Genomic DNA, 56003 nt, shown 5'->3' on the forward strand with positions numbered 1-56003 from the left:
TCGGCTTGGCGTCGGGCGCACGACCGTAAATCGGGCTCGGCCGGTCGATCATTGCACCCGCGGGCAACCGTGAGAAGGCGCGCGCGTCGGGCAGCACCGCCAGCGCGCGTCCCGAGCCGCGTTTTGCGACGAAGGCTTCGGAGCGGTTGCCGACGACCAGCGCGTCTGCGAGCCGGACGGCCTCCTCCGGGAGCAGCGATCGAAGCTCGGCGCGCGACGCAAGGTCGGCCGTGAAAGGCTGAACGAACCATTGGCCGTGGCCGCCTTCCATCACCACCAGCGCGCCGTCCGCCGCGGCAATCTCGTCCGCCGCAGCAGCGGCAACGAGGGCGAGCGTCGAAAAACCATGCACTGGCACCTGCCATCCGAGCGCGAACGCACGCGCCGCTGCCACGCCGATCCGCACGCCGGCAAAGCTGCCTGGGCCGCACCCGACGGCGATCGCCTCGGCGCGGCCTCCGCCAGCGAGTTCAGCGACCAGCGGGACGAGGCGCTCGGCGTGGCCGCGCCCGATCACTTCGTGGCGATGATCGACGACTGCGCCCGCCTCGATCAGCGCCACCGAGCAGGCTTCGCTCGCCGAATCGATGACAAGGTGGCGCATGGATGGGGCGCGGGCCGTTCAGGCGATGCGGTTGAAGCGCGCGAAGTCGGGGCGCGGGCTGCGCTCGAAAATACTCGCGGGATCGCCATAGCCGAGGGTCGAGATGAAATTGCTCTTCACCTTGGGCTGGTCGGCGAAAAAGGCCTCGTCGACGGCGGCGTTGTTGAAGCCCGACATCGGGCCGGTGCCGAGCCCGAGGGCGCGCGCGGCGAGGATGAAATAGGCGCCTTGCAGGCTCGAATTGCGGAAAGCCGTTACTTTCGCATGCTCCTCGTTACCGGCAAACCAGCTGCGCGCATCGGTGTGCGGGAAAAATTCTGGCAGATGCTCGTAAAATTCGGTGTCCATCGCGATGATCGCCGTGACCGGCGCCGCGAGGATCTTTTCTTCATTCCCCGGAATGGCGAGCGCCGCGAGCTTTTGCTTCGCTTCGTCCGACACGCACCAGACGATCCGCGCCGGCAGGCCGTTCGCGCTGGTCGGGCCGAACTTCATCAAGTCCCAGATCGCGTAGAGCTGCGCTTCGGAAACGGGCTTGTCGAGATAGCCGTTATAGGTACGCGCGGTGCGAAACAGCTGGTCGAGGGCGCTGTCGGAAAGCGGCTCGCTCATAGGGCATCTCCTGAAATGATTTGGTCAGACGGCGTGAACTGCCGTTACCTCAGGCACATAATGTTTCAAGAGGGACTCGATGCCATTCTTCAGCGTCGCGGTCGAGGACGGGCAGCCCGCGCAGGCGCCCTGCATCTTCAGATACACATTGCCCTTGTCGAAACCGCGATAGACGATATCGCCGCCGTCGTTGGCGACCGCAGGGCGGACGCGCGTTTCAATGAGTTCCTTGATCTGGTCGATGATGTCGGCATCGGCGGGATCGTCGGCGAACCCTTCATCCTCCGCCGGCACCGAAAAGCCCGCGCTGGCGGCGTTGAACAGCGGCACTTCGGCGAGGAAATGATCCATCACGATGCCGAGTATGTCGGGCTTCACATCGGCCCATTCGGCACCGGGGGCGATCGTCACCGACACGAAATCACGACCAAAGAACACGCCGGTCACATCGCCGAGCGAGAAAAGCGCGCTCGCGAGCGGCGAAGTTTCCGCCTCTTCGGGGCTGGCAAAGTCGCGTGTTCCCGCCTCCATCACCGCCCGGCCGGGCATGAATTTGAGCGTCGCGGGATTGGGCGTCGATTCGGTTTCAATCAGCATGGGGCGCATGTGGGGCTCCGGCGCCCTTTGTGCAAGGCGCTCTGCGGCGCTAAACCCCAGCGATGCGCCGCTTCACCCACTTTGCCGCCCTCGACTGGTCGGGCGCCCGCGGCGAGCGCCAGCGCGGGATCGCGCTCGCGCTCGCGAGCGCCGCGGCGGCGCCAGCGCTCGTACGGCCGGGCCATATATGGTCGCGCGCCGAAGTACTCGCCTGGCTTGAAGGCGTCGCGGACGCGGGCGAAGATATGCTGATCGGCTTCGATTTCTCGGCCGCCTTCGCCTTTGCCGATCGGGAGGCATATTTCCCCGAGTGGACCGATAGTCCGGCCGACATCCCGGCGCTTTGGGCGCTCGTCGAGCGTCTCGCGCAAGGCGATCCGCACTATGAAGCCGGCGCGTTCCTCGCGCACCCCGACGCGCGGCGCCACTTTCGCCACGGCCGGGACGATGTCGGCGATCTCTTCCTTCCCGGCGCGGGCCGCCTGCGGATCGTCGAGCAATATCAACGCGCGACGAAGCAGGCCGCGAGCGTGAGCAATTTCAATCTCGTCGGCGCGGCTCAGGTCGGCAAGGCGAGCCTCGCCGGCATGCGCCTGCTGCACCGGTTGTCGGGCCGAATACCGTTGTGGCCGCTCGATCCGGTTCCCGCCTGCGGCCCGCTGCTCGTCGAAATCTACACGAGCCTTGCCGCGCGCGCAGCCGGCCTGCCACCCGGACGCAGCAAGATTCGCGACGGCGCGACGCTCGATACCGCGCTAACGGCGCTGGGGTCGCCGCCGGCAGGCTTTCGCGGGCCGGTGAGCGATCATGCGAGCGACGCGCTGCTGACCGCCGCTTGGCTGCGGGCGATCGCAAGCGATGCCGCCCCTTGGTCACCCCAGCCGCTGACCGAAGCTCTCGCCAAAACCGAAGGCTGGACTTTCGGCATCGTCTGACGATTCCGCTGTGCCGCATTTTACCGAATGTCCGCTGTTTCCATCGGGTCGAAAAATGCTTAGGGGAACGCGAGCGCCGGCTTAGCTCAGTTGGTAGAGCACCTGATTTGTAATCAGGGGGCCACGGGTTCGAATCCTGTAGCCGGCACCATTACTGCGTTGGACTCCAGCGGCTTTCAGGAAACCCATAGGAAAGCGGGCGCTGAGAGGCCGCGCGCGCGGCATAGACGGTATAACCGCAAAGCAAGCCATAGAGCGCCAGCCCCTCGACCTGCCAGAAGGGCATCGTCGCCATGTTGAGCAGGAAGAAGGCGAAATGCGCAGCGATCAGCAGGAAGCGGTCGCCGCGCGCCGCCGCCGCCGCCGCGAACATCACCGTCCACAGCGCGATCATCGCCGCCACGCCGAACCAGCCGAGTTCGTAGAGCGTCGCCACCAGCGTATTGTGCGGATAGACCTTGAACACGCCCTCCCAGCTTTCCGGCCCCATGCCGAACAGATGCTGGAGCGGCGTGCCATCGGCCCAGGCGTAGATATAGCTGCTCCAGATCAGCGGCCGGCCCGACATCACCTGGCGCTCGAGAAGGTCGAAGTCGCGCGGCGGCTTGATCAGCGCCGACGGGTCCGCGAGGAAGGCGGCGAGATCGGCGAAACTCTCACCGTAAGACAGCGCCGCGACCGAAAATAGCAGCACGCCTGCGACCGCCGCTGTGGCCGCCATCGCCCCGCGCTGGTCGCGCCGCACGCTCATCGTCAGTCCGCTCAGGAAAACCGCAAGAGCGAGCGGCGCGAGCGCAAGGATCGTGGTGCGATAGCCCGCGAGCAGGATAGCGATGAACGTCGCGGACAGAAAGGCGATACGTACCGCGCGCGGCGCCGACCGCGCGAATCCGCCGACCATGAACCCCGTCAAGAGCGCGACCGAGAAGGCCGCCTCGTGATTATAGCCGCCGATCCAGACCAGCCCGTCGCCGTCCTCCGCGCCCTTTGGCATATTGAATGCCAGCGACAGCGCCTGAAAGACGAGCAGCGGCAGGAACGAAACCATCGCCCAGTTCAGGAAACGCGCCTCGGCATCCTGGCGCAGCGCTTGAAACGCGGCGACCATGATCACGATCATATAGGCATATTTCACCGCAACATTGATGCCGCCCGCGGCATCGCCGTTCAGGCTGGCGCTGACCAGCGCGAGCACGACGAGGACATAAACGGGCAACAGCCATTTGAGCCCCAGATTGGCGGGCCGGACGACAAAGAGCAGCCCGAAGCCGGTCACCGCGATCGAGAGCAGGGCATTGCCCGAAAGCCCGCCTGCGAACGGCTGGAACATATAAAGATGATAGGCGCCCGCAGCGTAGCGAAGCCAGAGCGCCACCACCACGAACGCGCCCGCCATGCTGCCCGCCCGCCGCGCCGCGATGACGAGCGGGACGAGCAGCAACAGCGTGACGGGCACCAATATGCCAAGCCCGAAGGCCGGGCCATAAGGCAGCGCCGGCGTGGTCACGGCCCCGCCCGGTCAGTCGGCATAATAGGGGCGGTACGCCTTGAGGAAGGTCCCGCCATCTTCATAACCGGCGCGCTCCTGCTCGTGAACGTCGACCAGCGTGAGTACCGCGCCCAATATTTCGGCATGGACGTCGTACAGCCGCCGCAGCGCCACCGACGCCGCCTTCGACGGCGTCCGGCGCCAGCGCACGAGGAATACCACGCCGTCGGCCATGCTGGCGATCACGCGCGCCTCGTCGACCGGCAGGACCGGCGGCGTATCGAGGATCACAAGATCATAGCGTTCGCGCACCTGCTCGATCAGCTCGGCCAGTCGCGGACTCTCCGTCAAGCCGATGCCTTTCGAATCGAGCCGCTGCGGAAGAATGCAGGCGTCCGACAGGCTGTCCTTGACGATCGCCTGCTCCAACGTCGCCTCGCCCGCCAGCACCTCGTCGAGGCCGAGCGATACGCCCTCGGCGAACTGCCGGCTCGATGCGCGCCGGCGGGCGTCGGCATCGATCAGCAGTACCTTGCCGCCCGCCGCGGCCATTGCGCGGGCCAAGCCCATCGCGGTGGTCGTCTTGCCTTCGCCCGGCACCGCCGAGGTGATCGCGACGACGCGCACCGCCTTTGGCGCCTCGGCGAACTGGATCGAGGTGCGCAAGGTCCGGAACGCTTCGGCGTAGGTCGATTGCGGCCGCTTGAGCAGCAGTTCCGCTGGCGGGGCCGGCAGGCCCGACTTGCGATAACCGGGAAGCGTCCGCGCGTCGGGGATCGAGGCGAGCGTCGCCAGCCCCAGCGTTTCCTCGATCGCGTCGCTCGTCTCTAGCCCGCGCTCGAGCAATTGCAGCAGCACTACAAGGAGCACGCCGATGCCGAGCCCGCCGACCACCGCCATCGCGGCATAGATCAACATGTTCGGCGAGCTTGGCGCGCCCGGAACGCGCGCGCGGCTGACGATGTAGGAATCGCTTTGCTCCAACCCCGATTGCGCGACCGTCTGGCGATAGCGGTCGAGGAACGCCTGATAGAGCGTCCGCGCCGATTCGGCGTTTCGTTCGAGCTCGCCCAGTCGCACCGACGCTTCATTGTCGCTCGCGAGCTTCCCCTGCGTCTGCGCGACCGAACCGGCGAGCGACGCCGCGCGCTGATTGGCGATACTCGCCTGGATCGACGCGTTGGCGACGATGCGCTGCACTTCGGCCGCGATATGCTGATCGGCGGTGCGGAGCTGGTTTTGCGCCTGGACGAGCGCGGGATGACGCGGACCATAGCGTTTTTCGAGCGCCGCAACCTCGCGCGCCGCCTCGGCGCGCTGGGCCCGGAGCTGGCTGACCACGGGAGAGTCGAGCGAATCGCCGAGTTCCTCGCCGCTCCGCCCGCCGCGCAATTGCGTGCGGGCCGCCGAAAGCCGCGCCTGCGCCGCAGCATTTTCCGCCTTGGCCTGCGCGAGCTGCGTCGAAAGGCCCGACAGTTCCTGCTGGGTTACCGTGCTGGCTTCGGACACGGTGAAAAGATTATTCGCGGCACGATAGTCCGCGACCGCGCGTTCGGCGCCGAGAACCTGCGCGCGCAGGTCCTGAAGCCGCTCTTCGAGGAATCCGCGCGCGCGCTGGGTCGCCTCCGCCTTCGAACCCGCCTGGCCTGAGACATAATTATCGACCAGCGCATTGGCTATCTGCGCCGCCCGGACCGGGGTATTGCCCTCGAACGACACGCTGATCGCATAGGAGAGCCCGTCGCGCTTCACCGTCAGGCCGCCGAGCAGCGTGCCGATCGCGCGCTGGCGACCGATCAGGTCGGGCTGCGTCGCAGGCGGACCCTGTGTTGCCGCCTCGTTGAAAGCGGGATCGCGGGCAAGCCGCAACCGGTCGACCACCCGCCCGATCAGTTCCGGCGAGCGCAGCGCCTGCACTTCGGTATCGACCGCCGCCGAATCGGGGTCGGCGGTCGGGATGACCGAATCGACGTTGATCACGCGCTCGGCCGTCCGTTCGAGCGCGACCTGCGCGGTCGCGAGATAGCGGGGCTCGGCAACGAGATAGGCGGCCGCGGCGACGACGATCGCCGCGATCATCGCCGCGCACAGCACCATCCATCGCCGGCGCAATATCGCGCCGACGTGGCGCAGGTCGATCAGCGCGCCGCGATCGACCTGCGGGTCCGCTTCCCTGCGGAGCGGTACACGCCTTGAAAGTGCATCCATATCACGCCGCAGCCAGGAAAGCCCGCACCGCGGGCGCAATATCGGGGCGGCCAAGCGCGAGTGCGAGCGTCGCGGTCACGAAACCGCTCTTGTCGCCGCAGTCATAGCGTTGCCCCGCGAAGGTGACACCGTGGAAGGGCTGCTGGCCGATCATCCGCGCCAGCGCGTCGGTGAGCTGGATCTCGCCGCCCGTGCCTTCTTCCTGGCTGCCAAGCACGTCCATCACCTCGGGCTGGAGGATATAGCGGCCGATGATCGCGAGCCGCGACGGCGCGACCTCCGGCGCCGGCTTTTCGACCAGTCCCTTCACCTCGGTGATCGGTCCGGCCTGAGCGCCCGGAGTGACGATGCCATATTTGTTCGTCTGATCGGCCGGCACCTCCTCCGTGCAGAGCAGATTGCCGCCGAGGTCGTTATACGCCTCGACCATCTGCTTGAGGCAGCCGGACTCGCCGACCATCAGGTCGTCGGGGAGCAACACCGCGAACGGCTCGTCACCGACGAGGCGGCGGGCGCACCATACGGCATGGCCGAGCCCCAGCGGCTCCTGCTGCCGCACGATGGTGATATCGCCCGGCGACGGGCGGGTGCCGTCGAGCGCCGAGAGCGACTTGCCGCGCCGCGCCATCGCCTCTTCGAGCTCGAAGGCATGGTCGAAATGGTCCTCGATCAGGCTCTTGCCGCGACTGGTCACGAAGATGAATTGTTCGATGCCCGCCTCGCGCGCCTCGTCGACGGCATATTGGATCAGCGGTCGGTCGACGACCGGCAGCATCTCTTTCGGCATGGATTTGGTCGCCGGAAGGAACCGGGTTCCAAGGCCGCCGATGGGGAACACGGCCTTGCGTATCTTTCGCATCTTTCCACCCTTTTCTGGTCACTGGGTTCCCCCCCAAAACCAGCTTTCGGATTCGCAGACACGATCGCCACGTGCTGACGGGACGCGATGTGCGCCTTTACGCTGCATTGCAGCAAGAGCCCGGCGTCGAAGCGTGTCCAAACTGCGCCGGGGCTCAAAGCTTGGGCGGGTCGCCCTTGAAGGACACACCGCCTGGCACCGAACCCCCGCCCCGCGAGCGCACGAGCGGCGTTCCCTTTGGCACCTGGATATCGTGCGAGCCAATGATGATCTTGGCGGGTCCGTTATGAACGTCGAAGATCGGCCAGCCGCGGTCACTCTTCACCGTCAGATGCTCGATAGTGATCACCAGCGGCTCGCTCGCGCCTTTCGACGCCATGATCGAAAAATGGTTGGTATCGCCGATCCCGCCGATCTTGATGGGGTCGAGGCTGACGAGCCGCGTCGCGCGGATGCTCGACCATAGCCGGAAGTTGCGCGCGTTGCGACCGCTGGTGCAATCGTCGAGCAATGTCTCGGTCGATTTCAGGTCGAACCCGCCGTCGCTATTGTCCCAGGCGGCGCACTGGCGGAACAGGAAACGCGCATTGCCGCGCTCGGTCGAAAAGCCATCGCCGTTCCAATATTGCGTGTTGCGGCGTTTCCATTGGAACCCCCGCATGACACAACGTTCGATCCGGAAATCGTGCGCGGTGTCGGCGAATCCGATCCCCACGGGAAGATCTGTCGCACCCGTGGCCAGCGTGCCGCTGGCATTCACATCCTCGATCACCCCGTGATGGCTGTCATAGCGGATGCGGGCGAAACTGCGCTCGAGATCGCTTGCCCGCGCTCCGCGCACATGCAGTCCGGCGCAACCCGCCGCCGCCAGATCGGGCGTCGCGGTATTTTCGATCACGCGATAACCGCTCGCCACCCTGACGTCCGAAATCCGCACGTCGCGGACAGGTTCGCGAATCACGAATAGACCATTGCCGACATCGCGAGCATTTATGTCGCGATAGACGGCGCCCGAGCGCACGACATAGACGGGTTCGCCGCCTGCGGCGATCTGAACCGCGCTCGCGGCGCGGCGGGAGGACATGTCTACCATGTCCAAAGGATAATTTGGCGGCGCCGGGGAAGGCGACCGCGATGCGGCGTGGCGTGGCGTGGCCGGGGTCAGCGCAGCGCGGGCGCCGCCCCGGCGAGTTCGCCGCTGTCCTTCGCTGCGAACCGGTAAGCAAGGCCAAGGAAAGACGGACGGCAGACGTGCCGGGCCCGGCTGAACCGTCGAAAACCCGCCTCGCCGGGCCCGATATTGATCGTCATGCCGGCGTCCGCCTTCGCCGCCAACAGTGCCCGCCCGTCGATCGCGATCGCCGAAGACAGCGTGCGGTCGACCACATGGCGGCGCTCGGCGGCGTCGCGCCCGAAATAATAGATGGCATGCGGCGGCGCGCGGCGGTGGATCGCGGCGATCGCATCCTCGATCCGCGCATAGTTGCGCAGCGGCAGGATCGGTCCCTCGACATCTTCCTGCATCACCAGCATGTCATCGCTGGCGTGACGGACGATGTGGAGCGTCAAGCCTCCACCCCGCGGTTCCGCCGTCATCACCTCGCCGCCACGCGCGCGCGCGTCGTCCAGTAGCCGCGCCACGCGTCCCTGTTCCGCATCCACCAGCGCGCCTTCCTTGCCGCCCGGCTGCATCGCCGCGCGCCACAGCCAGCCGGCGGCCGCCTCTTCCTGTTCCTCAGGCACGAGCAGATAGTCGGGGGCCAGCGGCACGCGCCCGCTCCTGACCCGTTTGTGGGCAATCACCTTGCCCGCCGCCTTGGCGAAGTCGGCCGACCGCCCGAAGATCGCGGGCGACTTGCCCGAGCGGGCGAATGTCACGCCGTCGCCCTGCTCTTTGCTCGTCACCAGCAGATCGAAGGCGAGGTCGGCAAAGGCGCCGGCCGATACGATGACCAATTCGAGCGGGTCGAAAAAGCGGGGCGCGAGCCGGCCGACCAATTCGTTCAGTTGCGGCGACGCGTCGTCGAATTTCAGCATCACGCGGTTGCCTGCGGCGAGCGCGCTCGCGAGGATGCCCGCCGCATGGAGTAGCGGCAGCGCGGCCGGCGCCGATATTCCGATCACTCCGACGGGCAGATATTCCACATAGTCGCCGCCTCCACCCAGCCTTGCGAGCAGACCGCGATCGCCAGCGGGGCGCATCCAGCGCCCGACGCCATCCATAGCGGTATGCAGCGCCGCAAGCGCAGGCGCCACTTCGGTGCGCTTCGCCGAAGCCGCATCCTGATTCGCCTGGTCGGCAGCCAGCGCAGCGCACAGCGCGTCGGCATTTTCCTCGATCATCAGCATCGCCCGCCCCAACCGGTCGCGGCGAACCGCCAGCGACACCGGCAGGTCGGCGAAAAATGCCGCGCGTTGCGCTTCCAGCATCCTGCCCTCCCCACAGCTTATCCTGTCCAGCTTCTAGACCAGCGCCGACGCGTGGCAAGTTCAAGTCGAAGCGTTTCGTCGCATGGCATCCAAATCGCCAGTTCTTCGTTTGCGCAAAGTCGCGAATTATCTGCCTCAAATCCGGGAGTCTTTTGCGATCCTGCCCCATTTTGAATCGAAATCGCGGGGACATTCGCTTCGCCTCCAAATTGCCTCTTTTCAAAGCTGGCAAGTTGACGAGCGAGGGGTATCCGCGATGATTGTTCGCAAGCGCAGCAAAGTCGCCTTCATATACATAGGGAGCAACGCGTAATGCGTATCGTAATGATCGGGTCCGGCTATGTCGGGCTCGTTTCGGGCGCATGTTTTGCCGATTTCGGCCATCATGTGACCTGCGTCGACAAGGACGCGAACAAGATCGCCCGCCTTCGCGCCGGCGGCATTCCCATTTACGAGCCCGGGCTCGACAGCCTGGTCGCGCGCAACGTCGCGGCGGGCAATCTCGACTTCGCCACCGAGCTTTCGGAGGCAGTCGGCGCCGCCGACGTTGTGTTCATCGCGGTCGGCACCCCCAGCCGCCGCGGCGACGGCCACGCCGATCTTTCCTTCGTCCATGGCGCAGCGCGCGAGATCGCCGGGGCGCTCAATGGCTTCACGGTGGTCGTCACCAAATCGACCGTGCCCGTCGGCACCGGCGACGAGGTCGAGCGGATCATCCGCGAGTGCAATCCCGCGGCCGAATTCGCCGTCGCCTCGAACCCCGAATTCCTGCGCGAAGGCGCCGCGATCGAGGATTTCAAACGGCCCGATCGCGTCGTCATCGGCATCGAGGACGATCGCGCGCGCGCGCCGATGGAAGAGGTCTATCGCCCGCTGTCGCTGAACAAGGCGCCAATCGTCTTCACCCGGCGGCGCACCAGCGAACTGATCAAATATGCCGCGAACGCCTTTCTGGCGATGAAGATCACCTACATCAACGAAATGGCGGACCTGTGCGAACAGGTCGGAGCCGATGTGCAGGAGGTCGCGCGCGGCATCGGTCTCGACAACCGGATCGGCGCCAAATTCCTGAACGCGGGGCCGGGCTATGGCGGCTCCTGCTTCCCCAAGGACACGCTCGCGCTGATGAAGACGGCGCAGGACCATGACGCGCCGCTGCGGTTGATCGAGGCGACCGTCGCGGTGAACGAGCAGCGCAAGCGCGCGATGGGCCGCAAGGTTCTGGCAGCGATAGAGGGACAGGTCCGCGGCCGCACCGTGGCGGTGCTCGGTTTGACCTTCAAGCCCAACACCGACGATATGCGCGACGCGCCCTCGATCGCGATCATCCAGGCGCTGCAGGATGCCGGTGCAAGGGTGCGCGCCTATGACCCCGAGGGTATGGAGGCGGCGAAGGCGGTGCTGAACGACGTCGACTATGCGTCCTCGGCCTATGACGCCGCCGACGGTGCGGCGGCAACGGTGATCGTGACCGAATGGGACGCCTTCCGCGCACTCGACCTCGCCCGCCTCAAGGCGGCGATGGCCGATCCGCTGCTCGTCGACCTGCGCAACATCTATCGGCCCGCGCAGGCCGAAGAAGCGGGCCTGCGCTATGTCGGTATCGGCCGGCCGGGCGATACCGACGACGACACCCGACTCTCCAGCGAAAGGCGGGCGGCATGACCGACGACAGCCCCATATTGGTAACGGGCGCCGCGGGCTTCATCGGCCATGCGGTGTCCGAGCGGCTCCTCGCACGCGGCGAACGTGTGATCGGCCTCGACAGCTTCACCGACTATTATGACGTCGCGCTGAAGAAAGCGCGCACCGCGCGGCTGGCCGACAATGTGGGCTTCCGGCTGATCGACGGCGACATCGCCAGCCCCGGACTGGTCAGCGAGCTGGTGGAGGCAAACGGCATTCGCCGGATCGTCCATCTCGCCGCGCAGGCAGGCGTGCGCTACAGCCTCGAAAACCCGTTCGCTTATGAGCACAGCAACCTCAAAGGGCACCTCGCGGTGCTCGAGGCAGCACGCCATGCGGGTCATATCGAGCATCTCGTCTATGCCTCGTCGAGTTCGGTCTATGGCGACCGTCCGATCGGCGGCACCGGCTTTCGCGAGGACGAACCCTGCACCGCACCGGTTTCGCTTTACGCCGCGACCAAGCGTAGCTGCGAACTCATGAGCCAGAGCTATGCGACGCTCTATCGCCTGCCGCTCAGCGGGCTGCGCTTCTTCACCGTCTATGGTCCATGGGGCCGGCCCGACATGGCCTATTATGGTTTCGCGCAGAAGATTTTGCTCGGCCAGCCGATCGAAGTGTTCGGCGAGGGCCGGATGGCGCGCGATTTCACCTATATCGACGATATCGTCGACGGCGTCGTGGGGGTGCTCGACAAGGCGCCGGCCGCCGGCGAACATCGGTTGCTCAACATCGGCGACTGCAATCCCGTCGGGCTGATGGACATGATATCCATGCTCGAGCGCGCGCTCGGCCGGCCGGCGGTCAAGTTGATGCGGCCGATGCAGCCGGGCGACGTGACATCGACCTATGCCGATATCTCGGCGATCAACGCGCTTACCGGATACAGCCCGAAAGTGCCGCTCGCACGCGGGATCGAGCGGTTCGTCGACTGGTATCTCAATGAAATAGAAAATGGTGGAAGAGGGCCGATGGCAGCGGTGGCCTGAGCCGGATAATCCGGCTGGGCGCGATTGGAGTTTATTATGCTGCAACGGACGAATGTGCCATCTGGCGATCCTGCGCGATCGCCCGTCATCTGTGTAACGGGCCTCCGCGGCTTCCCGCACGTCATGGGCGGGATCGAAAGTCATTGCGAGGAGCTGCTGCCGCGGATCAAGACGCTGTGGCCCGACCACCGCTCGGTGGTTCTGGGCCGTGCGCCCTATCTGCCCGAACGGCAGGGCGAGCATCGCGGAGTCGAGATTGTCGGCATCCCCTGCCCGCGCTCGCAGCATTTCGAGGCGGTCGTATCGACCTTCCTTTCGGTCCTGTCCGCCCGCAAGCGCGGCGCCCGACTAATCCACATCCACGCCATCGGCCCCGGGCTGCTCGCACCAGTCGCGCGGCTGCTCGGCCTCAAGGTCGTCGTGACGCACCACGGCACCGACTATCATCGCGCCAAATGGGGCCTTCTCGCGCGCAGCGCGCTGCGTGCCGGTGAGTGGCTTGCGCTCACTTTCGCGGACCGCGTCATCGCCGTCTCACCGTCGCTCGCCGAACAGCTGCGCCACAACTTTCCGAAGCGGGCGACGGCGATTTCCTATATCCCGAACGGCACGTCCGACCTGCCGGACGATGCCGACCCCGCGCTCATCCTCGAACGGCTGGGGCTCGCGGGCGATGATTTCCTCCTCGCCGTTGCCCGCCTCGTCCCCGAAAAGGGCCTGCACGACCTGATCGACGCCCATGAACGGTCGGACAGCACTGCCAAGCTGGTGATCGCCGGCTCGGCCGACCATGAAAGCGAATATGCCCGCGAGCTTCTCGCGCGCGCCAGCGACCGAGTGATTTTTGCTGGCGTCCAATCGCGCGCGACGCTCAAATGCCTCTACGAACATTGCGCGCTGTTCGTCATGCCATCCTATCATGAGGGGTTGCCGATCGCGGCGCTGGAGGCGGCGAGCTGCGGCGCGCGGATGCTGCTCAGCGACATCCCGGCCAATCTCGACATCGGGCTCGATCCCGTAAATTATTTCCGGGTCGGAGACGTCGGGGAACTCACCGCGCGCCTGAACGCCGACGGCGCCGACTTCCAGGTCGATCGCGACGCCGTTCGCGGGCGCTTCAGCTGGGACCGCGCCGCGGCCGAAACGCTCGAAGTCTATCGCACGGCGCTTGCACCGCGCCGCCCGGTCCGGCGCCCCTCCGCCACACCCGGAACGGTGAGGACCTAGGCGCGCAGCCGGGCGATCACCGCCGCCCGGTCCGCCGCGTCGATCGCGCCGCTGATTTGGATTTTCCCGTTGGTCAGCCGTGCCCGGGCGATCTGCGGCCGCCACGCGTTCGCGCGCCATTGCCAGCTGCGGATGCGCCAGCGGCCCGGCGCCTCCGAATCGATCGCCAGCGTCGGGCGGCCTGCATGATTGTCCCCGGCGTCGGCATCGTCGCGCCGGGTGCAGGCACTCGCGGTTGCCGCGCCGGCAATCGACGTCAGCAAGGTTCGTCGGTCCATCGGATCATCTCCATCGGTATCTGGATGGCGCGGCAGATCGAGCGTTCACGGCGCGGCGATCTTTTCGGGAACGGTCTGGTGCGCGCGGGGCGTGCCGCGTCCGACAGCCCGCTTGATGACCGCCTTGCCGAGCCGCTGGCCGGGCAGCTCGACCAACCTGTAGGTCACAAAGGCAAGGACATAGGTTGCCGGGATAACGATCGCACCGGTCAACGCAAAACGGCCGATCGCTCCCAGACCGGTGCCGAATTGCCCGATCACCGCGGCCGCAACGGGCTGAAGTATCAACAGGTGGATCAGGTAGGCGCCATAGGAAAGCTCGCCCAGCCAATGGAAGGGCCGGCTGCCGAGGAGCCGCGAAATCCAGTCGATCAACCCGAGCGAGCGCAAATGGACCAGCGCAAAGAAACCGAACACCAGCAACTCGCGGACCGCGAAATGGAGCAGGTCCTGGTCGCCCCCGATCGGGATCGCGGCGAGCAGCATCGCGGCACCGAGGCGCAGCCAGAGCCGCGGGCGGCTCTCGTCCGCACCGGCGGCAAGCAGCATGCCGCTCAAAAAGAGCTGGAGCTTCAACGGCAGGAAGGATGGCATCGGATAGTCGAGGCCCGCCGCGGCGGCGAGCAGCGCGACGACCACCCCGCCGCCCGCCGCGATAGAGGCCGACGTCAACCAGCCGAACCGCCGCCCGAGCAGCACGAGGAAGGGAAAGAGCAGGTAGAATTGCATCTCGAGCCCGAGGCTCCAGTCGGGCAGCGGCGTACGGAAAGCGTAATCGGGCAAAAAGCCGAACAGGAAGGTCAGATGCAGGACGATATTGGCGAGGCTTCCGTCGAGATAGCGTTCGGACGGTTGCAGCGACTGGCCGAGGAAGCCGTCGATCGCCACCCTGTCGGCATAGATTGCCGGTCCGGCGATCAGCGCGGCGGCGAGTGTCACATAGAAAAGCGGCGCCAGCCGGAAAAAGCGCCGCGTCCAGAAAGCGCCCCATGTGGCGGGCGCCGTCCAGTCCTCGCGCCCCGCGCGCAGCCGGTACTGGAACATCATCAGGAAGCCCGAGAGCAGGATGAACAGATCGACGCCAAGGTCGGGCTTGCTCATCAGCGGCAACCGGAAACCGGTGAGGATCATCATGTGACCGAGCAGCACCCACAGCGCCGCAACGCCGCGCAAGCCGTCCAGACACTCGACCCGCCGAATGTCCATTACATATCTCCGCGAACGTTCATCGATGGTGCCGATGATAGACATATCGACCCGCAAAACCCGCTCGAATCGGCCAGTTGCCTCCCGCGGGCGATGAAGCGGGCGCGCCTGTGTGCACTGCAACAAATCGGCGTGGTAAGGGTTCTTCCGAAGCGAATTTCCCGCCCCCCACTCCAACGAGGAATCATGCTGCATCAAAAGCGGATCTTGTTCGCGATCAACTCGCTCGCGGGCGGCGGCGCCGAGCGCGTGCTCGCGACCCTGCTCGGCGGGTCGGAGCCGTGGCGGGCGCGCTACGACATCCACCTCGCGCTGCTCGACGACGAACCGCGCGCCTATGACGTGCCCGAATGGGTCGAGCTTCACCAACTGGATGCCCGGCATAAATTGCTGCCCAGCCTGACCCAGTTGCGCGCGCTGACCCGGCGGATCCTGCCCGATGCGACGCTGAGCTTCCTGACCCGCGCCAATATCGCCAATGCCTGGGCGATGGCGGGGCGCCGGCGGCCATGGCTGATCAGCGAACGGGTCAACACGAGCGCCCATCTCGGCAACGCAGTCGCCGCCAAGGCGATGGTGCGCCTCGTCTATCCGCGCGCGACGCATGTCGTCGCCGTGTCCGACGGCGTCGTCGACGATCTTGCCGTCCATTTCGGCGTCGCGCGCGGCCGCATGTCGGCGATCGCCAATCCGGTCGACCATCAACGCATCGCTGACCTTGCAGCCGAGCCGCCCGCCTTCATCCCTGCCGGCCGCTATATTGTCGCAGCGGGGCGACTCGTTCCCAACAAGAATTTCCCGCTGCTGCTGCGCGCTTATGCCGAAGCCGCGCCGCCAGAGCGCCTCGTCATCCTCGGCGAAGGGCCCGAACGCGGCGCGCTAGAGGCGCTTGCCACGTCGCTCGGCATCGCGGACCGGGTCGACATGCCCGGCTTCGTCGCCAACCCCTTCGCCGTGGTCGCGCGCGCGCAGGCCTATGCGATGCCTTCCAATGCCGAGGGATTCCCGAACGGGCTGGTCGAGGCGATGGCTTGCGGCGTTCCCGTCGTCGCCACCAATTGCGCCTCCGGCCCGTCGGAGATTCTGGCCGACCGGCCGCGCGACGCCATCCCGAGCGGGATCGATGTCGATGCCGGCGCGTTGGTCCCGACCGATGACGTACCAGCCTTCGCAGCCGCCTTGCGCCGGGTGCTCGCCGAGCCGCGCCGCAGCGAATGCGGCAGGGGGGCGCGCGAACGTTCGCTCGCTTACGGCGTCGAGCAGGCCGCCGCCAATTATTGGGCACGGATCGAGGCGTCGCTCGCCGTGCCGCCTGCCGAGGCCGAATTCAAAAACATTGCAGCATCGAGTCCGGGAGTAACTTCATGAAATGGCATATGCAGATCGCCTTGGCGGGCATGCTCGCGGTGCTCGGCGGGTGCGCCGGGCAGTCGCCGCTCGCCGGCAGCGGCGCCGCGCCGCCGCCCGCCGAAGCCTTCCGCCTCTCGCCCGGCGACAAGATCAAGATCGCGACCTATGGCGAGGAGACGCTGACCGGCGATTTCGAAGTGTCGCCCGCCGGAACGGTCGCCTTTCCGCTGATCGGCGAGGTCAAGGCCGCCGGGCTCCAGACCGACGAGCTGTCGAGGGAGATCGAGGCGAAGCTCGGCAACGGCTATCTGCTCGAGCCGAAAGTCTCGGTCCAGGTCGCCAGCTTCCGGCCCGTCTATGTGCTCGGCGAAGTGAACAAGCCGGGCGAATATCCCTATACGCAGGGCCTGACCATCCGCGGCGCCGTCGCCAAGGCCGACGGCTTCACCTATCGCGCCAATGAAAAGCGCGTATTCCTGAAACGCGCGGGCGAATCCGGCGAGCAGGAATATCCGATGACCGCCGATTTCCCGGTGCTTCCCGGCGACACGATCCGTTTCGGCGAGCGTTATTTCTGATGGACATGACCAGCGCATCGCTTGCCCCCGCTCCGGCAATTGAGGAGCCCGTCCCCGACGACACCGGCAAACCGCATCTGCGCGGTTGCCCGGTCAGCTTCGCGAAACTCAAGGCGCTGCTCGCCGCCGACCTCTATCGCTATGCCGGCCGCGTCGGCTTCGGCGCCTTCGCGAAGCATTATGCCTTTACGCCGGGGTATAAATATACGGTGCTGATGCGCACGACCGGCTGGCTCAAACTGAAACCCGCCAAGGCGTTCGGCCTCTACCCCTTCGCCAAGTGGTTGCTGCTGCGCGCGCGCTACAAATATGGCTTTGCGATCCCCGAATATATGGAGATCGGGCCGGGCCTGTTCCTCAACCGCTTCGGCGGCTTTTATTTCCATGGCGACGCGGTGCTCGGCAGCAATGTCAACATCACCCACGGCGTCGTGCTCGGCTATATGAACCGCGGCGGCCGACGCGGTGCGCCGGTGATCGGCGACCGGACCTTTTTAGGATCGGGCGCCAAGGTGATCGGCGGCATCCATGTTGGTGCCGAGGCGGCCATCGGCGCCAATGCGGTCGTGACCAGGGACGTGCCCGAACGCGGCGTGGTCGGCGGCATCCCGGCAAAGCTGCTCTCGGATCAAGGATCCGGCGGCTATGTCAACCGTCTTGCCCCGCCCGAACTGCTCGCCGCCTGCGAGGGCGCGCTGCACGGGTCGCGCGGCGCGATGCCGGGCTGACCCCCACGTTCTCTTAAAGGCCCGAGAAGGTCACCCCCACCGAGACCCGATTGTCGGTGAATTCGCGGCCTGCGGTCGCGCCCCAGCTCGACTGGGTGCGGCGCTGGAGATCGAGGCGCAGCGCCAGCCGCTTGCTGACGAGGTAGGATGCGTTGGCACGCCAGGTCCAGCGGTCGTCGCGCCGGTCGATATTATTGAAATCGCGCTTTTCCAGCTCGCCGCCCGCGCTGATGATCAGGTTGCGCAGCAGCTCGTAATCGGCGCGCAGCGTCATGTTGGTGGCGAGATAGCCCGTCGCGCCGTTGACGCCCGTTTCGCGGATACCCCGGTCGACGGTGCCGGTGATCGTCACCAGTGGGGTCAGGAAATAGGCCAGCTCGCCGCGCACGAGGAAGCCCGAAACATCCTCGAACTCGGCCGCCCTGTAATCCTGGTGGAGATAGCCAAGACGAAGCGATCCGCGTGCTTTGCGTCCCAGCTCGAAGCTTGCGCCTGCAGCGAGGTCGAAGCCCGTCGAATCGCGCGCCGGAACCGGACCGCTGCGTTCGCGATAATCGCGCTTTCCCAGCGACCCCGCGACGAACAGCGCGACGCTGGGGCTCAGCGCATATTCGCCGATCGCGGTGCCGCTATAGCTGGTGTGGTCGCGGAAATCCTGGTCGATCGGATCGCCGCCGGGCGTCACGCTGTCGCTGTAATTGCGGTTCTCGACATCGAATACGCCGCGCAGGCGCAGCCGGTTGAAGACATGCGTATAGGTCGCGGTGCCGCCGTTCAGCGTGAAGCGGATCGGCCGCGACGCCTGCGTCGGACTGTCGGGCGAGACGCGCTCCTGGCTGTAACGCCCGTTGCGCAGCGTGATATCGAGCGTGTCCGATTTGCTGATCGTGTAAAGTGCGCCCGCGCTCACCGCATATTGGGTCGCATTTTCGCTCGACCGGTCGGCATAGCGCAACAGGTCCAGTTCGCCGTCGAGCGAAAGCTTCAGGTCCGGCGACGGCCGCACCAGCGAGATGCGCGGGCGAATGCGCAGATAGGCGTCGCCTATCCCGTCGCCCGGCTGCGCATAGAGATTGTCGTCATAGCCCGCGCCGACCGCGATGCGTGGCAGCAGCTCGAGCGTGCCGACGTGGATAGGCTCGGGAGTGTAATCGGGACGGCGCCGTTCGAGGACGCTGACGTTGCGGTCACGCCCGAAACTGTTTTCGCTCGATACCGAACCGAGCCCGTCGGTCGCGTCCGATTGCTGGGCAAGCGCGGGCGCTGCGAGGCCGCAGCCGCCGAGCAGCGCGAGGGAAAGAAAGCGCTTCACCGACGCGCCAGCGTTACGAGAATCGGCCTGTGGTCCGATCCCGTCCCAGGCAATTGTCGCGACGATACCAACCCCCAATCGGGGCCCGCATAGAGATGGTCGATAGGCAGCACGGGAATGGCGCGCGGCCAGCTGGGCGAACGCGTCATGCGGGTGAGCGGGGCAAAGGCACGGTCCTGCTCGCGCATCGCCGCGGCCCAAGGCGTCAGGTTCATGTCGCCTGCAACGATCAAGTCCTCGCGATCGATCCGTGCCAGCGCCTGCGCCGCGGCGCGCCTGCGCACCGCTTGGTCGCCTGACGTCGGCCGGGGATAGTGAAGCGTGGCCACCATGAACGTATCCCCCGTGGAGGGCGCAATCCGCGCCCACAGCAGCGCGGGACCAATTTTGCGGCCGTTCCGGGCCTTCAGGGAGTAATCGCTGTCAACGATCGGCCAGCGCGAGAAAATAATAAAACTGCACCTCCCCGGACATTTGGTCGCATAGGGAAAATGCTGGCCCAAGGCTGCCAGCATGGGCCGGAAGTTGCCATTCACTTCCTGGAGTATCGCCACATCGGGGCTGGCATCGATAATCGCCTGCGCCGTTTCTGCGGGGTCGTCATTTTGTGTCCATACATTGTGCGTCAGCACATGAACCTGCGGCGCGCCCGCAGGCGCGGTGGGGATTTCCCGCAGCCATTCGGGCGCCACGCCGATTGCAACGGGAGCCAGCGCGAGCAACGCCGCCGCAATCGCGGCGCCTGGCCGCCACTGCGCGAGCAGCAGTCCCAGCAAGGTCGCAACCCCGAACAGCGGCAGGAACGACGCGAGCACGTCGAGAGCAGGCACGAATTTTCCGGCAAGCGACAGCCACGCGGCGACGCACGCCCCGCCGGTCAGCAGGGACCCAAAGGCGCGAAGCAGTTTCACGCGCGCGCGCGCAGCCGGTTGCGTAGCGCATAGCTCGATTGACGGAGCGGCGCCGGGATCAGCTTGGCCGCGAGCAACAAGGCCGCCGTGCCCGTTCCTTCGGGCAGATAGAGATCTCCGAGCCGGATCGCCGTCCGCCCCGGATATTTCATCGCGTAGCGTGCGTAATGCGCGATTTCCTGATTGACGAGCCGCCGCAGCAAGGCGGCTTCGCGCGTCGAGGCGTCCGCAATCATCGCCCGCGCCGTCTCGACCAGGCAGGGCAGGTCGAGCGTCGTGGTCGACTTGCTGACCTTGTTGTCGCTGTCGCGGTGAAAGCGTGCCGTGATGCGCGGATCGTAACGCAGCGCGCCCTTGGCAAGCACGCGCAGCCACAGATCCTTGTCGCCCCCGCGTACCGCGCGCCCTTCGGGGAAGAGGCCCGCCTCGAACAGCGTGTCGCGTCGGATCGCGATCGCGCCCGTCCACATCGGGCATTCGCGCACCGCGAGCCAGGCCGCAAGGAAGTCCGCAAGGTCGAGGCTCCGGGCGCGACCGAGTTCCGGCGCGATCCGCTGCGGTTGCGAGCGATCCTCGAAGACATGGTCGAACCGCGTCGCAGCCGCGCACACGTGGGGATCCGCGCTTATGCCTTCGGCCAGAACCGCCAGATGGTCCGGGTGCCACAGGTCATCGGCATCGAGGAAGGCGATCCAGTCACCGTGCGCCGCCCGGATGCCGACATTGCGCCCGGCGTAACCGCCGGGACCCGGCGTCGGCAGATCGAGCAGCTTGATCCGCGCGTCCCCGAAGGCGGCCACGAGTTCGCGCCCGCCGTCGGTCGATCCATTATCGATCGCGATGATCTCATGCGCCGGATAGCTCTGCGCGAGCGCGCTTTCGATCGCCGCGCGGACATGCGCGGCCTTGTTGTAGAGCGGCATCACCACGGAAAAACGCGGGACTGATCGGAGATGGGTCATCAGTCGCGTGCCGCCTTTCGTCCGCCTGCCAGATTGAGGAATTCGCTTACCGCGACGCCGGCGAGTTGCAAGGTCAGCCACATGACCGCGAGCCTGCGCCGCGACGACAGTTCGTGGGTGATCGCCGCCCGGCGCAGCCGCCGTAGCGTATCGACGGCGGTGATGCCAAGCACATGGGCAAGACGCGGACGCCGCGTCGTGCGATCCCAGCGCCCGCCGCTCAACCGCTGGCGCTTACGGACGAGTTCGGCGCGGCTCGCACGCACCGGATGGCGCACGACCATCGCCGGAACATAGACGAGCGGATAGCCGGCTGCCCGGATGCGCAGCGCCATCTGCCGGTCGCCGCCCGATTTCAACCCCGCGTCGAACCCGCCAAGTTCGCGAAGCAGCGCGGTATCGCTCGCCCAATTGGCGGTGGCGCAATTGCCGCGCGCGGCATGCGCCTGCGGAAAGCTGAAAAGCCGCTCATAATCGCCGAACACCTCGCGTTCGGGTGCGATCTCGTCGAACAGCTCGATCTTGCCCGCTAGGACGCCAAACCCGGGGTTCATCCCCGCGGCACGCACCACCTGTTCCAGCCAGTCGGGTCCGGGCTCGCAATCGGCATCGGTGAAAGCCGTGATCGGCGCCCGCACCCGCTCGATCCCGCGGTTGCGCGCGACATAGGATCCAGGGCGCGGCTCTTCCAGCAACTCGACGTCGGCATAGGCACGCGCGACCTCGCGCGTCGCATCGCTCGATCCATTGTCGACCACGATGATCTGATAGGCATCGCGCGGCAATGTCTGGCGCGCAAGCGCGTCGAGGCAACGGCCGAGCACGGCTTCGCCGTTCCACACGGGTATAACGACTGCGACTTGAAACATAGATGCGCCTGTCCAGTGCCCCCGCAGCGATCCAATCGGGCTCTCGCCCCACCGAGGTCAACCTTATGCTGCACCTGCGAAGACGAGTCGCCCCGTTGACCGGACGACCGGAGCCTGGGCGCCTTCGTTCTCCAACGAATGCCCGCTACGAAGGACCGTCCCGGCCGTCGTTGCCGACGCGCTGCACAGCCATAGCAGAAGGCGATATTTGTGGGTGAGTTCCTCCCCGATACAGGCGAATCGACCGAGGTCCTGGTGGTTTCGCTCGAATCAGCCGAGGCCCGCCGGGCCGATTTTGCGGCACGCGCGGCAGGCACGTCGCTCGCGTGGCGCTTTTTCGATGCTTGCACGGCTCCCGCGCCCGGCATGACGATCGACGAGGCCGCGATCCGCCGCAACAAGGGCCGCGCGATGAGCAGGGGCGAGATCGGCTGCTATGCCAGCCATTTCTCGATCTGGCAGGACATGATCATGCGCGGCGTGCGTCAGGCGATCATCCTCGAGGACGACACGGTGGTCGACTGGGCCTATCTCGAACAGCTTGCGCGCGCCGACCTCAACGCGGAGGGCATCGACTATCTCCGCCTCTATGCCAAGCAGCCGACCTGGCAGCGCATCGTCCGGCGCGACTTCCTCCAGCATTCGCGCACGATCGTCGAACTGGTCGGGCTCGCCTATGGTACGCAAGGCTATGCCATCACGCTCGCGGGCGCGCGGCAGCTGGCGGAGCATTGCCGCACGGTCTGCCGTCCGATCGACGACGAAATGGACCGGTCCTGGGCACATGGCCTGCCCAATCTCGCGCTCTATCCGGCACCGATCCTCGAGGCGGCGATCGTCTCGGACATCGGCAATTCGCGCTTCGTCCCCAAGAACGACCCTCTCTATCATTCGCTGAGACAGAGGGTCTGGCGCCAGGTCGAGCGCACCCGCATGCGGATGCTGAAAGCGAGGCGTCTGCTTGAGCGCTGAACTCCCCACCCGCTTCGACGCGGGATTACGCGCGCGCAGCCGTAGCTCGATCGGCTGGACGGTGACGCGTTTCCTGTCCGACCAGATTTTCTCCTTCGTCGTCTTCGTCATCCTAGCGCGACTGCTGACGCAGGCGGACATCGGCGCCTTCGCCGTGATGGCGGTGACAGCGGAGGCCTTTCGTATCATCGCGACGGCGGGCCTCGTCCAAACGATAGCGCGAAAGAGCGAGATAACCCCGGCCTTCCTCGATACGATCTATCGCTCGCAGCAGGCCTTTTCCTTCGTCTCCGCCTTCCTGATCATGGCGTTGGCGCAGCCGATCGCCAATTGGATGGGCGCGCCGGATATCGCGTTGCCACTCGCGGTGATGAGCCTGACGTTGCCCATCTCCTCCTTCGGCGCCACGCATATGGCGCTGCGTTTGCGTGAGTTCGGACATCGCACGACGGCGCTGCGCTCGGTGGTCGGCGGGCTCATCGGCGGCACCGCCGCCGTCGCGGCAGCCTTGGGCGGACTGGGGCTCTGGAGCCTCGTCATCCAGCGCCTCGTTACCGAGATCGTCGGGCTCATATTGTCGCGCGCCTCCTATGACTGGAAACCCGGCTGGCAGTTCGATTGGGTCATCCTGCGCGGCAATCTGGTGCTCAACGCCAGCCTGATCTATGTCCAGCTCGCCTTTCTCGCGACCGTGCGCGTGCAGGAAATGGCGATCGGCGCCGGAATAGGACTCGCTGCCGTCGGTGTTTATCGCACCGCCTGGCGCACCGTAGAGCTGATCGGCCGCGGCGCGATCCAGCCCTTCACACAGGTTGCGGTGCAGACGCTCGCGCGCGTCAAGGACGACCCCGCCGAACTGGCCCATGCCTATCGCTGGATGATTTCGCGCGCGTCGGCGCTGTCCTTTCCGGCGCTGGTCGGGTTCGGTGCGCTCGCGCCGATCGCTATCCCGACCGTGTTCGGCGCCAAATGGACCGAGGCAGGGCAACTCGCCCAGATTTTCGCCTTCATGGCGCTGCCCTTCACGCTCAACTTCTTCGCCTCGCCCTCGCTCAGCGTGCTCGGCGCATCGCGCAGCCTGATTTCGCTGTCGACGACGCAGCTCGTGCTTGGCGTGATCCTGACGCTCGCGGCGCTTCCTTTCGGCCTGTTCGCGGTCGCCATCTCCTACGTCGGGCGCGCCTATCTGACCCTGCCGATGCAGATCTGGCTGCTCCGCCGCGCCTCGGGCATCCGGCCGATCGACAGCCTCCGCGCGGTCGGCCCGCCGCTGGTCGCCTCTTCGCTGATGGGCGTCGCGCTCGCGGTCGCGATGCGGCTGCTCGACGGGCATCTCGCGGGATGGCAAGCCTTGCTCCTGCTCACTGCGGTCGGCGCGCTCTTCTACGGTGTCGCGCTGCTCGCCCTCTCCGGAACATGGCGCAACCGCCTCCTGTCCTTCTCCCGACTCCTCAGAAAGAGCCCGATATGATCAAGAAAAACGCCGACCAGCTCGTCGGCGAGCTCGCCGACCATTTTGCCAGCGTACTCGATGCGGTGCTTCCCTCGGGCAAGCTTGCCCTCGTCGACTTTCCCGACCATTCCAACGTCGGCGATTCGGCGATCTGGCTCGGCGAAATGACCTATTTGCGCCAGCGCGGTCGTCTCCCGGCCTATTATTCCGCGATCGCCGATTTCGACGACGACGCCTGCCGCGCGGCGATCGGCGACGGACCTATCCTGATCCACGGCGGCGGCAATATGGGGACGCTCTGGCCCAAGCACGAAGCCTTCCGCCTCCACCTCCTCCGCACGCATCGCGGCCAGCCGATCATCCAGATGCCGCAATCGATCCATTACGCCGATCCCGCCGCGGCGGCCGAGATGGCCGATGCGATCCGCGAGCATGGCCGGTTTACCCTGCTCGTCCGCGACGCCCGTTCGCTCGCCTTTGCCGAGCGCCATTTCGACTGCACGATCCGCCTCTCTCCCGATGCCGCGCTGATGCTCGGCCGCCAGCAGCGCGCGCCGGCCAGCGTGCCGGTCTTCGCGCTGCTTCGTACCGATCATGAACGTGCGCTCGGCGGCGTTGATGCGCTCCCCGCCGGCGTGGCCGCCGACGACTGGCTTGAGGAAGACCCCGCTCAAAAGCGCCGTCTGCGCCTGTCGCTCAAACTCGGCCGCCTTTTCAACCGCGATCCGATGGCGCAGCGCGCGGCGCGGCAGCAACGCCTGGCCGAATGGCGGTTCCAGCGCGGCCTCGCCATGCTGTCCGCCGGCGAACTGGTCGTGACCGACCGGCTCCATGCGCATATCCTGTCGCTGCTGCTCGATATCCCGCATGTGCTGCTCGACAACAGCTATGGCAAGGTCGCGGGCTTCGCCGACCAATGGACCGGCGACTATGCAGGCTTGATGCGCGCCACCGACCGTGGCGGGGCGTTTGAAACCGCGCTCGCTTGCGTCGCCCCGCAGGTCGTCGACGGCTGAGCCCTCAATAGGCGTTGCGGTGGATCAGCACCTGCGCCGTGCGCACCAGGATCGAAACGTCGCGCAGCAGCGACCAGCCGTGCTGATATTCCAGGTCCGCGCCCAGCCGGTTGACGATATCGCGCTTCGTGTTGGTCGCGCCGCGAAAGCCGCGGATCTGCGCGAGCCCGGTGATGCCGGGTTTCAGCGCGTGGCGATGCCAATATTGCCGGTCGACGCGCCAGAACAGTTCGTTCCCGGCCGTCGAGCCCAGCGCATGCGGCCGCGGCCCCACAAGGCTCATCTCACCCGACAGAACGTTGATCAACTGCGGCAGCTCGTCGATGCTCGTGGCCCGGATGATCTTGCCGACGCGCGTGATCCGGTCGTCGTCGCGGCTCGCCGAGCGCGCGCCGTTCGCGTCGGTCGCCTCGACGCGCATGCTGCGGAACTTGAGGATCCGGAAAATGCGGTTGCCGCGCCCCATCCGCTCCTGCCGGAAAAACACCGGGCCCGGCGAATCGAATTTGATCGCGATCGCGACCAGCGCCAGCAGCGGCGCCAGCACGAACAGCGCCGGGATCGTCACCGCGAGGTCGAGCGCGCGCTTCTTGACCCGGTTGGCCCGGTTGAGCGGCCCCCAAGACACCACCAGCGTCGTCACCCCGCCCGATTGCCGCGTGGTCAGCGGCCCCAGTTCGGCGATCTCGGGCATCACGATCTCGCCGAGAATGTTCACGCCCTTCAGCGCGCGCGCCCATTCGACCTTCCGCTCGGGCGCGCAAACGATCGTTACCCGGTCGTAATCCTGCAGCACCGTACCGAGCCGGTCGAGCATGTACGGATCGTCGAGATCGGTGCGAAGCCCCGACGTCCGCGCGTCGATAATATCGCGCTTCAGATAGGAAGGCGGCAGGTTCGCCCCGTCGACAATCACCAGTTCGGCGGTCAGCTGGCCGAAAACGCGGCGCACGACATGGCAAACGAGCAACCGCTGCGCCACGAGCAGCATCAGAGCGGTCACCATGCCCATGCCGAGCGCGAAGCGGGGAACATCCCCGGTCACGCGCAGCGAGAAGGCGGCAAGCAGGAAGACGAGCAAGGTGGTCGCGAACGATATCAGCGTCTGGCGGCAGCTCTTGAGCGGCTTGGTCAGGCAGCGCGGATTATAGGCCTGGTTCTGGAAAGCAATGGCCGCGTGAACGAGCAGCGCCCCGAACAGCGCCGTCAGCAATCCTTCCGACACGTTCCGCGGCGCTTCGATTATCAGCGTCACCGCAAAGCCCGCCATCAGCGCCACCGCATCCAGCGCCATCAGGCCGAGGCAGAGCCATATCTTGGCGTCGCGCCGCGCTGCTTTCGCGATCGGTGTTCGGAGCGGCGCCCCTTGGAGCGCCAGGTCGATCTTGGTCATGGGATGGGAGACTCCCTGAATTCACATAATCTTGTTGCAATGCAACATGCTCTCAGAGGCCGGAAATACAAGCGGGCAGCGCGGGCTTGTGCCGGATACAGGATGATCCGTGCGAAAGACGCCTGGACGGAGGTTTAGGTGTCGTCGACCGTCCGAATAGGCTGTCAGCGCGCCGGCAATGGATTAAGGGGTTGGGATGTCCAATGATCCGACTCGCCGCCTGTTGGGTGCCGTGACGGCCACCGGCCGGGCCTAGCGCGATGTCAGACTATGTCTTCAAACCGCACGAACGGCCGACGCTGCCGGGATCGCCCGCCAACCCCGACCACCCGACCTCGCGCATGGTGCGCCACTTCCTGATCGGATGCCTGATCGGGATCACCGGCGGGCTCGGCAATGCGCTTGTCACGGTCAACCTCAATTTCGCGCAAGGGACGCTCGGGCTGAACAGCGACGAGGCGGCATGGCTGACCGCAGCCTATTTCATGACCAATGTCACCGCGAACCTCTTGCTCGTCAAATATCGCCAGCAATTCGGCCTTCAGCCGTTCATCCGCTATACGCTCGTCGCCTATGCGGTGACGACGCTGATGCACCTGTTCATTCACGACTTCTGGACCTCGGTCGCGGTGCGCGCGATGAGCGGGATTGCGGCGAGCGGACTCTCCACGCTGACTATTCTCTATTTCTTCCAGGCCCTTCCGGCGTCGAAGCGGCTTGCAGCGGTAATGATCGGTATCTGCATCCCGCAGATCGCGACCCCGCTCGCTCGCGTGCTGTCGCCTGGGCTGCTGGTCTGGGGCGACTGGCACAACCTCTACTGGTTCGAATTCGGGCTCGCGCTGGCGACGCTCGCCGCCGTATGGGCGCAGCCCTTGCCGCCGAGCGAGCGCGAAAAGGTATTCGAACCGCTCGACTTCCTGACCTTCGGCCTCTTCGCGCCGGGATTATGGCTGCTGGTCGCCGTCCTCTCGCAGGGCCGGATCCAGTGGTGGACCGAACGGTCTTGGATCGGCTGGTCGCTGGCGGCAAGCGTCGCGCTGATCGCCGCGGCCATCCTCGTCGAGCATCATCGCAAGAATCCGCTCATCAACACGCGCTGGCTGGGCACCCGCGAGATGCTCCGGCTGTTCGCCGTGGCGGCATCGATCCGCATATTGCTCTCCGAACAGGCCTTCGGGTCGGTCGGTTTTCTGTCGGTCGTCGGCATGATCAACGACCAGATGGTGACGCTGAACCTGATCGTTGTGTTCGCGTCCATCGCGGGTCTCGCGACCGCCGTGCTGACCTTCCGTCCCGACAATCTGACGCGTCCGATCATCATCGCTGTCGTGCTGATCGTCATCGGATCGTTCATGGACGCCGGCGCGACCAACGTTTCGCGGCCGAGCCAATTCTATCTCAGCCAGGCGCTGATCGGCTTTGCATCCTTGCTCTTCCTCGCGCAGGCAATGGTCATTGGTATCGCGCGCACGCTGCTCGCGGGCGGCAAGAATTTCATCAGCTTCGTCGTCCTGTTCAGCATGAGCCAGAGCATCGGCGGCCTCGCCGGCAGCACCTTGCTCGGCACTTTCCAGACGGTCCGAGAGAAATATCATTCGCACGAGCTGGTGCAGAATATCGTCGCGACCGACCCGCTGGTCGCCGCGCGGCTCGGTGCGGGGGGCCGCATCGTCGCGGGGACCGTCGGCGACCCGGTTCTGCGCGGTGCGGAAGGCGCGGCGCTGCTGAACCGGCAGGTCACGCGCGAGGCCAATATTCTCGCTTATAACGATGTCTTCATGCTGGTCGGGGTGCTAGCGATCCTGACAACAATCTGGGGCTTTCTGATCACTTGGTCGATCCGTCGCCGCGGCGAGCCCTCGCCAGTGATATTGTTGGTACAACGTCTTCAAGCGCAGGCACAGGCGCAGCAGGGGCAGTGACATGAGCGAAGAGAAGGCGAACACGCCGCCCGAACCCGAGGCCGAGGCAGCGGCGGCGCCCGCCAAGCCACCCGCCACACCGGAGCCCGAACCCGGGACCGATCGACAGATCGATCCGCCGCCATCGTCGTGGCGCCCGCCCGCCAAGTCGCGCACGACCGTGATCGTCATCGTCGCGGTGACGTTCGCCGCCATCCTCGCGATCCTTTTCGCGTGGAAGCTGCCACCCTTCGCTGGCGGTTCGGAACGCACCGACAACGCCTATGTTCGCGGACGCGTCACGATCATCAGTCCGCAGGTCAGCGGCTATGTCACGCGCGTCCTCGTCCAGGATTTCGCCGAAGTTAAGGGGGGCCAGACGCTCGCCACGATCGACGACCGCATCTATCGCGCGCGCGTCGCGCAGGCCGAGGCGAACGTCGCGGCGCAGGAAGCCGCACTCGCCAACTCGGCGCAGGCGCAGCGATCGCGCGAGGTCGCCACCGACAGCCAGAATGCGGGCATCGCCAACGCGCAGGCACAGCTGGCGCGCGCCGAAGCCGATATGCGCCGCGCGCGCACGCTCGTCGCCGACGGATCGATCTCGACCCGCGAGTTCGACCAGACGCGCGCCGCGCTGCTCGCCGCGCAGGCGTCGCTGCAACAGGCGCGCGCCAGCCGCGCAATCGGGACGCAGGACGTGCGCACCGTCGTCGTCGGCCGCGCCGGCCTCGAAGCCGCCGTCGCCTCGGCAAAGGCGCAGCTGCGCCTCGCGCAGATTGACCTCGACAATACGATCATCCGCGCTCCCGCCGACGGCCAGCTCTCCGAAATCGGCGTCCGCCTTGGCGCTTACGTCACCGCGGGCACGCAATTGCTGTCGGTCGTCCCGCACAACGTCTGGGTGATCGCAAACTTCAAGGAGGCCCAGACGGGAGATATGGCGGTCGGCCAGCCGGCGCGGTTCAGCGTCGATGCGCTCGGCGGCGCCGAGCTCACCGGGCGGATCGAGAATCTGGCACCCGCGGCGGGGTCCGAATTCGCGGTGTTGAAGGCCGACAATGCGACCGGCAATTTCGTCAAGGTCGCGCAGCGCATCGCGGTGCGGATCGCGATCGACAAGGGGCAACCGCAGGCAAAGCGGTTGCGGCCAGGCATGTCGGTCGAGGTTCGCATCGACACCAGCGGCGGATCGCGGCGGTGAGGATAGCCCCCCTCGCGATAGCGGTGCTGGCCGGCACGCTGGCCGCCTGCGCGGGGCCGAATGTCGCGGTCACGGAGGTCACGCCCGTCGCGCCGCCCGCCGCGTGGCGAACCGAATCCCGCGGCGGCGCGCCGCTGCAAAGCGACTGGTGGCAATCATTCGGGGATCCGGCGCTTGCCGCGCTGGTCGAAAAGGCGCTCGTCCACAACAGCGACGTCGGAATCGCTGCCGCGCGCGTGCGCGAGGCGCGCGCCAATGTCGCGATCGCGCGGGCGCAGACCCTTCCCGCCATCGACGCCACGCTCGGCGCCGGACGCTCTCGGTCGGTCAACCCCTTCGGCCAGCCGGTCGAGCAGGATTTCGCCCAGCCGCAAATCCAGATCGCCTATGAGGTCGACCTGTTCGGTCGCCTCGCCGACCAGCAATCCGCCGCGCGCGACGCCTTTTTCGCGAGCGAAGCGGGGCGTGATACGGTGCAGCTGTCGGTCGCCGCGGCGGTGGGGAACAACTATGTCGTGTTGCGCAGCCTCGACGCGCGGCTGGCGATCGCGCGGGAGACGGTGCGTGCGCGTTCGGAATCGCTGCGCATCGCCAAATCGCGCGTCGGATCGGGCTATTCGCCCAAGCTCGAACTCGAGCAGGCGCAGGCCGAATATGACGCGACCGCGCAGATCGTCCCGCAGATCGAGCTGGCGATCGCGCGCACCGAAGGCGCGCTGAGCCTGCTCGTCGGCGAGACGCCGCGGACGATCGACCGCGGCGTCGCCCTCGATCGCCTGACCGTGCCCGCCATACCTGGCGACCTGCCGTCGGAACTGCTGCGCCGCCGGCCCGACGTCGCGCAGACCGAATATCAGCTCGCGGCGTCGGACAAGAATCTGGCGGCGGCGCGCAAGCGTTTCCTGCCGCAAGTGCGCCTCACCTCGGCGGCGGGTGCGGCCTTTTCGACCCTGCTCGCCGACCCGATCACGATCTGGTCGGTCGGCGGAAGCATCCTCGCGCCGATTTTCCAGGGCGGGCGGTTGACGGCGCAGGCCGATGCGGCGGGGGCGCAGCGCGACCAGGCGGCGTTCGCCTATCGCCGCACCGCGCTGAACGCGTTTCGCGAAGTCGAGGATGCGCTCGCCGCGGTCAAGCGGGTCGACGAGCAGATATCTTTTGCACAGTCGCAGCGCGACGCGCTGGCCGAGGGGCTGCGCCTTGCGACCAATCGCTATCGTGAGGGCTATTCGCCCTATCTCGAACAGCTCGACGCGCAGCGCGGCCTGCTCGGCGCCGAGCTGTCGCTGATCCAGCTGCGCGCTGACGCACTCACCGCGCGCATCCAGCTGTTCCAGGCGATGGGAGGCGGCTGGACGTGGGCGCCATGCGGAACCCCGGACGCGCCCTGCGCTCCCGAAACCTAGACTTCGGTCGCGAGTTCGACCCGCGCCTGTCTGAACACCTCGAGGCTGCCCCAGATCGCGAGCCCGGCCATGATCGCCGCAACCGCAAGGTCGGGCCAGCTACGCCCGGTGCCGAACACGCCGAGCGCGGCACCCATCACCGCGATGTTGCCGATCGCGTCATTGCGCGAACATATCCACACCGATCGCATATTGGCGTCGCCTGTCCGGTAACGATAGAGCATCAGCGCGACCGCGACGTTGGCGGCGAGCGCCAGCGCGCCGATCAGGCCCATCGTCTCGGCATGCGGCGCCGATCCGGCAACGAAGCCCCAGACCGCCGATCCAAAGACCCACAGGCCGAAGGCAAGCATTGTCGCCGCCTTCAGCAAGGCGGCGCGGGCGCGCCACGCGAGCGCCATGCCCGCGACGCCGAGGCTGATCGCATAATTGGCGCTGTCGCCCAGGAAATCGAGCGCGTCGGCCTGAAGCGCGCGCGAATCCGCGGCGACCCCGGCAACGATCTCGACACCGAACATCGCGGCATTGACGATCAGCGCGAACCACAGGACGCGCCGCCATCCGGGATTATTCAGCGCGGTCTTGCCGCTTTTGCCGGCACAACATTGATCGGCCATCGCCGAAACCTCCTGTTATCTTCGATTCGGCACCCTATATGCAGCCTGTAGCAACTACAGGGTCAAGCGATGAAGATTGGCGAGCTGTCGCGTGCCACCGGGACCAATATCGAGACCATCCGCTATTATGAGCGGATCGGGCTGCTCCCCGCGCCGGGTCGCACCGCGGCCAATTACCGCAGCTATGACGACGCGCACCGCTCGCGGCTCAGTTTCGTGCGCCATTCGCGCGAGTTGGGCTTCACGATCGAGGAAATCCGCTCGCTGCTCGACCTGTCGGACGATCCGGAGCGCGATTGCAGCGAGGCCGACCGGATCGCCACCGCGCATCTGGAACAGGTCGAGGCGAAGATCGCGCAGTTGACGCTGCTCCGCGACGAACTCACGCGCATCGTCGGGCGCTGCCGCGGCGGCGTCGCTGCCGATTGCCGCGTGATCGAGGCGCTCGGCGATCACAGCCGTTGCGCAAGCCCGCACTGACCCGGGCCGCCCGCTCGGGCTTTTCCACTCGGTTCGTCGAATGCACCGGAACTTGCGTCCGGGGCACGCGTCAGTCGGACAGGTTGGGGGCGTCGCCCCCGACGCCTGCCAGCCGCTTCCCCAGCGAAATGAGGAGACGGAGAATGGAAAGGCAGACGAACAGAGAGCGCGGCAGCCGCGAGGTCGAGACCGATCGCGATGCGCAGTCGGGACCACTCCATGAATGGGAAACGAACCGCAGCGACGACGGCGGCTACGCCTATGGCAGCTATCCGGAAGCCGGTTTCGGTCCGCGCGAGTTGCCGCGCTATGGCGACTATGGCCGCAGCGGACGCGAGCGCACCGAACGCGGCCACTACAGCGCCGATCGCCCGCGCGATTATGCCGGAAATGACTGGAATCGCACCTATGGCGCGCGGCGCTATCGGGACGACGAGCAGCGCCAGCGCGACCGCGACGACGATCGATATCGCTCGGCCCGCGACCGGCGCGACGAGTATGAGCGCCAGTCGGCGTGGACCTATATGGGATATGCCGACCCTTATGGCTGGCCGACCTACATCCCCTATGCCGCCGGCGATTTCGGACGATCGACTTATGATCGCGGCGGATATTCGCCGCGCGCCCGCCATGATCGCGGCTTCTTCGAGCGCGCGGGCGACGAGGTACTGTCGTGGTTCGGCGACGAAGACGCGCAGCGCCGCCGCGAGCGCGACCATCGCGGGCGCGGACCGGCCGACTATGTCCGTTCGGACGACCGCATCCGCGAGGATGTGAACGATCGGCTGACCGAGGATTACTGGATCGACGCCTCGCGCATCGGCGTCACCGTGTCGGGCGGCGAGGTCACCCTCGACGGCACGGTCGACGGCAAGCGCGCCAAGCGCCGCGCCGAGGATATCGCCGACGATGTAACGGGCGTGAAGCATGTGCAGAACAACCTGCGCGTCGACCGCGCGTCCTTCGCGCCGCAGGGCAGCTGACCTGCCGACACGGCCGAGAGAGGGGGCGGTTCGCCGCTCCCTTTTTCATGCTTGCGAGTGAAGGAAAGGTGGGACGATTCTGTTGCCCGGCTCGTCCCCAGCCGCTGGTATCCGATTCTGTTGCCCGGTTCGGTCCGAACCGCGTTCTATTTGAATAACCTTAGGCCGTGAGGCTTATCGGTTACGCAGCCAGAGCGAGTGCTTCGTTATCGTTAGCACTTATCGTTTTGAGCCTTGAACGGGTTACTCAGCCCGGAAGAAAATATCGCCTTTGAACACACGTCGATCCTGGTTCGGCCCCGTCAGAAGCCCGCGCGCCCATCAAGAAACGCGGGTTTGTGGTGGAGCCGCCGGGTACTGCCCCCGGGTCCGCTGTGTCTATTCCACGACACCATTTATCCTCATAGCCGGCAGAAACCGGCAAGACCCATATAGGAAGCCCGCCCGAGCTTTGGAAGAGCGCAGGCGGACCATTCGTCCCGGAAAGGGCTCGGCCTCCTATTTCTTTCGCAATTCGTCGCGGATTTCGGTGAGGATATCGACCTCGCTCGGACCCGCGGGCGCGTCGGGCGCCTTGCGCACGACCTTGTTCACCGCCCTGACCAACAGGAAGATGATCCACGCCAGAATCAGGAAATTGATCGTCGCGGTGATGAAAGCGCCATAGCCGAACATCGCGACGCCCGCCTCTTTGAGCGCGGCGTAATCGGTCGCCGACACACCCTCGGGCACCGGACCGAGGCGGATGAACATGTTCGAAAAATCGACCCCGCCAAAGATCGCGCCGACCACCGGCATGATGATATCTTCGGTCAGCGACTTGGTAATCGTCGCGAAAGCGCCGCCGATGATGACGCCGACCGCGAGGTCGATGACATTGCCGCGCGCGATAAATTCCCTGAATTCATTCAGCATCTTGCCGTACCCCGGATTGTTGGACCTTGGCGCCAAAGGTGCCGCGACGATTGCACAAAGGCAAGCGCGATCCTATTATGTGTATTGTTGCGGCAAAACGCCGCCGGAGGGAGCCTGATGACCATGACCTATCGTAACGCCCGCTGGTTGATCCTGCCCGTCGCCGCGATGAGCCTGTCCGCGTGCGGCATCAACAGCGTCCCGACCAAGGAAGAAGCCGCCAAGGCCAAGTGGGCGAATGTCGAAGCCGCCTACCAGCGCCGCGCCGACCTGATCCCCAATCTCGTCGAAACCGCGAAGGGCGCCGCCAATATCGAGCAATCGACGCTCGAGGGCGTGATCCAGGCGCGCGCCTCGGCGACGCAGGTCAGGCTCAGCACCGACGACCTGAACGATCCCGCGAAGGTCCAGGCCTTCCAGCAGGCGCAGGGCAATGTGTCGGGCGCGCTCGGCCGCCTGCTCGTCACCGTCGAACAATATCCCGACCTCAAGAGCCAGGCGCGCTTCGCCGACCTGATGACCCAGCTCGAAGGCACCGAAAACCGCATCAACGTGACGGTGCAGGACTATAACGCCGCGGTGCAGGATTATAATACGACGATCCGCACCTTCCCCGACATCATCGGCGCCAAGATCGTCCATGGCGCCGAGCCGATGACGCCCTATCGCGCGGTCACGCCCAATGCCAACCAGGCGCCGAAGGTCGACTTCGGGCAATAAGGTGGGCCCCATCGCTCTTGCTGCGCCGCTCGCGATCCTGTTGGTCGCGGGCGGATGCAAGGCGGCGTCGGAGCCAACGGCTGCGAAGGAAACGACCTTCTGCGATGGCGTCCCCCGAATGGCACTCGCTGGCCGGGTAACGGACGCTGCAAATGTCTTGACCCTCGAAGAGGAAGCTCGCTTGTCCGAGCGTTTGACCCGATATGAAGAGCGCACGAAGCACCAGATGATCGTCGCGACGACACCGAGTCTTCATGGCGCTCGCATCGACAATTTCGCAACCTGCCTCGGAAATCGATGGCGTATCGGGCGAGAAGGCCATGACGATGGACTGGTCATGCTCGTCGCGCCGCAGGATCGCCGGGTGGCTATTTCGACCGGCCTCGGAATGGAGAAGCTATTCCCCGACGACAAGGCGTTGGACGCCGTGAAAAACATGACCGCATATTTCAAACGCGCCGATTATGCCGGCGGCGTTTCCGCCGGCATAGAAGCCATCGCCACCCAAACGGGAGATCCGCAATGAGACCGCTTTTGCTCGGATGGGCACTGGGCCTCTCATTGCTGGCGGCACCCGCCACCGCCCAGACCTTCCCGAAACTCGCGGGGAACCCGGTCGTCGACCAGGCCGACATCATTCCCGCAGCCGAGGAAGCGGCGCTCAACGCGCAGCTACTCGAACTCCAGCAGAAGACCGGGCATCAGCTCGTCGTCGCGACGGTCAATGATCTCGAAGGGCACGACGTCGCCGACTATGGCTACAGGCTCGGCCGCGAATGGCAGATCGGCGACAAGGAAAAGGACGACGGCGTCGTCTTCCTGATCGCGCCGAACGAGCGTCGAATGAATATCTCCGTCGGCTACGGCCTCGAACCGATCCTGACCGATGCGTTGTCGGGCCGGATCATCCGCGACGTCGTGACCCCGAAATTCAAGGCGGGCGACATGCCCGGCGGCATCCAGGACGGCGTCAACGCGATCGCCGAGCAGATCCGGCTGACCCCCGAAGAAGCCGCGGCGCGCGCCGCCGCCGCCGACAAGGCCGAGCGCGACCGCGCCGACGACGGCAATTTCGGCGGGCTGTTCTTCATCGGCTTCATCATCCTGATCTTCTTCATCATCCCCTGGCTGTCGAGCCGCTCGCGGCGCGGCCGGAAGCGGCGCAGGGGCGGCCCGTGGGGCGCCGCGCCGATCATCATCTGGGGCGGCGACGACGACGATCATTGGGGATCGGGCGGCGGGTCGTCGTGGGGCGGCTGGAGCGGCGGCGGTGGCGGCGGCTTCGGCGGGTTTTCGGGCGGCGGCGGCAGCTTCGGGGGCGGCGGCGCCTCGGGCGGCTGGTAGGGGAACGGGACGATGAAAGTCAGCCATGTCAGCGAAGCCGATCACGACATCGTCACCGCCGCGGTCGCCGCGGCCGAGGCGCATACGAGCGGCGAGATCGTCACCGTCGTTGCCGGAAAATCGAACGATTATGACGATGTCGCGCTCGTCTGGGCGAGCATCGTCGCTTTCCTCGCCATGTCGATCGTCGCGCTCTTCCCCGACTTTTACCGCGCCAAATATGATTGGCTGACCGGCGGCTGGGGGCATGAACTGACCGCCAACCAGTGGCTTGGCATGGTGATCGCATTCGGGGTGCTCAAATGGATCGGCGTCTGGTTGATCCTGCTCTGGCGCCCGCTACGCATGGCGCTGACCCCGCGCAGCATCAGGGCCGAGCGCGTCCGCGCCCGCGCGATCGACCTGTTCAAGGTCGGGACCGAGGGCAAGACCACCGGCCGCACCGGCGTGCTCCTCTATTTGAGCCTCAAAGAGCATCGCGCCGACATCGTTGCCGACGAGGCGATCGCCGCAAAGGTGGCGCCCGCGGTATGGGGCGATGCGATGGCGGCGCTGATCGAGCGCGTGCGCGCAGGCAAGCCCGGCGAAGGCATGGCCGAGGCAGTGCGCCAGATGGGCATCGTCCTCGCCGAACATTTCCCGCGCGGCAGCGAGAATCCGAACGAACTTCCCGACCGCCTGATCGAACTTTAGAGTCTGTCGTCATTGCGGGGGCCGAAGGCCCGTGGCAATCCAGAGCGGTGCGAGGCCTCCCTGCATTGCTTCGCTCCGCCCGCAGCGACGAAGGATAGATATGCCCCGCTCCTCCCCCGACACGCCCATCGAGACGCGGTGGGAAGGCCGCTTCATCACAGTCAAACAACAGGGAACGTGGGAATATGTCGCACGCTCACGCGGCATCCACGCCGCGGTGATCCTCGCGATCGACGAGGGCGAAGACGGGCCGCACATCATCCTGGTCGAGCAATATCGCGTGCCGCTGAGAATCCAGTGCCTCGAACTGCCTGCGGGTCTCGTCGGCGACGACACCGCCGGCGAAGCGGCCGAAATCGCGGCGGAGCGCGAGCTTGAGGAGGAAACGGGCTATCGCGCGGCGCACTGGCGCACCGTCGGCGAATTCTACAGCTCGCCGGGGATGGTGAGCGAAAGCTTCACCCTGTTGATCGCCAAGGGGTTGACGAAGATCGGCGATGGCGGCGGGGTCGATGGCGAGGATATCGTCGTCCACCGCGTGCCGCTGGCCGGCATCGCCGATTTCGTCGCGGCGAAGCGCGCCGAAGGCTGCGGGATCGACGTGCGTGTCGCGATGCTGCTCGCGGGCGGACTGCTTGGCGGCGTCTAGCGCGCGCCGAAACGCCAGCGGAGTAGCGGACGCGCGAGGAACAGGCCGGCGAGGAAGCCGCCGACGTGGGCCCAGATCGCGACCGCGCCGAACCCGCCACCACCCGCAAAACCAAGGAGCAGTTGGAGGCCGATCCATGCGGCGGCGAGCCACAAGGCACGCACCCAATGGCCGGGGATCGGACCGATCGCGGGCGCCTGCGTGCGGCTGAAGATCAGCGCGAACACCGCGATCAGCGCCGAGATCGCGCCGCTGGCACCGATCATCGGCACAGCCGAAGCCGGATCGGCGAGATATTGGGCCAGCGCGCCGCCATAGGCGCCGGCGAGCAACAGCACCGCCATCGCCTTGGTGCCCAGCGGCGCCTCCAGCTGGCGGCCGATGAAAAGCAGGACGACCATGTTGAAGGCGATATGCAGCACCCCGCCATGCAGGAAGGCCGACGATAAAGGCGTGAGCACAAAGGGCACCATCGTTCCCGGCGGCAGGATCAGATCGGACCCGAAACGCGCCGGAATGAAACCCGCGCGCACGAATGCCTCGATCTGGAAACCGGTAATCGACAAGAGGACGAAAAGGACGACGCAGGCAAGCGCATAGCCCGTGACCAGCGGCGCATCCTGCGGTTTCATCCTCTTCCGTCCGTTCGTCAGATGAATTCGATCTTGGTCACCAGATAATATTTGTCGCCCGCGGGCACGGTGACCTCGATCTCGTCGTCGACGCGGCGGCCGATCAGCGCGCGGCCGAGCGGCGAATTATAGCTGATCTTGCCGTCCTTGGCGTCGGCTTCGGCCTGGCCGACGATCTGGTATTTCACCGGCTTGTCGTCCTCGTCGGCGAGCGTGACGGTCGCACCGAACACGATGCGGTCGCCCGACAGCGTCGTCGGGTCGATCACCTGCGCGCGCGACAATTTGTCCTCGAGGTCACCGATCGTCGCTTCGACCTGGCCCTGACGCTCTTTCGCGGCATGATATTCGGCATTTTCGCTAAGGTCGCCATGCGCGCGCGCTTCCTCGATCGCATCCACGATCAGCGGTCGCTCGGCCTTGAGCGCAGAGAGCTGGGAGCTCATCTTCTCATAGCCCTCTGCCAGCATCGGCACCTTTTCAACGCTTGCCATTATCCTGTTGTCCTTCGTCAATAATCCAGCGCCAGCGAAACTTCGCCGGGCGGCTGCGCCGCTGATCCGTCAATGTCGGGGGGTGGAGCGGTGGTTCAATAATAGTCCTGAAGCGGCTTTACTTCAAGACTGTGCGCGCGGAGCGCCCCGATCGCCTGCGTCGCGGCATCGCTCGCCGCCGCCGTGGTATAATAGGCGATGTCGGCGGCGAGAGCGGAGGCGCGGATCGATTGCGAATCCTGCAAGCTCTGCCACCCCTCGGTCGTGTTGAAGATCAGCTGCACGTCGCCGTCCTTGATCCGGTCGACGATATGCGGGCGGCCTTCGGCGACCTTGTTGACGCGCTCCACGTCGATCGCCTGGCCCGCCAGATAATCGGCCGTGCCGCCGGTCGCGATGACCTTCCAGCCCCAGTCGGCGAGCTGTTTAACCGCGCCGACGATGCGCGGCTTGTCGCTGTCCTTGACCGATACGAAGACGCGGCCCTCGGTCGGCAGGCGGTCGCCCGCGCCGAGCTGCGCCTTGGCGAAGGCCAGGTTGAAGTTGCTGTCGATCCCCATGACTTCACCGGTGGACTTCATCTCGGGGCTCAGTACCGGATCGGTGCCGGGGAAGCGCGCGAACGGGAAGACCGCTTCCTTCACCGCGACATGTTTGATGTCGCGGTTGATCCTGGGCAGGTCGGCCAGCTTTTCGCCCGCCATCACGCGCGCCGCGATCTTGGCGATCGGCGAGCCGACCGCTTTCGCGACGAAGGGCACGGTGCGGCTGGCGCGCGGGTTGACCTCGATCAGGTAAACCTCGTCGCCCTTGACCGCGAACTGGATGTTCATGAGACCGCGCACCTCCAGCGCGCGCGCAAGCGCGTCGGCCTGCCGCTCGATCTCGGCGATGATATGCGCCGGCAGGCTGTACGGCGGGATCGAGCAGGCGCTGTCGCCCGAATGGACGCCGGCTTCCTCGATATGCTGGAGCACGCCCGCAACCACCACGTCGGTGCCATCGCACAAGGCATCAACATCGACCTCGATCGCGTCGCGCAGATACCGGTCGATCAGCACCGGCGAGTCGCCCGACACCTGCACCGCAGTCTCGATATAATTTTCGAGCTGCGCCTGATCGTCGACGATCTCCATTGCACGGCCGCCGAGGACGTAAGAGGGGCGTGTCAGCACCGGATAGCCGATGCGCGTCGCGACCGCGATCGCCTCTTCGCGGCTGCGCGCGATGCCGTTTTCGGGCTGTTTCAGGCCGAGCTTGTTGACCAGCGCCGCGAAACGCTCGCGGTCTTCGGCGAGGTCGATCGCGTCGGGCGAGGTGCCGAGGATCGGGATGCCCGCGTCGGACAGCGCCTGCGCGAGCTTGAGCGGCGTCTGGCCGCCGAACTGGACGATCACGCCGGCGAGTTCGCCCCTCGACATTTCGACGTGCAGGATCTCCAGCACATCCTCGGCGGTGAGCGGCTCGAAATAGAGGCGGTCCGACGTGTCATAGTCGGTCGACACCGTCTCGGGATTGCAGTTGACCATGATCGTCTCATAGCCCGCCTCTTCCAATGCGAAGCAGGCGTGGCAGCAGCAATAGTCGAACTCGATCCCCTGCCCGATCCGGTTCGGGCCGCCGCCAAGGATGACGACCTTTTTGCGATCCGACGGGTTCGCCTCATTTTCGGGCTCGCCAAAGGTCGGGGCTTCATAGGTCGAATAGAGATAGGGCGTTTTCGCAGCGAACTCGGCGGCGCAGGTGTCGATCGTCTTGAACACCGGCCGCACGCCGAGCTTGTGGCGAAGCTTGCGCACCTCGCCCTCGGTGACGCCGCCGGTCATTGCCTTCACCGCCTCGTGGATCAGCCCACTGCCGCGCGCGGTCGCGCGACGCGTGCCGGGCTGGAGGTTCGCCGACTGGAGCGCGAGATAGGCCAGGCGCTTGTCCGAAAAGCCCATCGCCTTCAGCTTGCGCAGCCCCTCGGCGTCGCGCGGCAGGCCCTCGCGGCACACCTCCTGCTCGGCCTCGACGATTTCGGCGATGCGTTCGAGGAACCACATGTCATAGCCCGCGACGCGGTTGATCTCCGCAAGCGGGAGGCCTTCGCGGATCGCCTGCGCGGCGTTGAGCAGCCGATCGGGGGTGCGCTGCGCCAGTTCGTTGCGCAACTGGTCGTGCGTCGCGCCTTTCAGCCGCTCGACGAAGTTGAACCCGGACAAGCCGGTCTCCAGCCCGCGCAGCGCCTTCTGCAAGCTTTCGTGGATCGTGCGGCCGATCGCCATCACCTCGCCGACCGACTTCATCGCGGTCGACAGCGTCGCCTCGGCACCCTTGAATTTCTCGAAAGCAAAGCGCGGAATCTTGGTCACGATATAGTCGATGGTCGGTTCAAACGACGCCGGGGTCACCCCGGTGATATCGTTCATAATCTCGTCGAGCGTGTAGCCGACCGCCAGCTTCGCCGCGACCTTCGCAATCGGGAAACCCGTAGCCTTCGACGCCAATGCCGACGAGCGCGACACGCGCGGGTTCATCTCGATCACGATCAGGCGGCCGTCCTTGGGATTGACCGCGAACTGGACGTTCGACCCGCCGGTTTCGACCCCAATCTCGCGCAGCACCGCGATGCTCGCGTTGCGCATGATCTGATATTCCTTGTCGGTCAGCGTCAGCGCCGGCGCGACGGTGATGGAATCCCCGGTGTGGACGCCCATCGGATCGACATTTTCGATCGAACAGATGATGATGCAATTGTCCTTGCGGTCGCGCACCACCTCCATCTCATATTCTTTCCAGCCGAGGAGCGATTCCTCGATCAGGACTTCGGTGGTCGGCGAGGCGATCAGGCCGCCGCGGACGATATGTTCGAACTCCTCGCGGTTATACGCGATGCCGCCGCCGGTGCCGCCCATGGTGAAGCTGGGGCGGATGATCGACGGCAGGCCGGTGCGTTCGAGCACCGCAAACGCCTCGTCGAGCGTGTGCGCGATACCCGATCGCGCGCTTTCGAGCCCGATCTTGTCCATCGCGTCGCGGAACTTGATCCGGTCCTCGGCCTTGTCGATCGCCTCGGCATCGGCGCCGATCATCTCGACGCCATATTTCTCCAGCGTTCCGTCGTTGAACAACGCCAGCGCGGTGTTGAGCGCGGTCTGCCCGCCCATCGTCGGCAGCACCGCATCGGGGCGCTCCTTCGCGATGATCTTCGCGACGATCTCGGGCGTGATCGGCTCGACATAGGTGGCGTCGGCCAGGTCGGGATCGGTCATGATCGTCGCCGGGTTGGAGTTGACGAGGACGATGCGATAGCCCTCCTCCTTCAACGCCTTGATCGCCTGCGTCCCCGAATAATCGAACTCGCACGCCTGACCGATAACGATCGGGCCGGCGCCGATGACGAGGATGGATTGGATGTCGGTTCTTTTGGGCATTATTTTATCAGATCCAGTATATCATCTAGCAGGTTCAAGACCTTATCGATTCCCCATTCCAAGGATTTTTCCTTGAATTTAGCCAAGAGTTCCCTGAAAAATTTCCAAAGGACTTCATACACCGCTTGGCGCCTGATCGTTTCTCCCCGCATAAGCTCACGAGCGGATTTCGCTTCGGCTATATATCGCTGACGATCAGAGCCAGCCGACACGGCTATTTCATTATTATGGCTCAAGTCATCGATTACCGTGTCAAGGACACCGCTAATCTCTTTGCCTTCGGGAGAATTGTGAAGAACCGTTACCGTGCGATCAGCTGCCGGAATAACTACTTCATATTCTCCTGACCGAGTCTCACCTGCCTCAGAAAGCTCTCGCCTGAGATCTTTCCAAAAATCATCATTGCTTATGACCTTTTTGTAAAAGGAATTCGCAATGTCATCTATACTTTTATATATTCCACCTTGCGCACATAGGTTATCGAATATTTCGTTTACCCTATTCTGGTCAGCGGATATTATAATTCCAGCGTATCTATCATCAGAGTAGTTTATTACCCCCATAGTTCCGAGCGCTTTTGCAAGTTTATCGGAAACACCTTGATCAAATTTAACCGCATAATATTCTTCAAGATTGCTTTGTAGTCCGTCAATACTATCAGGGAACGAAAAATTGTGCCCTTCATAGGCAAAGCGATAAATCGTTGCCGCAACGAGATAGTCCAACGCACTCGCCATCTCAATTTCCTGCCGAAGAGCTTGCTTTTTTGAGTAGCACTATCACGTCAACCCACCCACAAACTTCTCGAACAGATAGAAGCTGTCCTGCGGCCCCGGGCTCGCCTCGGGGTGATATTGCACGCTGAACGCCTTCTTCCCCGTGATCGCGATGCCGCAGTTCGATCCGTCGAACAGGCTCTTGTGCGTTTCGACCACGCCGCCCGGCAGCGTCGAGGCATCGACCGCGAAGCCGTGGTTCATGCTGGTGATCTCGACCACGCCGTCGGCAAACTCGCCGCCGACGCGCTGAACCGGATGGTTCGCGCCGCGGTGACCCTGATGCATCTTCACGGTCTTCGCCCCCGCGGCGAGCGCGAGCAGCTGGTGGCCGAGGCAGATGCCGAATATCGGGACATTGCGTTCGAGCAATCCCTTGATCACCGGCACCGCATAGTCGCCCGTCGCCGCCGGATCGCCGGGGCCGTTCGACAGGAACACCCCCGCGGGGCGCAGCGCGACGATCTCTTCGAGGCTGGTTTTCGCGGGCACCACGGTGACGCGCGCGCCGGCTTTCACCAGATTGCGGAAGATATTGTCCTTCGCGCCATAATCGACCGCGACGACGTGGGGCCTCTTGTCCCCCTCCCGCTCGCGGGAGGGGTTAGGGGAGGGCATGTCGGACACGGCAGCGTCGGAAACAGGCCCTCCCCCGACCCCTCCCGCAAGCGGGAGGGGGGAATTGGCGTAGCCCTTCCCCAAAGCCCAAACCCCCGCATCCCAGCTACCCTGCCGCTCGCGCGTCACGGTCTTGGCGAGGTCCATGCCCTCCAGTCCCGGCCAGCCCTGCGCCAGCATCAGCAGCTTGTCGATGTCGAACTTGCCCTCGGGATGATGCGCGACAACACCGGTCGGCGCACCGCCGTCGCGGATACGGCGGGTCAGCGCGCGCGTGTCGATGCCGGCAAGCCCGATCAGCCCCTGCGCCGCCATCCATTCGGGCAGCGTCTGCACGCTGCGGAAGTTGCTCGGCAGCGTCGGCAGTTCGCGCGTGACGCAGCCGATCGCGGCGCGCTTTTCGCGCTCCATATCTTCGGGATTCGCGCCGACATTGCCGATGTGCGGAAAGGTGAAGGTGATGATCTGGCCAGCGTAAGACGGGTCGGTCAGGATTTCCTGGTAGCCGGTCATCGCGGTGTTGAAACAAATCTCGCCTACACCCGCGCCACTCGCGCCATAACCGATCCCCCACAGGATCGTGCCATCGGCAAGGACGAGAACGCCAGTTGCGCCAGATGGCTGGGCTTTGGGCGCGGCAGAGGGGTTGGCTGGTGCCATTCAACATGCTCCGGACGGGGGGCTAAACGGCCGACCAAGTAGGCGGCAAAAAAGTGATTCACAAGCTATCGGATTTGGAATCTTGGCGCTAGAGAGGGCCTTTCCGAAATTTGCAGCGCATGGGGACACGTATGATTCGTGACGACATCAAGGCTGCGCAGGTCGCCGCGATGAAAAGCGGCGACAAGGCGCGGCTCGGCACCATCCGGCTGATGCTGGCCAAGATCAAGGACAAGGACATCGAGCTGCGCACCGGCACCGCGCCGGCCGACGACGATGTGCTGGTCACCGACGTCTTGCAGAAAATGGTCAAGCAGCGCCGCGAATCGATCACCATGTACGAACAGGGCGGGCGGCAGGAACTGGCCGATATCGAGGCGGCCGAAGTCGCGGTGATCGAGGACTTTCTGCCCGCGCAACTCTCCGACGACGAGGCGATGGCGGCGATCAAGGCGATCGTGACCGAGCTGGGGGCGGAAAGCCTGAAGGATATGGGCAAGGTGATGGCCGCGGTGAAGGACCGGCTCGGGAGCCAGCTCGATATGAGCAAGGCTAGCGGGTGGGTTAAGGCGGCGCTGGCCTGAGGCAACATGCCCTCCCCTAGCCCCTCCCGCAAGCGGGAGGGGGACATGCGGACGGCGAACGCTTATTCTCCCCTCCCGCTTGCGGGAGGGGTCGGGGGAGGGCCTGTTTGGACAAGGGCTACAAACGACCGACTGCGAGATCGCGCGAGCTAAGACTGAACGCTACCGAAGCTGAACGGAAGCTATGGGCGCAACTGAGCGCCCGCAAGATCGCCAGCGTCCGCTTCAACCGGCAATTCCCTATCGGCCCGTTCATCTGCGATTTCGTCTCGCGATCGGCAAAACTCGTCATCGAAGTCGATGGCGGGCAACACGCGGTTGATGTAGAAAAAGATCAGGCGCGGACGAGCTATCTTGAAGCACAGGGATATCGAGTGATCCGGTTCTGGAACAATGATGTGTTAGAACGGATTGAGGGCGTCATCGGCGAGATCGAACGCGTGCTTGCGGACATGCCCTCCCCCGACCCCTCCCGCAAGCGGGAGGGGAACTAATTGAGCCTTACCCCGCAATGGCTGGACGAACTGCGCTCGCGGATCACGCTGTCGACGCTCATCGGGCGGACGGTGAAGGTTACGCGTGCGGGCCGCGAATATAAAGCCTGCTGCCCCTTCCATAACGAGAAAACGCCCAGCTTCACGATCAACGACGAGAAGGGCTTCTACCATTGCTTCGGCTGCAGCGCGCATGGCGATGCCATCCGCTGGATGACCGACCAGCGCGGACTGTCGTTCATGGATGCGGTGAAGGAACTCGCCGCCGAGGCCGGGATGGACGTCCCCGCCCCCGACCCGCGCGCGGCGAAAAAGGCCGAGGAGGCGGCGAGCCTCCGCGATGTCGTGCAAGCCGCCGCCGACTGGTTCACGCAGCAGCTTGGCAGCAGCAATGGCGCCCCGGCGCGCGAATATCTGGCGAAACGCGGCATTTCGGAGGCGACGCGCAAGGCCTTCGGCTTCGGCCTCGCGCCCGAGAGCCGCAGCGCATTGAAGGAAGCGCTCAAGAAGTTCCCGACCGCGATGCTCGTCGAATCGGGGATGCTGATCGCGGTCGAGGACAAGGAGCCCTACGATCGCTTCCGCGGCCGGTTGATGATCCCGATCCGCGACGCGCGCGGGCGCGTGATCGCCTTTGGGGGACGCATTTTGGGCGACGGCGAGCCCAAATATCTGAACTCGCCCGACACGCCTTTGTTCGACAAGGGGCGCACACTCTACAACCTCGACAAGGCGAGCCCCGCGTCGCGGCAGACGAACCGGATCATCGTCGTCGAGGGCTATATGGACGTGATCGCCCTCGCCGAAGCGGGGATCGCAGATGCCGTCGCGCCGCTCGGCACCGCGCTCACCGAAAACCAGCTCGGCATGATCTGGCGCATGGTTCCTGTACCCGTCCTTTGCTTCGACGGCGACAGCGCCGGACAGAAGGCCGCGATGCGTGCCGCAATGCGAGCGCTTCCCCTGCTCCGCCCCGGCTTCAGCCTGTCCTTCGCGACGCTTCCGGGGGGGCAGGATCCCGACGATATCGTCCGCGCGCGCGGCGCGGCGGGCTTCGCCGAAATCCTCGAAAGCGCGCAGCCGCTCGTCGAGCGCCTGTGGGCGCATGAAGTCGCGGCCGGTCCGCTCGCGACCCCCGAGGAGCGCGCCGCGCTCAAATCGCGCCTGCTCGCGCACGCCGACGCGATCCAGGATGCCGACGTGCGCCACCATTACCGCGAAGCCTTCCGCGAGCGACTCGACACATTGTTCGCGCGCAAACAGCCCGAGCGCGCACAGCGCCAACCGTGGACGCCCAATCCCCCGCGTGGCGGGTTCGGCGGAGGACGCCGCTTCGGCCCCGACCCGCGGCTGCAACCTCCGGCCGACGAGACGCGTTCCATCGGGCAGGCCGGTATTTCGGCGCCGTACATCGCGGCGCTGATCGGCGGATTGCTGCGTTATCCCGAGGCGCTTCGCCGCAACGAGGAAGCGTTGACGCGGCTGCCCGTGAGCGATTCCGGCGACGCCGAACTGCTCGGCATAATGCTTGACAGCGCAATGTGCCGCGAAGGGCTTGATTGCGAGGGGTTGCTTGCCATATTGGAGCCAATGAAAGTGTATAATAGGGCGACGACATTGCTCAGAGCCGACGGAATGCACTTCTCGTTCAATCGCAGGCTGGAAAGCAGTGACGAGGCCGCAGCGGCGCACGAGACCGCGCTTCGCGACCTCGACGAATATATCGGCGTGCTGGTCACCCAGCCCGAAATCCGCGAGCGGCTGGCACAGGCCACCGCGGATTTTCAGCGCACGATGGATGACGAAGGCCTGGCGCGACAGCAGAAGCTGCGCGCCATGGATGAGGATCTGACCCGCCGCCTGGCCGCGCTGTCCGAAAACAGCAGCCAGTAACGACCAGTAATTGCCCTTTCAGGCAGGAAGAATAGATGGCCACCAAGAACACCGAAGCCGACACCGACGCCCCGCTGATCGACCTCAACGAGGCCGACGTCAAAAAGCTGATCGCGCGTGGCAAGAAGCGCGGCTACCTGACCTATGACGAGCTCAATGCGGCGCTGCCGCAGGACGAGATGTCGTCGGAGCAGATCGAAGACATCATGTCGGCGATTTCCGACATGGGCATCAACATCGTCGAAAGCGACGAGGATGTGCAGGAAGAGGCCGAGCAGGAAACCGACGACGAAGTCGATGTTTCGGCCGGCACCGGTTCGGTGTCGAACCCCGCGATCGAAAAGAAGAAGGAAACGGTCGATCGCACCGACGATCCCGTTCGCATGTACCTGCGCGAAATGGGCGCGGTCGAATTGCTCAGCCGCGAGGGCGAAATCGCGATCGCCAAGCGCATCGAGGCCGGCCGCGACACGATGATCCTCGGGCTGTGCGAAAGCCCGCTAACCTTCAACGCGATCATCGAATGGTCGAACGCGCTCAACAACGGCGACATGCAGCTGCGCGAGATCGTCGATCTCGAAGCGATGCTGTCGAAGGATCCCGCGCCCGAAAACCTCGATGAGGAAGGCGCCGAGGACGACGGCGAGATCAGCGAGAAAACCGCCGGCGTGTCGTTCAAGGACGAGGACGAGGTCGAGGAAGAACCTTCTGCCGACGGCGACGACGAGGACGGCGAGAGTTCGTCGGGCAAGCGCGAAAGCTTCGAAGAGGATGAGGAAGACAACACGCTCAGCCTCGCCGCGATGGAAGAGCTGTTGAAGCCCGACGCGCTCGAAAAATTCGCGAACATCACCAAAAGCTTCAAGGCTTTCTCGAAACTGCAGGACGCGCGCCTCGAATCGCTTTCGGGCGGCGAGGAATTTCCCGCGGCGTCGGAAAAGAAATATCACAAGCTGCGCGAGGAACTCACCGCGCAGGTCGAAAGCGTGCAGTTCCACGGCACCAAGATCGAATATCTGGTCGACCAGCTTTACAGCTACAATCGCCGCCTGACCGCGCTCGGCGGCCAGATGCTGCGCCTTGCGGAGCGCCACAAGGTGCCGCGCAAGTCGTTCCTCGACAATTATGTCGGGCGCGAGCTTGAGGAAAACTGGCTCGATCAGGTGTCGGGTCTCGACAAGAAATGGGCCGCCTTCGCCGAGAATGAAGCCGGCGCAGTCGACCGCATCCGCATCGAAATTTCGGAAATCGCGCAAGCCGCGGGCATGAGCCTGACCGAATTCCGCCGCGTCGTGAACATGGTCCAGAAGGGCGAGCGCGAAGCGCGCATCGCCAAGAAGGAAATGGTCGAGGCGAACCTGCGCCTCGTGATCTCGATCGCGAAGAAATATACGAACCGCGGGCTGCAGTTCCTCGACCTCATCCAGGAAGGCAATATCGGCTTGATGAAGGCGGTCGACAAATTCGAATATCGCCGCGGCTACAAATTCTCGACCTATGCGACTTGGTGGATCCGCCAGGCGATCACCCGCTCGATCGCCGATCAGGCCCGCACGATCCGCATCCCGGTCCATATGATCGAGACGATCAACAAGCTGGTGCGCTGCAGCCGCCAGTTCCTCCATGAAAGCGGCCGCGAGCCGACCCCCGAGGAAATGGCCGAGCGTCTGTCGATGCCGCTCGAAAAGGTCCGCAAGGTGATGAAGATCGCCAAGGAGCCGATCAGCCTCGAAACGCCGATCGGCGACGAGGAAGACAGCCACCTGGGCGATTTCATCGAGGACAAGAATGCCGTGATCCCGGTCGATGCCGCGGTGCAGTCGAACCTCAAGGAAACGGTCACCCGCGTCCTTGCGTCGCTCACCCCGCGCGAGGAGCGCGTGCTGCGCATGCGCTTCGGTATCGGGATGAACACCGACCACACGCTCGAAGAGGTGGGACAGCAGTTCAGCGTGACGCGCGAACGTATCCGCCAGATCGAGGCGAAGGCGCTCCGCAAGCTGAAGCATCCCTCGCGGAGCCGCAAGATGCGCAGCTTCCTCGATCAGTAAGCACCCTCGGTAACCTTCTGACGACATTCATCGAATTTTGACGGCGGCCGGTCTAACCGGTCGCCGTTTTTTCATGCGTCCCTTGTAGGAGGATGCCTGCCGCCCATATCGGCGGCGCTCTCCCCCGAGTTCACCGCCATGAAAAACGATACGATATGATGGTGTCATTTCCCGACTGATGGGACAAATTCCCGATCCGCGCGTCACCTCTAGGATGACGCCCGGGTCAAATCGGCCGGAAATCCACGCATCCGCATAATTGGCACGCCCCTTGCGAAGCATGGGACACGAGCGCGGGGCAGAGCCCGCAGCCAAAGGGAAAGACGAAGAAATGCAGAACGAAACCACCAATCTCTTCCGCCGCCGCGACACCTTCTTCGGTATCTGCGAGGCCGTGGGCCAGGATTTCGGCTTCAACCCGCTGTATCTGCGTCTCGCGTTCATCGCGCCGCTCTTCTTTTTTCCCGCCCAGACCTTCATGGCCTATTTCGCGCTCGGTCTCGTCGTGCTCGCATCGCGGCTGATCTTCCCTGCGAAACACGCTGCTGGCCAACCCGCGCTGACGGCGATCGAAGCCGACGCGCCGAAAGCCGAAAAGACCCCCGAAAAGACGGGAGAACTCGCGCTCGCAGCTTGAGCGGACCCGGCCGGACACCTCTCTCCCCGCCCGGCCCGTCCGTGCAGATGGCGCCCCCCCGGCGCCATCTGCACGGGACCGGCAAGCTTCCTCGCGGGGCTTGCCGGTCCCTTCGTCGTTCCGCGCTGTCCCCGCCTGAAACAGTCGCGTCATAAATCCGTCCCCGCTTATAAACGCGTCGTTTACGACGTTGTCCTATGACCGATCGCTGTAATGCCATTGGCTTGGGTGCGCGCGCCCTTGCCGCAGCGAGGATCGAGCGTTGAGCCAGTCCCCCCAGCCCAAAACGCCGACACGCGGCGTCGCCGAACTGCTCGATTCGCTGGTCGCCAGCGACGGCACCGGCGCGCATCCGCACGTCCGCTCGGGCGCGCTGTCGAGCGGCCCCGAGGCGATGCGCAATCTCGCCGATGCCGTGCACTTCCTCTGCCTCCTCCATGGCCGCCATCCGGGCGTGATCGACAATGCCGCGCGCAAAGCGGTCGATCCCGCGTCGCGCCGGTGGATGGACGAGGCCGCCGACGCCTTTGTCCAGGAACGCGCCTTCCTGTCGAAGATCGCCTCGGCGGTCGGACCCGTGCCCAGCACCCAGGGACAGGCGCAGTGCGAGGCGGCCGTCGCGGCGCAGCGCAAGGCGATCGACATGCTTGCCGAATCGGATCGCCACGGCTGCGCGCTCGGCGCCGCAATCGCGCTGACGCTCGACTGGCGGACGATACGCGTGCTGCTCGACATCAGCGCGCTGCGGCTCGATCTGGTGCCGCCGACCTGCACGCTGCCCGACCTGCCGGGCACCGCGCGGCTCGCCGCGATGGTCGCCGATACCCCCGCGATCGAGCGCGCGATGGTGTTCGGTGCGCAACAGCTCATCACGCAGCACAGCGGCCTTTGGGACCTGATGGCCGCGCGGGCGGCAAGCCGCCTCCACCCTTGAAATTTGATCCCTCCCTGTGGCGAAGCCATGGGGAGGTGGCAGCGCGAAGCGCCGACGGAGGGGCTATGGCGCCGCCCCTCACCACTCGCTCCGCGACAGGGAGGATTTTGATTGCGGCGCCCCTCCGGCTTGCGCGCATCTTCCTCCGTCGCTATGCCAGCTTGACGTTCACGTTAAGGGAAAGGCAGCAGCCGATGCGCTTCGAAGGCACCAGCGCCTATATCGCCACCGACGACCTGAAGGTCGCGGTCAACGCCGCGACCTTGCTGCGCCGCCCGTTGCTCGTGAAGGGCGAACCCGGCACCGGCAAGACCGTGCTCGCCGAGGAGATCGCAAAGGCCTTCGACGCCCCGCTGATTACCTGGAACATCAAGTCGACGACGAAGGCACAGCAGGGCCTTTACGAATATGACGCGGTAGCGCGCTTGCGCGACGGCCAGCTCGGCGATGAACGCGTCCACGACATCCGCAACTATATCCGCAAGGGCAAATTGTGGGAGGCGTTCACCTCGCCCAAGCTCCCTGTCCTCTTGATCGACGAGATCGACAAGGCCGACATCGAATTCCCGAACGACCTGCTCCAGGAACTCGATCGCATGGCGTTCCATGTCTATGAGACCGACGAGACGGTCACCGCGAAAGAACGCCCGATCGTCGTCATCACCTCGAACAATGAAAAGGAACTGCCCGACGCCTTCCTGCGCCGCTGTTTCTTTCACTATATCAAATTCCCCGACCGCGACACGATGGCCGCGATCGTCGAGGTCCACTTCCCCGGCATCCAGAAGACGCTGGTCAGCCGCGCGATGGACATCTTCTACGAAGTGCGCGAGGTGCCGGGCTTGAAGAAGAAGCCGTCGACGAGCGAACTGATCGACTGGCTCAAGCTGCTGCTCAACGAGGACATGCCGCTCGAAGTCCTCCAGAACCGCGACGTCGGCAAGGCGATCCCGCCCTTGCACGGCGCCTTGCTCAAGAATGAGCAGGATGTGATGCTGTTCGAAAAGCTCGCCTTCATGGCGCGCCGTCAGGGCAGCTGAGACCAGTTCGTCATTGCGAGCGTAGCGAAGCAATCCAGGACGTGGCAAACTGCTCTGGATTGCTTCGCTACGCTCGCAATGACGAGATTAAAGCTGGTAAGCCACTTCGACATCGCCCCAGCGGCGCCCGCCGATGATCGCGGGCATATAGACGTTGCGCACGGTCAGGTAATTGATGCCGTCGCCTTCCTGACGATAGACGGTCATGAAGAAAGGTGCGGTGCTGCGCTTGGCCGCCATGTCGGTATCGTCGAGCAGGATGCGGCCGTTGCGGCAATGCGCCGTGTCATGCTCGAGGTCGCCGGTCGGCGCGCGTGAGCATTCGGTGATGTGCGTCGGCAGAAAGCCGTTCATGTCGCCCGCCGACGACATCTTGATTTCGGGGTGGCTCGCGACGATGCGGTCGAACAGCGGGCGCCAGTGGGCGTCGGCCCAGTCGCACAGGCTCGTGCGGAAGCGTTCGGGGTTCGAGTTCGGCACGCGCACATAATCGGCGTCGAAAAGCTGATCCATCGTCAGCTCGCCGCGCGCGATCGCCTTTTCGGCAAGGCCCACGAATTCGTCGCGCACCTTCGCGGCGAGTTCGACGATCGCCGAATCCTGCGGACTGACCCCCGCGGAGATCACCGCGTTGAACATGCGGTTCGACACATGCTCCATCGACAGGATCGAATCGCGCGTGCCCTCCAGCGTCGAACTATTGTCGCGTACCGAATTCACCACCAGATCGAGCGCCTCGCGCACTTTCGCACCATTGGCATGGACCATCGCGCTCGACTGCGCGATGCGGTCGCTCTGGTCGTCGAGCAAGGCGACGAGATGCGTCGCGTCGTGGAGCGCGTCGGTGATCGTTTCGAACTGCGCCTCGGCGCGGCTCGACTGTTCGACCCCCGACTGGATTTCAGTGACGAGCCCGCTCGCCTCGGCGGCGAGGCTTCCGATACTGCGGCGGATCTCGTCGGTCGCGCCGCGCGTGTTCTGCGCGAGCTTCTTCACCTCGGCCGCGACGACGGCGAAGGTCCGGCCGGCATCGCCCGCGCGCTCGGCCTCGATCGCGGCATTGAGCGCGAGCATGTTGGTCGTCTTGGCGATCGATTCGATCGACTGGCTGACCTGCTGGACCTGCTCCATCACCGCGGCGAAATTGGTGACATGCGTGCCAAGCCGCGCGACGAGGTCGATCACCGAGCGGAATTCGCTGACCGCGGCGTTGACGCGCTCGGCGCCGGTGTCGAGCTGTTCGCAGGCGCGCGCCGACAGCAGTTTCGCCTCGTCGGTCGAATCGGCGATCTGGCGCTGGTCTGCCTCGAGGCTGACGACATATTCCTCGAGCCGACCAAGCTCGCCGATTTGCCGTTCCATCTGGTCGGTCGCACGTTTGATCCGCCCTGCGGCGTCGCTGCACCCGACGGCGAGCTCGCCGCAGTCGCTCGCGACCGACTGGTCGAGGATCTGTGCCTCCGGGTTGATCGGATCATATTTCATTGGCTTGCCCGCGTCCCTGAATGATCGCGAAGCTATGCCCAACATTGGTTAACGGGGGGTCAATGGGTGGATGCGCGGATATGTCGGTTTTGGGGTGGTGAGCTGACCCTTGTGCACCCCGGCGAAAGCCGGGGCCCAGTGCGGAAATATGCCGGGTTAGCGTCATCTTTCTGGACCCCGGCTTTCGCCGGGGCACAGATCTCTATCGGCAACCTCCGGTCGCTTCCGGTCAGTTGCACACCGGCGGTCCAGATGTTGCCTCCCGCCGCTTTACGTGAACGTAAAGTGATTGCACGCACCGCGCGAACGCGATACGCCTGCGCCATGTTTTTCGGCTTTCTCGACGAGCTTCGCGCCGCGGGCATTCCCGCCAGCCTGAAAGAGCATCTGATGCTGCTGGAGGCGCTCGACCGCGAGGTGATCGACCGCAGCCCCGAGCAATTCTATTATCTCAGCCGCGCGATTTACGTGAAGGACGAGGGCCTGCTCGACCGCTTCGACCAGGTGTTCAACAAGGTCTTCAAGGGCATCATTTCGGATTACGGTCAGAACCCGGTCGATGTCCCGGCGGACTGGCTGAAAGCCGTTGCCGAGAAATTCCTGACCCCCGAGGAAATGGCGGCGATCGAATCGCTCGGCGACTGGGACAAGATCATGGAGACGCTGAAAGAGCGGCTCGAGGAACAGCAAAAGCGCCACGAGGGCGGCAGCAAGTGGATCGGCACCGGCGGCACCTCGCCTTTCGGCAATTCGGGCTATAATCCCGAGGGCGTGCGGATCGGTGGCGAGAGCAAGCACAAACGCGCGCTGAAGGTCTGGGAAAAGCGCGAGTTCCAGAATCTCGACAACACCAAGGAGCTCGGCACCCGCAACATCAAGATCGCGCTTCGCCGGCTGCGCAAGTTCGCGCGCGAGGGCGCGGCGGACGAGCTCGACATTCCGGGCACGATCGACGGCACCGCGCGGCAGGGCTGGCTCGACATCCAGATGCGCCCCGAACGGCGCAACGCGGTCAAGCTGCTGCTGTTCCTCGACGTCGGCGGATCGATGGACCCTTTCATCAAGCTGTGCGAGGAACTCTTCAGCGCCGCGACGACCGAATTCAAGAATCTCGAATTCTTCTATTTCCACAATTGCCCGTACGAAGGCGTGTGGAAGGATAACAAGCGCCGCTGGTCCGAACGCCACCAGATGTGGGACATTCTCCACAAATATGGCCATGATTACAAAGTGATCTTCGTCGGCGACGCGTCGATGAGCGCCTATGAAATCACCCATCCGGGCGGCAGCGTCGAGCATTTCAACGAAGAATCGGGCGCGGTCTGGCTCCAGCGCATCACCCATGTCTATCCCGCCGCGGTGTGGCTCAACCCGGTGCCCGAGGCGCATTGGGGCTACACCCAGTCGGTCAAGCTGATCAAACAGCTGATGAACGACCGCATGTATCCGCTGACCCTCGCCGGCCTCGACGATGCGATGCGCGAGCTGACGCGCAAGCATTGATCCACAGTTTCATTTAATCGTCATTGCGAGGGCCGAAGGCCCGTGGCAATCCAGAGTTCGCGTAAACCGCCCTGGATTGCTTCGCTTCGCTCGCAATGACGAGAAATTAGACCCCGCAATGATCGACCTCCCCCTCCTCACCATCCTGCTGCTCACCGGCTTCATCAACCTGATCGGCGCGCTCGCCTATGCCGCGCGCATCGCCGGGGTGCGAACGCGGCGGATCGCGATGTCGTTCGCGCTGTTCAACATCCTCGTGCTCTTCTCGCGCACTTCCAACAGCTTTCTCGGCCCTTTCCTCGCCAAGCGCATCGAGACGCGTATCCACGACGGCAGCGGCACCGCGCTATTCATCGATATGCAGTTCGTTCTCGCCGCGGCGAGCGTCGCGACGCTGGTCGGCATATTGCTCGTGCCGACGGGGCAGCGCATGTTCGCCGCCGCGATCGGCTGGTATCAGGACAACCGTTCGACGACGAAACTGGCGCTGAAGGCGGTGAGTCCAGCCGGGGTTCGCACTCTGGGCCGATCGCTGACTTTCCCCCGTCTTTCGCATCTGAAGAGCTGGCAAATGCCGAAGGGGATCGGCTGGGGCGTGCTCATCGCCAATTGCCTCGCGCAGTCGCTGCTCGCCGTCGGCGTCGTCGCCTCGCTCTACGCCGGCTACCTTGCCCCGGAATTCCGGGTCACAGCCTCACAATTGTCGGCGCTGATCAACGGTTTCGCGACGATACTCCTGTTTGCCTTCATCGATCCGCAGCTCTCGGTGATGACCGACGATGCGGTCGAGGGGAAGGTCGACGAGGCCGATTTCCGGCGCGCGATCACCTTCATTTCGCTAAGCCGCCTCGCTGGCACGATTCTCGCGCAGGCTTTGCTACTCCCTGCCGCGTTGCTGATCGCCTGGGTCGCCGTCCATGTCTGAACCGGAACGCGGTCACAGCCGCTTCCATGCTGTCCGCTCGCGGCTGGAGGCGATGGCGGTCGAGCCGGGACCGCGCGGCTGGTTCCTCGAATTTCTCGTTTTCGGCTTCAAGCAGGGCTGGGCATGCCTGTTCGGCGGCCTGATGCTCGCGCTGCTGCTCGGCACGCATCTCTTCTGGCCCGACGACGCAGCCGTCCACCGCTATGACGCGATCACCATCGGCGCGATGCTGATCCAACTCGCCATGCTCACCTTCCGGCTCGAGACACCGAAAGAGGCGCT

Annotated in this window: 53 protein-coding genes, 1 tRNA gene and 1 other RNA gene (2 of these 55 only partly in view); 31 read left to right on the forward strand and 24 right to left on the reverse strand. The window is 65.1% G+C overall.

Annotation, left to right across the window (positions count from 1 at the left end):
- The 3 genes in view from tsaB to HDC29_RS17395 are tightly spaced (at most 24 nt apart) and all read right to left on the reverse strand, a layout consistent with a single transcriptional unit that may run on beyond the window.
- Positions 1–604, reverse strand: partial view of a tRNA (adenosine(37)-N6)-threonylcarbamoyltransferase complex dimerization subunit type 1 TsaB gene (tsaB, locus tag HDC29_RS17385; RefSeq protein ID WP_179499544.1) — the 5' portion only. It extends 17 nt beyond the left edge of the window; 604 of the gene's 621 nt are visible here — the first part of the coding sequence; the start codon lies at positions 602–604; its stop codon lies beyond the left edge, outside the window.
- Positions 605–622: 18 nt separating this feature from the next.
- Positions 623–1216: a malonic semialdehyde reductase gene (locus HDC29_RS17390; protein ID WP_179499545.1), complete on the reverse strand. Its 594-nt coding sequence runs from the start codon at positions 1214–1216 to the stop codon at positions 623–625.
- 24 nt (positions 1217–1240) lie between these two features.
- Positions 1241–1813, reverse strand: coding sequence for a NifU family protein (locus HDC29_RS17395; protein ID WP_179499621.1), 573 nt, complete (start codon positions 1811–1813; stop codon positions 1241–1243).
- Positions 1814–1875: 62 nt separating this feature from the next.
- Here HDC29_RS17395 and HDC29_RS17400 point away from each other — a divergent pair, with 62 nt between their 5' ends.
- Together HDC29_RS17400 and HDC29_RS17405 are read left to right on the forward strand one after the other, a co-directional pair.
- A complete protein-coding gene (locus HDC29_RS17400) occupies positions 1876–2748 on the forward strand; it encodes a hypothetical protein (RefSeq protein WP_179499546.1) in 873 nt (290 codons plus the stop codon).
- A gap of 75 nt (positions 2749–2823) precedes the next feature.
- Positions 2824–2899 (forward strand) — tRNA-Thr (locus HDC29_RS17405).
- On the opposite strand, the gene HDC29_RS17410 is transcribed toward HDC29_RS17405, so the two are convergent.
- The 5 genes from HDC29_RS17410 to HDC29_RS17430 all read right to left on the reverse strand — a co-directional run bounded on the left by HDC29_RS17410 (position 2900) and on the right by HDC29_RS17430 (position 9734).
- The gene (locus HDC29_RS17410) at positions 2900–4255 is read right to left on the reverse strand and encodes a hypothetical protein (protein WP_179499547.1); all 1356 of its coding nucleotides are present in this window, start codon (positions 4253–4255) and stop codon (positions 2900–2902) included. It abuts the tRNA gene before it with no gap.
- Between the two features lie 12 nt (positions 4256–4267).
- Positions 4268–6445 carry a polysaccharide biosynthesis tyrosine autokinase gene (locus HDC29_RS17415; protein ID WP_179499548.1) on the reverse strand — a complete coding sequence of 726 codons (2178 nt, stop codon included), beginning with the start codon at positions 6443–6445 and terminating at the stop codon, positions 4268–4270.
- Between the two features lies 1 nt (position 6446).
- On the reverse strand, positions 6447–7304 hold the full coding sequence (locus HDC29_RS17420; RefSeq protein ID WP_179499549.1) for a UTP--glucose-1-phosphate uridylyltransferase: 858 nt from the start codon (positions 7302–7304) through the stop codon (positions 6447–6449).
- A gap of 154 nt (positions 7305–7458) precedes the next feature.
- Positions 7459–8388 carry a hypothetical protein gene (locus tag HDC29_RS17425; RefSeq protein ID WP_179499550.1) on the reverse strand — a complete coding sequence of 310 codons (930 nt, stop codon included), beginning with the start codon at positions 8386–8388 and terminating at the stop codon, positions 7459–7461.
- Between the two features lie 77 nt (positions 8389–8465).
- On the reverse strand, positions 8466–9734 hold the full coding sequence (locus HDC29_RS17430; protein ID WP_179499551.1) for an aldehyde dehydrogenase family protein: 1269 nt from the start codon (positions 9732–9734) through the stop codon (positions 8466–8468).
- A gap of 312 nt (positions 9735–10046) precedes the next feature.
- Here HDC29_RS17430 and HDC29_RS17435 point away from each other — a divergent pair, with 312 nt between their 5' ends.
- The 3 genes from HDC29_RS17435 to HDC29_RS17445 are packed head-to-tail and all read left to right on the forward strand — an operon-like array spanning position 10047 to position 13636.
- Positions 10047–11399: a UDP-glucose/GDP-mannose dehydrogenase family protein gene (locus HDC29_RS17435; protein WP_179499552.1), complete on the forward strand. Its 1353-nt coding sequence runs from the start codon at positions 10047–10049 to the stop codon at positions 11397–11399.
- Entirely contained in the window at positions 11396–12409 is a 1014-nt protein-coding gene (locus tag HDC29_RS17440) for an NAD-dependent epimerase/dehydratase family protein (RefSeq protein ID WP_179499553.1), read from the forward strand. Before HDC29_RS17435 ends, HDC29_RS17440 begins: the two co-directional genes overlap by 4 nt.
- 36 nt (positions 12410–12445) lie before the next feature.
- Positions 12446–13636, forward strand: a complete 1191-nt coding sequence (locus HDC29_RS17445; RefSeq protein WP_179499554.1) for a glycosyltransferase family 4 protein — start codon at positions 12446–12448, stop codon at positions 13634–13636.
- Here the strand turns inward: HDC29_RS17445 and HDC29_RS17450 are convergent.
- A complete protein-coding gene (locus HDC29_RS17450) occupies positions 13633–13914 on the reverse strand; it encodes a hypothetical protein (RefSeq protein ID WP_179499555.1) in 282 nt (93 codons plus the stop codon). The genes HDC29_RS17445 and HDC29_RS17450 overlap by 4 nt on opposite strands.
- Before the next feature lie 45 nt (positions 13915–13959).
- Positions 13960–15120 carry an acyltransferase gene (locus HDC29_RS17455; protein WP_179499556.1) on the reverse strand — a complete coding sequence of 387 codons (1161 nt, stop codon included), beginning with the start codon at positions 15118–15120 and terminating at the stop codon, positions 13960–13962.
- Positions 15121–15306: 186 nt separating this feature from the next.
- Between HDC29_RS17455 and HDC29_RS17460 the strand changes: the two genes are divergently transcribed.
- From HDC29_RS17460 to HDC29_RS17470, 3 genes are read left to right on the forward strand one after another with little or no spacing between them, the layout of a single operon-like run.
- Entirely contained in the window at positions 15307–16488 is a 1182-nt protein-coding gene (locus tag HDC29_RS17460) for a glycosyltransferase (RefSeq protein ID WP_179499557.1), read from the forward strand.
- The gene (locus HDC29_RS17465; protein WP_218844710.1) at positions 16485–17048 is read left to right on the forward strand and encodes a polysaccharide biosynthesis/export family protein; all 564 of its coding nucleotides are present in this window, start codon (positions 16485–16487) and stop codon (positions 17046–17048) included. Before HDC29_RS17460 ends, HDC29_RS17465 begins: the two co-directional genes overlap by 4 nt.
- Positions 17049–17053: 5 nt before the next feature.
- Positions 17054–17776: a serine acetyltransferase gene (locus HDC29_RS17470; protein WP_179499558.1), complete on the forward strand. Its 723-nt coding sequence runs from the start codon at positions 17054–17056 to the stop codon at positions 17774–17776.
- Positions 17777–17789: 13 nt separating this feature from the next.
- On the opposite strand, the gene HDC29_RS17475 is transcribed toward HDC29_RS17470, so the two are convergent.
- The 4 genes from HDC29_RS17475 to HDC29_RS17490 are packed head-to-tail and all read right to left on the reverse strand — an operon-like array spanning position 17790 to position 21830.
- On the reverse strand, positions 17790–19088 hold the full coding sequence (locus tag HDC29_RS17475) for an outer membrane beta-barrel protein (protein ID WP_179499559.1): 1299 nt from the start codon (positions 19086–19088) through the stop codon (positions 17790–17792).
- On the reverse strand, positions 19085–19999 hold the full coding sequence (locus HDC29_RS17480) for an endonuclease/exonuclease/phosphatase family protein (protein ID WP_179499560.1): 915 nt from the start codon (positions 19997–19999) through the stop codon (positions 19085–19087). Before HDC29_RS17480 ends, HDC29_RS17475 begins: the two co-directional genes overlap by 4 nt.
- Positions 19996–20961 carry a glycosyltransferase family A protein gene (locus HDC29_RS17485; protein WP_179499561.1) on the reverse strand — a complete coding sequence of 322 codons (966 nt, stop codon included), beginning with the start codon at positions 20959–20961 and terminating at the stop codon, positions 19996–19998. The genes HDC29_RS17480 and HDC29_RS17485 overlap by 4 nt, the downstream gene beginning before the upstream one ends.
- A complete protein-coding gene (locus HDC29_RS17490) occupies positions 20961–21830 on the reverse strand; it encodes a glycosyltransferase family 2 protein (protein ID WP_179499562.1) in 870 nt (289 codons plus the stop codon). The genes HDC29_RS17485 and HDC29_RS17490 overlap by 1 nt, the downstream gene beginning before the upstream one ends.
- 210 nt (positions 21831–22040) lie before the next feature.
- Between HDC29_RS17490 and HDC29_RS17495 the strand changes: the two genes are divergently transcribed.
- The 3 genes from HDC29_RS17495 to HDC29_RS17505 are packed head-to-tail and all read left to right on the forward strand — an operon-like array spanning position 22041 to position 25271.
- Entirely contained in the window at positions 22041–22802 is a 762-nt protein-coding gene (locus HDC29_RS17495; protein WP_179499563.1) for a glycosyltransferase family 25 protein, read from the forward strand.
- On the forward strand, positions 22792–24273 hold the full coding sequence (locus HDC29_RS17500; protein WP_179499564.1) for an oligosaccharide flippase family protein: 1482 nt from the start codon (positions 22792–22794) through the stop codon (positions 24271–24273). Before HDC29_RS17495 ends, HDC29_RS17500 begins: the two co-directional genes overlap by 11 nt.
- A complete protein-coding gene (locus HDC29_RS17505) occupies positions 24270–25271 on the forward strand; it encodes a polysaccharide pyruvyl transferase family protein (RefSeq protein ID WP_179499565.1) in 1002 nt (333 codons plus the stop codon). The genes HDC29_RS17500 and HDC29_RS17505 overlap by 4 nt, the downstream gene beginning before the upstream one ends.
- Positions 25272–25275: 4 nt before the next feature.
- Here HDC29_RS17505 and HDC29_RS17510 read toward each other — a convergent pair whose 3' ends face one another.
- Positions 25276–26664, reverse strand: a complete 1389-nt coding sequence (locus tag HDC29_RS17510) for an exopolysaccharide biosynthesis polyprenyl glycosylphosphotransferase (RefSeq protein WP_179499566.1) — start codon at positions 26662–26664, stop codon at positions 25276–25278.
- Between the two features lie 260 nt (positions 26665–26924).
- Between HDC29_RS17510 and HDC29_RS17515 the strand changes: the two genes are divergently transcribed.
- From HDC29_RS17515 to HDC29_RS17525, 3 genes are read left to right on the forward strand one after another with little or no spacing between them, the layout of a single operon-like run.
- Positions 26925–28589, forward strand: coding sequence for an MFS transporter (locus tag HDC29_RS17515; protein WP_179499567.1), 1665 nt, complete (start codon positions 26925–26927; stop codon positions 28587–28589).
- Position 28590: 1 nt separating this feature from the next.
- A complete protein-coding gene (locus tag HDC29_RS17520) occupies positions 28591–29772 on the forward strand; it encodes an HlyD family secretion protein (RefSeq protein WP_179499568.1) in 1182 nt (393 codons plus the stop codon).
- Positions 29769–31178: an efflux transporter outer membrane subunit gene (locus tag HDC29_RS17525; protein WP_373562831.1), complete on the forward strand. Its 1410-nt coding sequence runs from the start codon at positions 29769–29771 to the stop codon at positions 31176–31178. Before HDC29_RS17520 ends, HDC29_RS17525 begins: the two co-directional genes overlap by 4 nt.
- Here the strand turns inward: HDC29_RS17525 and HDC29_RS17530 are convergent.
- Positions 31175–31795: a cation transporter gene (locus HDC29_RS17530; RefSeq protein WP_179499569.1), complete on the reverse strand. Its 621-nt coding sequence runs from the start codon at positions 31793–31795 to the stop codon at positions 31175–31177. The genes HDC29_RS17525 and HDC29_RS17530 overlap by 4 nt on opposite strands.
- Positions 31796–31864: 69 nt before the next feature.
- Between HDC29_RS17530 and HDC29_RS17535 the strand changes: the two genes are divergently transcribed.
- Together HDC29_RS17535 and HDC29_RS19320 are read left to right on the forward strand one after the other, a co-directional pair.
- The gene (locus HDC29_RS17535) at positions 31865–32275 is read left to right on the forward strand and encodes a helix-turn-helix domain-containing protein (protein ID WP_179499570.1); all 411 of its coding nucleotides are present in this window, start codon (positions 31865–31867) and stop codon (positions 32273–32275) included.
- A 143-nt stretch (positions 32276–32418) separates the two neighbouring features.
- The gene (locus HDC29_RS19320) at positions 32419–33258 is read left to right on the forward strand and encodes a BON domain-containing protein (protein WP_257018357.1); all 840 of its coding nucleotides are present in this window, start codon (positions 32419–32421) and stop codon (positions 33256–33258) included.
- Positions 33259–33364: 106 nt separating this feature from the next.
- Here the strand turns inward: HDC29_RS19320 and ssrA are convergent.
- Together ssrA and mscL are read right to left on the reverse strand one after the other, a co-directional pair.
- Positions 33365–33719, reverse strand: a transfer-messenger RNA (tmRNA) gene (gene ssrA, locus HDC29_RS17545).
- A 37-nt stretch (positions 33720–33756) separates the two neighbouring features.
- Positions 33757–34173, reverse strand: coding sequence for a large conductance mechanosensitive channel protein MscL (mscL, locus tag HDC29_RS17550; protein ID WP_179499571.1), 417 nt, complete (start codon positions 34171–34173; stop codon positions 33757–33759).
- A gap of 117 nt (positions 34174–34290) precedes the next feature.
- Between mscL and HDC29_RS17555 the strand changes: the two genes are divergently transcribed.
- The 5 genes from HDC29_RS17555 to HDC29_RS17575 all read left to right on the forward strand — a co-directional run bounded on the left by HDC29_RS17555 (position 34291) and on the right by HDC29_RS17575 (position 37579).
- A complete protein-coding gene (locus HDC29_RS17555; protein WP_179499572.1) occupies positions 34291–34893 on the forward strand; it encodes a LemA family protein in 603 nt (200 codons plus the stop codon).
- Between the two features lie 118 nt (positions 34894–35011).
- Positions 35012–35419 carry a YgcG family protein gene (locus HDC29_RS17560; RefSeq protein ID WP_179499573.1) on the forward strand — a complete coding sequence of 136 codons (408 nt, stop codon included), beginning with the start codon at positions 35012–35014 and terminating at the stop codon, positions 35417–35419.
- Entirely contained in the window at positions 35416–36237 is an 822-nt protein-coding gene (locus tag HDC29_RS17565; protein WP_179499574.1) for a YgcG family protein, read from the forward strand. The genes HDC29_RS17560 and HDC29_RS17565 overlap by 4 nt, the downstream gene beginning before the upstream one ends.
- A 12-nt stretch (positions 36238–36249) precedes the next feature.
- Positions 36250–36930, forward strand: a complete 681-nt coding sequence (locus HDC29_RS17570; protein ID WP_179499575.1) for a TPM domain-containing protein — start codon at positions 36250–36252, stop codon at positions 36928–36930.
- 100 nt (positions 36931–37030) lie between these two features.
- Positions 37031–37579: an NUDIX hydrolase gene (locus tag HDC29_RS17575; RefSeq protein WP_179499576.1), complete on the forward strand. Its 549-nt coding sequence runs from the start codon at positions 37031–37033 to the stop codon at positions 37577–37579.
- On the opposite strand, the gene HDC29_RS17580 is transcribed toward HDC29_RS17575, so the two are convergent.
- From HDC29_RS17580 to carA, 5 genes are all read right to left on the reverse strand, one after another.
- Complete coding sequence (locus HDC29_RS17580) at positions 37576–38211, reverse strand: rhomboid family intramembrane serine protease (protein ID WP_179499577.1); 636 nt, start codon at positions 38209–38211, stop codon at positions 37576–37578. The two genes, HDC29_RS17575 and HDC29_RS17580, sit on opposite strands and share 4 nt — an antisense overlap.
- A gap of 17 nt (positions 38212–38228) precedes the next feature.
- A complete protein-coding gene (gene greA, locus HDC29_RS17585) occupies positions 38229–38705 on the reverse strand; it encodes a transcription elongation factor GreA (protein ID WP_179499578.1) in 477 nt (158 codons plus the stop codon).
- 95 nt (positions 38706–38800) lie between these two features.
- On the reverse strand, positions 38801–42121 hold the full coding sequence (gene carB, locus HDC29_RS17590) for a carbamoyl-phosphate synthase large subunit (RefSeq protein ID WP_179499579.1): 3321 nt from the start codon (positions 42119–42121) through the stop codon (positions 38801–38803).
- Positions 42121–42858, reverse strand: a complete 738-nt coding sequence (locus tag HDC29_RS17595) for a hypothetical protein (RefSeq protein ID WP_179499580.1) — start codon at positions 42856–42858, stop codon at positions 42121–42123. Before HDC29_RS17595 ends, carB begins: the two co-directional genes overlap by 1 nt.
- A 42-nt stretch (positions 42859–42900) precedes the next feature.
- Complete coding sequence (gene carA, locus HDC29_RS17600) at positions 42901–44175, reverse strand: glutamine-hydrolyzing carbamoyl-phosphate synthase small subunit (protein WP_179499581.1); 1275 nt, start codon at positions 44173–44175, stop codon at positions 42901–42903.
- A gap of 131 nt (positions 44176–44306) precedes the next feature.
- Here carA and HDC29_RS17605 point away from each other — a divergent pair, with 131 nt between their 5' ends.
- The 7 genes from HDC29_RS17605 to HDC29_RS17635 all read left to right on the forward strand — a co-directional run bounded on the left by HDC29_RS17605 (position 44307) and on the right by HDC29_RS17635 (position 51808).
- Entirely contained in the window at positions 44307–44759 is a 453-nt protein-coding gene (locus tag HDC29_RS17605) for a GatB/YqeY domain-containing protein (protein WP_179499582.1), read from the forward strand.
- Between the two features lie 107 nt (positions 44760–44866).
- The gene (locus HDC29_RS17610) at positions 44867–45253 is read left to right on the forward strand and encodes an endonuclease domain-containing protein (RefSeq protein ID WP_179499583.1); all 387 of its coding nucleotides are present in this window, start codon (positions 44867–44869) and stop codon (positions 45251–45253) included.
- Complete coding sequence (gene dnaG, locus HDC29_RS17615; protein ID WP_179499584.1) at positions 45254–47146, forward strand: DNA primase; 1893 nt, start codon at positions 45254–45256, stop codon at positions 47144–47146.
- A 35-nt stretch (positions 47147–47181) separates the two neighbouring features.
- Complete coding sequence (rpoD, locus tag HDC29_RS17620) at positions 47182–49197, forward strand: RNA polymerase sigma factor RpoD (RefSeq protein ID WP_179499585.1); 2016 nt, start codon at positions 47182–47184, stop codon at positions 49195–49197.
- A gap of 331 nt (positions 49198–49528) precedes the next feature.
- Complete coding sequence (locus HDC29_RS17625) at positions 49529–49834, forward strand: PspC domain-containing protein (protein WP_179499586.1); 306 nt, start codon at positions 49529–49531, stop codon at positions 49832–49834.
- Between the two features lie 262 nt (positions 49835–50096).
- A complete protein-coding gene (locus tag HDC29_RS17630; RefSeq protein ID WP_179499587.1) occupies positions 50097–50768 on the forward strand; it encodes a hypothetical protein in 672 nt (223 codons plus the stop codon).
- A gap of 194 nt (positions 50769–50962) precedes the next feature.
- Positions 50963–51808, forward strand: coding sequence for a MoxR family ATPase (locus HDC29_RS17635; protein ID WP_179499588.1), 846 nt, complete (start codon positions 50963–50965; stop codon positions 51806–51808).
- An 87-nt stretch (positions 51809–51895) separates the two neighbouring features.
- On the opposite strand, the gene HDC29_RS17640 is transcribed toward HDC29_RS17635, so the two are convergent.
- The gene (locus HDC29_RS17640; protein ID WP_257018358.1) at positions 51896–53293 is read right to left on the reverse strand and encodes a methyl-accepting chemotaxis protein; all 1398 of its coding nucleotides are present in this window, start codon (positions 53291–53293) and stop codon (positions 51896–51898) included.
- Between the two features lie 324 nt (positions 53294–53617).
- Here HDC29_RS17640 and HDC29_RS17645 point away from each other — a divergent pair, with 324 nt between their 5' ends.
- The 3 genes from HDC29_RS17645 to HDC29_RS17655 all read left to right on the forward strand — a co-directional run.
- Positions 53618–54796 carry a VWA domain-containing protein gene (locus HDC29_RS17645; RefSeq protein WP_058804284.1) on the forward strand — a complete coding sequence of 393 codons (1179 nt, stop codon included), beginning with the start codon at positions 53618–53620 and terminating at the stop codon, positions 54794–54796.
- Positions 54797–54914: 118 nt separating this feature from the next.
- On the forward strand, positions 54915–55721 hold the full coding sequence (locus HDC29_RS17650) for a lipid II flippase Amj family protein (RefSeq protein ID WP_179499590.1): 807 nt from the start codon (positions 54915–54917) through the stop codon (positions 55719–55721).
- Positions 55714–56003, forward strand: partial view of a DUF817 domain-containing protein gene (locus HDC29_RS17655; protein ID WP_179499591.1) — the 5' portion only. The gene runs 559 nt beyond the window's last position; only the first 290 of its 849 coding nucleotides appear in the window; the start codon lies at positions 55714–55716; the stop codon falls past the right edge of the window. The genes HDC29_RS17650 and HDC29_RS17655 overlap by 8 nt, the downstream gene beginning before the upstream one ends.

Origin of the sequence: Sphingopyxis sp. JAI108 (assembly GCF_013410105.1) — a bacterium.
GTDB classification, from domain to species: domain Bacteria; phylum Pseudomonadota; class Alphaproteobacteria; order Sphingomonadales; family Sphingomonadaceae; genus Sphingopyxis; species Sphingopyxis chilensis.

What these genes read in the sequence shown, in the direction of transcription:
- HDC29_RS17390 (WP_179499545.1), bottom strand. Translation starts at nt 1,216, where the DNA reads ATGAGCGAGCCGCTTTCCGACAGCGCCCTCGACCAGCTGTTTCGCACC.
- HDC29_RS17395 (WP_179499621.1), bottom strand. Translation starts at nt 1,813, where the DNA reads ATGCTGATTGAAACCGAATCGACGCCCAATCCCGCGACGCTCAAATTC.
- HDC29_RS17400 (WP_179499546.1), top strand. Translation starts at nt 1,876, where the DNA reads ATGCGCCGCTTCACCCACTTTGCCGCCCTCGACTGGTCGGGCGCCCGC.
- HDC29_RS17415 (WP_179499548.1), bottom strand. Translation starts at nt 6,445, where the DNA reads ATGGATGCACTTTCAAGGCGTGTACCGCTCCGCAGGGAAGCGGACCCG.
- HDC29_RS17420 (WP_179499549.1), bottom strand. Translation starts at nt 7,304, where the DNA reads ATGCGAAAGATACGCAAGGCCGTGTTCCCCATCGGCGGCCTTGGAACC.
- HDC29_RS17425 (WP_179499550.1), bottom strand. Translation starts at nt 8,388, where the DNA reads ATGTCCTCCCGCCGCGCCGCGAGCGCGGTTCAGATCGCCGCAGGCGGC.
- HDC29_RS17430 (WP_179499551.1), bottom strand. Translation starts at nt 9,734, where the DNA reads ATGCTGGAAGCGCAACGCGCGGCATTTTTCGCCGACCTGCCGGTGTCG.
- HDC29_RS17435 (WP_179499552.1), top strand. Translation starts at nt 10,047, where the DNA reads ATGCGTATCGTAATGATCGGGTCCGGCTATGTCGGGCTCGTTTCGGGC.
- HDC29_RS17440 (WP_179499553.1), top strand. Translation starts at nt 11,396, where the DNA reads ATGACCGACGACAGCCCCATATTGGTAACGGGCGCCGCGGGCTTCATC.
- HDC29_RS17445 (WP_179499554.1), top strand. Translation starts at nt 12,446, where the DNA reads ATGCTGCAACGGACGAATGTGCCATCTGGCGATCCTGCGCGATCGCCC.
- HDC29_RS17450 (WP_179499555.1), bottom strand. Translation starts at nt 13,914, where the DNA reads ATGGACCGACGAACCTTGCTGACGTCGATTGCCGGCGCGGCAACCGCG.
- HDC29_RS17455 (WP_179499556.1), bottom strand. Translation starts at nt 15,120, where the DNA reads ATGGACATTCGGCGGGTCGAGTGTCTGGACGGCTTGCGCGGCGTTGCG.
- HDC29_RS17460 (WP_179499557.1), top strand. Translation starts at nt 15,307, where the DNA reads ATGCTGCATCAAAAGCGGATCTTGTTCGCGATCAACTCGCTCGCGGGC.
- HDC29_RS17465 (WP_218844710.1), top strand. Translation starts at nt 16,485, where the DNA reads ATGAAATGGCATATGCAGATCGCCTTGGCGGGCATGCTCGCGGTGCTC.
- HDC29_RS17470 (WP_179499558.1), top strand. Translation starts at nt 17,054, where the DNA reads ATGACCAGCGCATCGCTTGCCCCCGCTCCGGCAATTGAGGAGCCCGTC.
- HDC29_RS17485 (WP_179499561.1), bottom strand. Translation starts at nt 20,961, where the DNA reads ATGACCCATCTCCGATCAGTCCCGCGTTTTTCCGTGGTGATGCCGCTC.
- HDC29_RS17490 (WP_179499562.1), bottom strand. Translation starts at nt 21,830, where the DNA reads ATGTTTCAAGTCGCAGTCGTTATACCCGTGTGGAACGGCGAAGCCGTG.
- HDC29_RS17505 (WP_179499565.1), top strand. Translation starts at nt 24,270, where the DNA reads ATGATCAAGAAAAACGCCGACCAGCTCGTCGGCGAGCTCGCCGACCAT.
- HDC29_RS17510 (WP_179499566.1), bottom strand. Translation starts at nt 26,664, where the DNA reads ATGACCAAGATCGACCTGGCGCTCCAAGGGGCGCCGCTCCGAACACCG.
- HDC29_RS17515 (WP_179499567.1), top strand. Translation starts at nt 26,925, where the DNA reads ATGTCAGACTATGTCTTCAAACCGCACGAACGGCCGACGCTGCCGGGA.
- HDC29_RS17520 (WP_179499568.1), top strand. Translation starts at nt 28,591, where the DNA reads ATGAGCGAAGAGAAGGCGAACACGCCGCCCGAACCCGAGGCCGAGGCA.
- HDC29_RS17530 (WP_179499569.1), bottom strand. Translation starts at nt 31,795, where the DNA reads ATGGCCGATCAATGTTGTGCCGGCAAAAGCGGCAAGACCGCGCTGAAT.
- HDC29_RS17535 (WP_179499570.1), top strand. Translation starts at nt 31,865, where the DNA reads ATGAAGATTGGCGAGCTGTCGCGTGCCACCGGGACCAATATCGAGACC.
- HDC29_RS19320 (WP_257018357.1), top strand. Translation starts at nt 32,419, where the DNA reads ATGGAAAGGCAGACGAACAGAGAGCGCGGCAGCCGCGAGGTCGAGACC.
- mscL (WP_179499571.1), bottom strand. Translation starts at nt 34,173, where the DNA reads ATGCTGAATGAATTCAGGGAATTTATCGCGCGCGGCAATGTCATCGAC.
- HDC29_RS17555 (WP_179499572.1), top strand. Translation starts at nt 34,291, where the DNA reads ATGACCATGACCTATCGTAACGCCCGCTGGTTGATCCTGCCCGTCGCC.
- HDC29_RS17560 (WP_179499573.1), top strand. Translation starts at nt 35,012, where the DNA reads ATGGCACTCGCTGGCCGGGTAACGGACGCTGCAAATGTCTTGACCCTC.
- HDC29_RS17565 (WP_179499574.1), top strand. Translation starts at nt 35,416, where the DNA reads ATGAGACCGCTTTTGCTCGGATGGGCACTGGGCCTCTCATTGCTGGCG.
- HDC29_RS17570 (WP_179499575.1), top strand. Translation starts at nt 36,250, where the DNA reads ATGAAAGTCAGCCATGTCAGCGAAGCCGATCACGACATCGTCACCGCC.
- HDC29_RS17575 (WP_179499576.1), top strand. Translation starts at nt 37,031, where the DNA reads ATGCCCCGCTCCTCCCCCGACACGCCCATCGAGACGCGGTGGGAAGGC.
- HDC29_RS17580 (WP_179499577.1), bottom strand. Translation starts at nt 38,211, where the DNA reads ATGAAACCGCAGGATGCGCCGCTGGTCACGGGCTATGCGCTTGCCTGC.
- greA (WP_179499578.1), bottom strand. Translation starts at nt 38,705, where the DNA reads ATGGCAAGCGTTGAAAAGGTGCCGATGCTGGCAGAGGGCTATGAGAAG.
- carB (WP_179499579.1), bottom strand. Translation starts at nt 42,121, where the DNA reads ATGCCCAAAAGAACCGACATCCAATCCATCCTCGTCATCGGCGCCGGC.
- HDC29_RS17595 (WP_179499580.1), bottom strand. Translation starts at nt 42,858, where the DNA reads ATGGCGAGTGCGTTGGACTATCTCGTTGCGGCAACGATTTATCGCTTT.
- carA (WP_179499581.1), bottom strand. Translation starts at nt 44,175, where the DNA reads ATGGCACCAGCCAACCCCTCTGCCGCGCCCAAAGCCCAGCCATCTGGC.
- HDC29_RS17605 (WP_179499582.1), top strand. Translation starts at nt 44,307, where the DNA reads ATGATTCGTGACGACATCAAGGCTGCGCAGGTCGCCGCGATGAAAAGC.
- rpoD (WP_179499585.1), top strand. Translation starts at nt 47,182, where the DNA reads ATGGCCACCAAGAACACCGAAGCCGACACCGACGCCCCGCTGATCGAC.
- HDC29_RS17625 (WP_179499586.1), top strand. Translation starts at nt 49,529, where the DNA reads ATGCAGAACGAAACCACCAATCTCTTCCGCCGCCGCGACACCTTCTTC.
- HDC29_RS17635 (WP_179499588.1), top strand. Translation starts at nt 50,963, where the DNA reads ATGCGCTTCGAAGGCACCAGCGCCTATATCGCCACCGACGACCTGAAG.
- HDC29_RS17640 (WP_257018358.1), bottom strand. Translation starts at nt 53,293, where the DNA reads ATGAAATATGATCCGATCAACCCGGAGGCACAGATCCTCGACCAGTCG.
- HDC29_RS17645 (WP_058804284.1), top strand. Translation starts at nt 53,618, where the DNA reads ATGTTTTTCGGCTTTCTCGACGAGCTTCGCGCCGCGGGCATTCCCGCC.
- HDC29_RS17650 (WP_179499590.1), top strand. Translation starts at nt 54,915, where the DNA reads ATGATCGACCTCCCCCTCCTCACCATCCTGCTGCTCACCGGCTTCATC.